At 56.9% G+C, this 47,759-nt stretch carries 45 protein-coding genes; 22 read left to right on the top strand and 23 right to left on the bottom strand.

The features are described 5' to 3' along the window. The first annotated feature begins 300 nt into the window (after positions 1-300). Positions 301-774: a GFA family protein gene (locus DU506_RS14155; RefSeq protein WP_114487552.1), complete on the top strand. Its 474-nt coding sequence runs from the start codon at positions 301-303 to the stop codon at positions 772-774. Positions 775-799: 25 nt separating this feature from the next. Here DU506_RS14155 and pepQ read toward each other — a convergent pair whose 3' ends face one another. The 7 genes from pepQ to DU506_RS14120 all read right to left on the bottom strand — a co-directional run bounded on the left by pepQ (position 800) and on the right by DU506_RS14120 (position 8,908). Then, positions 800-2,122, bottom strand: a complete 1,323-nt coding sequence (gene pepQ, locus DU506_RS14150; protein WP_114487551.1) for a Xaa-Pro dipeptidase — start codon at positions 2,120-2,122, stop codon at positions 800-802. Positions 2,123-2,135: 13 nt separating this feature from the next. Then, positions 2,136-3,056: a LysR family transcriptional regulator gene (locus DU506_RS14145; protein ID WP_114487550.1), complete on the bottom strand. Its 921-nt coding sequence runs from the start codon at positions 3,054-3,056 to the stop codon at positions 2,136-2,138. A 38-nt stretch (positions 3,057-3,094) separates the two neighbouring features. Continuing rightward, entirely contained in the window at positions 3,095-4,162 is a 1,068-nt protein-coding gene (locus tag DU506_RS14140; RefSeq protein ID WP_114487557.1) for an ABC transporter ATP-binding protein, read from the bottom strand. An 11-nt stretch (positions 4,163-4,173) separates the two neighbouring features. Further along, positions 4,174-5,193, bottom strand: coding sequence for an ABC transporter ATP-binding protein (locus DU506_RS14135; RefSeq protein WP_114487549.1), 1,020 nt, complete (start codon positions 5,191-5,193; stop codon positions 4,174-4,176). 8 nt (positions 5,194-5,201) lie between these two features. Further along, on the bottom strand, positions 5,202-6,173 hold the full coding sequence (locus DU506_RS14130; RefSeq protein ID WP_114487548.1) for an ABC transporter permease: 972 nt from the start codon (positions 6,171-6,173) through the stop codon (positions 5,202-5,204). Then, positions 6,170-7,219, bottom strand: coding sequence for an ABC transporter permease (locus DU506_RS14125; protein WP_114487547.1), 1,050 nt, complete (start codon positions 7,217-7,219; stop codon positions 6,170-6,172). The genes DU506_RS14130 and DU506_RS14125 overlap by 4 nt, the downstream gene beginning before the upstream one ends. Before the next feature lie 120 nt (positions 7,220-7,339). Continuing rightward, positions 7,340-8,908 carry an ABC transporter substrate-binding protein gene (locus tag DU506_RS14120; protein ID WP_114487556.1) on the bottom strand — a complete coding sequence of 523 codons (1,569 nt, stop codon included), beginning with the start codon at positions 8,906-8,908 and terminating at the stop codon, positions 7,340-7,342. A gap of 329 nt (positions 8,909-9,237) precedes the next feature. On the opposite strand from DU506_RS14120, the gene DU506_RS14115 reads away from it, so the two are divergent. From DU506_RS14115 to DU506_RS14105, 3 genes are all read left to right on the top strand, one after another. Then, on the top strand, positions 9,238-10,809 hold the full coding sequence (locus DU506_RS14115) for a Re/Si-specific NAD(P)(+) transhydrogenase subunit alpha (protein ID WP_114487546.1): 1,572 nt from the start codon (positions 9,238-9,240) through the stop codon (positions 10,807-10,809). 15 nt (positions 10,810-10,824) lie between these two features. After that, complete coding sequence (locus DU506_RS14110; RefSeq protein ID WP_114487545.1) at positions 10,825-12,270, top strand: NAD(P)(+) transhydrogenase (Re/Si-specific) subunit beta; 1,446 nt, start codon at positions 10,825-10,827, stop codon at positions 12,268-12,270. A gap of 128 nt (positions 12,271-12,398) precedes the next feature. Continuing rightward, positions 12,399-12,836, top strand: coding sequence for a VOC family protein (locus DU506_RS14105; RefSeq protein WP_114487544.1), 438 nt, complete (start codon positions 12,399-12,401; stop codon positions 12,834-12,836). A gap of 80 nt (positions 12,837-12,916) precedes the next feature. Here DU506_RS14105 and DU506_RS14100 read toward each other — a convergent pair whose 3' ends face one another. The 9 genes from DU506_RS14100 to DU506_RS14060 all read right to left on the bottom strand — a co-directional run bounded on the left by DU506_RS14100 (position 12,917) and on the right by DU506_RS14060 (position 19,608). Further along, positions 12,917-14,083, bottom strand: coding sequence for a glutathionylspermidine synthase family protein (locus DU506_RS14100; RefSeq protein ID WP_114487543.1), 1,167 nt, complete (start codon positions 14,081-14,083; stop codon positions 12,917-12,919). A 78-nt stretch (positions 14,084-14,161) separates the two neighbouring features. Then, positions 14,162-14,785 (bottom strand): DUF1190 domain-containing protein, encoded by a 624-nt coding sequence (locus tag DU506_RS14095; RefSeq protein ID WP_114487542.1) that lies wholly within the window; start codon positions 14,783-14,785, stop codon positions 14,162-14,164. A gap of 11 nt (positions 14,786-14,796) precedes the next feature. Further along, the gene (locus DU506_RS14090) at positions 14,797-15,210 is read right to left on the bottom strand and encodes a DUF350 domain-containing protein (RefSeq protein WP_114487555.1); all 414 of its coding nucleotides are present in this window, start codon (positions 15,208-15,210) and stop codon (positions 14,797-14,799) included. Positions 15,211-15,307: 97 nt separating this feature from the next. After that, entirely contained in the window at positions 15,308-16,027 is a 720-nt protein-coding gene (locus tag DU506_RS14085) for a DUF2491 family protein (RefSeq protein WP_114487541.1), read from the bottom strand. Continuing rightward, complete coding sequence (locus tag DU506_RS14080) at positions 16,027-17,097, bottom strand: ion channel (RefSeq protein WP_114487540.1); 1,071 nt, start codon at positions 17,095-17,097, stop codon at positions 16,027-16,029. Before DU506_RS14080 ends, DU506_RS14085 begins: the two co-directional genes overlap by 1 nt. Before the next feature lie 65 nt (positions 17,098-17,162). After that, positions 17,163-17,864, bottom strand: a complete 702-nt coding sequence (locus DU506_RS14075) for a PspA/IM30 family protein (protein ID WP_114487539.1) — start codon at positions 17,862-17,864, stop codon at positions 17,163-17,165. Between the two features lie 61 nt (positions 17,865-17,925). Next, positions 17,926-18,378: a DUF2170 family protein gene (locus DU506_RS14070; RefSeq protein WP_114487538.1), complete on the bottom strand. Its 453-nt coding sequence runs from the start codon at positions 18,376-18,378 to the stop codon at positions 17,926-17,928. Between the two features lie 94 nt (positions 18,379-18,472). Then, entirely contained in the window at positions 18,473-19,129 is a 657-nt protein-coding gene (trhA, locus tag DU506_RS14065) for a PAQR family membrane homeostasis protein TrhA (protein WP_114487554.1), read from the bottom strand. A gap of 83 nt (positions 19,130-19,212) precedes the next feature. Continuing rightward, on the bottom strand, positions 19,213-19,608 hold the full coding sequence (locus DU506_RS14060; RefSeq protein ID WP_114487537.1) for a glutaredoxin family protein: 396 nt from the start codon (positions 19,606-19,608) through the stop codon (positions 19,213-19,215). 155 nt (positions 19,609-19,763) lie between these two features. Here DU506_RS14060 and mpl point away from each other — a divergent pair, with 155 nt between their 5' ends. The 3 genes from mpl to DU506_RS14045 are packed head-to-tail and all read left to right on the top strand — an operon-like array spanning position 19,764 to position 22,466. After that, the gene (gene mpl, locus DU506_RS14055; protein WP_114487536.1) at positions 19,764-21,158 is read left to right on the top strand and encodes a UDP-N-acetylmuramate:L-alanyl-gamma-D-glutamyl-meso-diaminopimelate ligase; all 1,395 of its coding nucleotides are present in this window, start codon (positions 19,764-19,766) and stop codon (positions 21,156-21,158) included. After that, positions 21,148-21,846, top strand: coding sequence for a flavin prenyltransferase UbiX (locus DU506_RS14050; RefSeq protein ID WP_114487535.1), 699 nt, complete (start codon positions 21,148-21,150; stop codon positions 21,844-21,846). Before mpl ends, DU506_RS14050 begins: the two co-directional genes overlap by 11 nt. Continuing rightward, positions 21,843-22,466, top strand: coding sequence for a LysE family translocator (locus DU506_RS14045; RefSeq protein ID WP_181870773.1), 624 nt, complete (start codon positions 21,843-21,845; stop codon positions 22,464-22,466). The genes DU506_RS14050 and DU506_RS14045 overlap by 4 nt, the downstream gene beginning before the upstream one ends. 4 nt (positions 22,467-22,470) lie before the next feature. On the opposite strand, the gene DU506_RS14040 is transcribed toward DU506_RS14045, so the two are convergent. From DU506_RS14040 to DU506_RS14030, 3 genes are read right to left on the bottom strand one after another with little or no spacing between them, the layout of a single operon-like run. Further along, on the bottom strand, positions 22,471-23,868 hold the full coding sequence (locus DU506_RS14040; RefSeq protein WP_114487533.1) for a bifunctional DedA family/phosphatase PAP2 family protein: 1,398 nt from the start codon (positions 23,866-23,868) through the stop codon (positions 22,471-22,473). A 53-nt stretch (positions 23,869-23,921) separates the two neighbouring features. Next, the gene (locus DU506_RS14035; protein WP_114487532.1) at positions 23,922-24,857 is read right to left on the bottom strand and encodes a diguanylate cyclase domain-containing protein; all 936 of its coding nucleotides are present in this window, start codon (positions 24,855-24,857) and stop codon (positions 23,922-23,924) included. After that, positions 24,854-25,723 (bottom strand): hypothetical protein, encoded by an 870-nt coding sequence (locus DU506_RS14030; RefSeq protein WP_114487531.1) that lies wholly within the window; start codon positions 25,721-25,723, stop codon positions 24,854-24,856. Before DU506_RS14030 ends, DU506_RS14035 begins: the two co-directional genes overlap by 4 nt. Before the next feature lie 207 nt (positions 25,724-25,930). On the opposite strand from DU506_RS14030, the gene DU506_RS14025 reads away from it, so the two are divergent. From DU506_RS14025 to lipB, 11 genes are all read left to right on the top strand, one after another. Further along, positions 25,931-27,238, top strand: a complete 1,308-nt coding sequence (locus DU506_RS14025; RefSeq protein ID WP_114487530.1) for a glutamate-5-semialdehyde dehydrogenase — start codon at positions 25,931-25,933, stop codon at positions 27,236-27,238. Between the two features lie 12 nt (positions 27,239-27,250). Continuing rightward, positions 27,251-27,916, top strand: a complete 666-nt coding sequence (gene nadD / locus DU506_RS14020) for a nicotinate-nucleotide adenylyltransferase (protein WP_114487529.1) — start codon at positions 27,251-27,253, stop codon at positions 27,914-27,916. Between the two features lie 111 nt (positions 27,917-28,027). Further along, on the top strand, positions 28,028-28,393 hold the full coding sequence (gene rsfS, locus DU506_RS14015) for a ribosome silencing factor (RefSeq protein ID WP_114487528.1): 366 nt from the start codon (positions 28,028-28,030) through the stop codon (positions 28,391-28,393). Continuing rightward, complete coding sequence (gene rlmH / locus DU506_RS14010) at positions 28,393-28,860, top strand: 23S rRNA (pseudouridine(1915)-N(3))-methyltransferase RlmH (protein ID WP_114487527.1); 468 nt, start codon at positions 28,393-28,395, stop codon at positions 28,858-28,860. The genes rsfS and rlmH overlap by 1 nt, the downstream gene beginning before the upstream one ends. A gap of 50 nt (positions 28,861-28,910) precedes the next feature. Continuing rightward, positions 28,911-30,797, top strand: a complete 1,887-nt coding sequence (gene mrdA, locus DU506_RS14005) for a penicillin-binding protein 2 (protein ID WP_114487526.1) — start codon at positions 28,911-28,913, stop codon at positions 30,795-30,797. Next, positions 30,798-31,958, top strand: coding sequence for a rod shape-determining protein RodA (gene rodA / locus DU506_RS14000; protein ID WP_114487525.1), 1,161 nt, complete (start codon positions 30,798-30,800; stop codon positions 31,956-31,958). Positions 31,959-32,004: 46 nt separating this feature from the next. After that, positions 32,005-33,063 carry a lytic murein transglycosylase B gene (gene mltB / locus DU506_RS13995; protein WP_415843595.1) on the top strand — a complete coding sequence of 353 codons (1,059 nt, stop codon included), beginning with the start codon at positions 32,005-32,007 and terminating at the stop codon, positions 33,061-33,063. Continuing rightward, positions 33,060-34,079, top strand: coding sequence for a septal ring lytic transglycosylase RlpA family protein (locus DU506_RS13990; protein ID WP_114487524.1), 1,020 nt, complete (start codon positions 33,060-33,062; stop codon positions 34,077-34,079). The genes mltB and DU506_RS13990 overlap by 4 nt, the downstream gene beginning before the upstream one ends. Positions 34,080-34,180: 101 nt before the next feature. Next, on the top strand, positions 34,181-35,380 hold the full coding sequence (locus tag DU506_RS13985) for a D-alanyl-D-alanine carboxypeptidase family protein (RefSeq protein ID WP_114487523.1): 1,200 nt from the start codon (positions 34,181-34,183) through the stop codon (positions 35,378-35,380). Positions 35,381-35,451: 71 nt separating this feature from the next. Beyond that, on the top strand, positions 35,452-35,760 hold the full coding sequence (locus DU506_RS13980) for an HP0495 family protein (protein ID WP_114487522.1): 309 nt from the start codon (positions 35,452-35,454) through the stop codon (positions 35,758-35,760). Then, positions 35,760-36,437 (top strand): lipoyl(octanoyl) transferase LipB, encoded by a 678-nt coding sequence (gene lipB / locus DU506_RS13975; RefSeq protein ID WP_114487521.1) that lies wholly within the window; start codon positions 35,760-35,762, stop codon positions 36,435-36,437. The genes DU506_RS13980 and lipB overlap by 1 nt, the downstream gene beginning before the upstream one ends. 43 nt (positions 36,438-36,480) lie before the next feature. On the opposite strand, the gene lipA is transcribed toward lipB, so the two are convergent. Both lipA and DU506_RS13965 read right to left on the bottom strand, forming a co-directional pair. Next, positions 36,481-37,548 carry a lipoyl synthase gene (gene lipA / locus DU506_RS13970; RefSeq protein WP_114487520.1) on the bottom strand — a complete coding sequence of 356 codons (1,068 nt, stop codon included), beginning with the start codon at positions 37,546-37,548 and terminating at the stop codon, positions 36,481-36,483. Between the two features lie 196 nt (positions 37,549-37,744). Next, positions 37,745-38,731 carry a LysR substrate-binding domain-containing protein gene (locus DU506_RS13965; RefSeq protein WP_114487519.1) on the bottom strand — a complete coding sequence of 329 codons (987 nt, stop codon included), beginning with the start codon at positions 38,729-38,731 and terminating at the stop codon, positions 37,745-37,747. A 313-nt stretch (positions 38,732-39,044) separates the two neighbouring features. Between DU506_RS13965 and DU506_RS13960 the strand changes: the two genes are divergently transcribed. From DU506_RS13960 to DU506_RS13950, 3 genes are all read left to right on the top strand, one after another. Continuing rightward, on the top strand, positions 39,045-41,567 hold the full coding sequence (locus DU506_RS13960; protein WP_114487518.1) for a DUF3141 domain-containing protein: 2,523 nt from the start codon (positions 39,045-39,047) through the stop codon (positions 41,565-41,567). Between the two features lie 227 nt (positions 41,568-41,794). Then, the gene (gene topA, locus DU506_RS13955) at positions 41,795-44,422 is read left to right on the top strand and encodes a type I DNA topoisomerase (protein WP_114487517.1); all 2,628 of its coding nucleotides are present in this window, start codon (positions 41,795-41,797) and stop codon (positions 44,420-44,422) included. Further along, the gene (locus DU506_RS13950; protein WP_181870772.1) at positions 44,419-44,880 is read left to right on the top strand and encodes a DUF6586 family protein; all 462 of its coding nucleotides are present in this window, start codon (positions 44,419-44,421) and stop codon (positions 44,878-44,880) included. Before topA ends, DU506_RS13950 begins: the two co-directional genes overlap by 4 nt. Positions 44,881-44,955: 75 nt before the next feature. Here DU506_RS13950 and tnpA (DU506_RS13945) read toward each other — a convergent pair whose 3' ends face one another. Continuing rightward, positions 44,956-45,414: an IS200/IS605 family transposase gene (gene tnpA, locus DU506_RS13945; protein ID WP_114487515.1), complete on the bottom strand. Its 459-nt coding sequence runs from the start codon at positions 45,412-45,414 to the stop codon at positions 44,956-44,958. A 20-nt stretch (positions 45,415-45,434) separates the two neighbouring features. Between tnpA (DU506_RS13945) and DU506_RS13940 the strand changes: the two genes are divergently transcribed. Beyond that, a complete protein-coding gene (locus DU506_RS13940) occupies positions 45,435-46,997 on the top strand; it encodes an RNA-guided endonuclease InsQ/TnpB family protein (protein ID WP_114487514.1) in 1,563 nt (520 codons plus the stop codon). 123 nt (positions 46,998-47,120) lie between these two features. Here the strand turns inward: DU506_RS13940 and tnpA (DU506_RS13935) are convergent, their stop codons facing one another. After that, the gene (tnpA, locus tag DU506_RS13935) at positions 47,121-47,537 is read right to left on the bottom strand and encodes an IS200/IS605 family transposase (protein ID WP_114487513.1); all 417 of its coding nucleotides are present in this window, start codon (positions 47,535-47,537) and stop codon (positions 47,121-47,123) included. Positions 47,538-47,759 lie beyond the last annotated feature (222 nt).

Genomic DNA, 47,759 nt, shown 5'->3' with positions numbered 1-47,759 from the left:
AGGGCGTTGTGGACACGCCCATGTCAATTACGCACATTGATCACCGATTGACATTAGAAGCTCGCCAACGAGCGAGTGAAACCACGTCTAACGGCGCAGCCGCTTAGGCGTGGTAGTTCATTGTGTGGAAAAAGAGGATGTGGATTCAAACGCCATGGGTCGTGCCTCGGCTTGTCATCAAAAGGGAGTCGAGAACCAAACAAGTAGGTAAGGGAGCGGGCGGGGACAAATGCTGCTTTGCGCAATATCGGCTATGGTTCAGGGAGGTTTTCAGACACAAGCTGACGCAAGGGAGGTCATATGTTGCTTGAAGGTTCCTGTCACTGTGGTTCCGTGCATTTTAGCCTGGAGTCACCGCATCCGTACCCTTATCAGCGCTGCTATTGCTCGATTTGCCGCAAGACCGCTGGAGGCGGTGGCTATGCCATCAACCTGAGTGGCCGTGCCGAGACGCTCGACGTGCAAGGTGGCGAGCATAAGCGCGTCTACCATGCACTGATCGAAGGGGAGCCGAGCATCGGGGAGCGCCACTTCTGTGGTAATTGCGCCAGTGCCATCTGGGTTTACGACCCGCGTTGGCCGGAGCTGATCCATCCTTTCGCCTCGGCGATCGATAGCGACCTGCCAATTCCTCCAGAGCGGGTTCATCTTCTATTGAACAGCAAGGCCAACTGGGTCGAGGTCGATGCCCGGGACAACGACCAATGTTTCGATGCCGCTCCCGAGGAAAGCATCGCTGAGTGGCACGAGCGCAGAGGCCTGGTTAAAGCCTGAGCGCTTGGCACAAGGGTGCTTGAGGTCATGGGACGGTGAGGTTATCGAACCCGGCGTCGGTCACGGTAATGTTGTCTTCGATACGTATACCGCCGCAGGGAGTCAGAGTGTCCACCCGCTGCCAGTCGATCATCTTGCCCGCTTCAGCGGAGCGCAGCGGTTCGAGCAACATGGGGATGAAGTACAGCCCCGGCTCGATGGTGACTACCATGCCAGGCGTCAATTCGCGGGTCAGACGCAAGGCGGGGTGAGCTGCAGGCGGCGGGTTCGGCGTGCCGTCCGGATGGCGCAGCCCGGCAACGTCATGCACTTGAAGTCCCAGAGAGTGACCCAGGCCATGGGGGCAAAAGGCGCGTGTAATGCCGTGGGTCACGGCGTCTTCTGCCGAACAATGGATAAGCCCTTGGCTTTGCAGTACTTCGCCCAAGCCACGATGCATCTGTCGATGCAGATCCACGAAGTTGACGCCCGGCCGAACACTTTCGATCAATTGGGTTTGCAGCCGTTGCATGGCATCGATCAGCTTCCCGAAGGCGGCCGGGGCATCCGGCCCCGCCTGGGTGCGAGTGATATCGGCGCAATAACCGCGATAACGGTACCCGGCATCCACGAGCAGGCTGTGGCGCTTGGACGGGGCGTTCAGGTCGTAACGCTGATAATGCAGCACCCCGGCGTGATGATTGGTGCCGATGATGTTCTGGTAGGGCACCGCGGACTCGCGCTGGCGGCTGGCGCCCAGGTAAGCCAGCTGAATGTCGAGCTCGCCGGCGCCTTGTGAAAAGGCCTCGCGGGCTGCCTGGTGCCCGGCCAGCGCCATACGGTTTGCTGAACGCAAGCAGCTGATTTCATATGCGCTTTTATGCATGCGTAGCTCGTCCAGCGCCTTCAGCAAAGCGTCCGGATTGGGCTTTATGTCGGGCTTGGCATCGGGCGCCTGTGCCAGAGCAGCCGCATCGCCCAGCATCGCCATACGCCCGCCCGGCAAGGTCGGAAGCAAAGGCTCTGGGCTCAGGGTCACGTCAAAGGCGGCGACCCAGGGCTCGTCGGGAAGGGAGGTGGGCAAATGCCAGAAATCGGCTGGCGCATGCAGGTAAAGCTGAGGATTGCGCCCAGGTTGAATCAAAAGCCAGCTGTGCTGTATATCGGCCATCGGCATCCAGTGCATGAAGTGGCCGAAGGTTTGAAAGGCAGGGAATTGATCGTCTGCATAATGTGCAGTGGCGTGGCCACTGTAGAGCAGGACGGCGTCGAAACCGTACGTTTCCAGCAAGGTGGCGTAACGGCGTTGCAAATGGGCCAAATGCTCGCCCTGTTGGGCATGCAGTGTTTCGAGTGCTGTTTCAAACATAACAATAATCCGTTCAAGGGCATGGAATCGGGAGACTGGGCACGGTGGCCCAGAAGGCATCCAGCCCGGCATGATGTTGATTTTGATGACGATAAAGGCGCAATTCCATGGGGACGTCCCAGCGTGGATCGCCTGCGCGTACCAGTTGGCCGCTTTCCAGTTCCGCCTTGATCGTGCGTTCGGGGAGCCAGCTCATGCCGTAACCGAGCAGTACCAGTTCCTTGATGCTGGCGGCATAGGAATTTTCGCTCTGAACTGTCAGGTGAGCTGCCTGAGCCAGGCGCGATAAATGGGCCTTGACCGCCGAACCGAGCAAGCTACGTTTGGGATAGGTAAGCCAGGCGATGGGTTGGCTGCGGCTACCGGGGAGCATCGCGCTGGGCTTGCCTTGAGCATCCGGCGTGGTGACTGCAATCATGCGTTCATGGCCGATCACCCGATAATTGCAGGCACTGGTATCCAGGTCCAGTTCGCAACGCTCCCTTGGCCAGTAGCACAGAGCCAGATCACATTCACCGCGTCCCAGTGCCTGAAAGTACTCGCTGGCGGTCCAGCCGGTGGCACGCAGGTAGGGCTGTATGCGTGACGGCTGGTCAATCACGCAAAGCCACTGGGGCAAAAAGTGCGCCAAGACGCTTTGGGGTGCGGCGAGCATGATACGGCGTTGCTGCCCGGCACTGATCTCCCTTACCCGGTCACGTGTCAGACGAACACGCTCGGTGACCTCTTCACTCAGCGCCAGAAATTCCTTACCTGCAGGGGTGAGCGACAGCGGCAACGTCTGGCGGTTGATCAGGGTGGCGCCCATTTCCTCTTCGAGTAGCTTGATCCGACGCGAAAAGGTGGGTTGGGTGACGTTCTGCTCATCCGCCGCCCGCGAAAAATGCCGTGTTCTGGCCAGGGCGATGAAATCTTCCAGCCAGCGAATTTCCATGAATTACCCCGCTGAGCCTGCAGACGATATGCCTAGCTTCATAAACGATCTTCCTCCACTGCATGGCAGGCGACCCGGGTGCCATCCAACTGAGTGACCAGCGTGGGGGTTTCCTGGCGGCAACGCGCATTGGCATACGGACAACGCCCATGGAACACGCAGCCGCTGGGCAGGTTGACCGGCGTGGGTACTTCGCCTTTCAGACGAATATGTTGGGGACGGTCATCCTCCAGGCGCGGAATCGCCGATAGCAGGGCCTGGGTGTAAGGGTGACGCGGCTTGTTGAACAGGGTGGCGGTGGTGGCGATTTCACACACCGTGCCCAGGTACATGACTGCCACGCGAGTACCGAAGTGTTCCACCACGGCTAAGTCATGGGTAATAAACAGATAGGTCAGGTTGCGGTCGCGTTGGGCGTCCATCAACAGGTTTAACACCTGGGCTTGAATGGACACATCCAATGCCGAAATGGGCTCGTCGGCCACGATGAATTCGGGGTCGACAGCCAGCGCCCGGGCAATGGCGATACGTTGACGCTGGCCGCCGGAAAATTCGTGACCGAAGCGCTTGCCCCAGTCCGGGTCGATGCCCACCGAACTCATCACCTCCTGGACTTTTTCCTGCACTTTCAGACGATTCCAGTCCGGGTGGTGCAGGCGAAGCGGCTCTTCCAGGGTTTGCTGGATGGTCATGCGCGGATTGAGCGATGCATAGGGGTTCTGGAAAATCATCTGCATGCGCTTGCGAAACGGCAATAATTCACGCGAACTGAGATTGTCGATACGCTGGCCGGCGTAACTGATTTCGCCTTCCGTGGGGGTCAACAACCCCATGACGGTACGTGCCACGGTGGATTTGCCGCAGCCGGACTCGCCGACCACGCATAGCGCTTCACCGCGCTTGATATCCAGGTTGACGCCATTGATGGCATGCACGTATTCGCGGTGCCGGACCAACTTGCCACCCTTGAAACGCAGCTGTTCGAGAAAGTCACCGGACAACGAAAAACGTTTTTTCAGATTGCGTATCTGGAGTAGAGAATCGGCGCTTTCCTCATTCTGGGTAGGTGTTTCAGCGCTCTCCAGGTTAGCGCCTTTCAGGTTCATGGCAGTCGCGGTCATGATATTTCCTCCAGCTTCAGACGGCGATCTTCCTGCATTTCCGCCACCATATGGCAGGCGACGCGGCAATTACCCGAATCAACGAATTCAGGCACCTTCTGGACACAGGCCGGGCGCGGTTCACCGTTGGCTTTATTGATGAAATCGCAGCGCGGGTGAAAGGCGCAACCATCGGGCAGGTTGGATAACGACGGCATGCTGCCGCGAATCTGGTTGAGCCGTTCCCCGGGCGTCGCCATTTGCGGCAAGGCGTTGATCAACCCTTGGGTGTAAGGATGCTGCGGGTCGTTGATGATCTCGCGGGTCGGTCCCTGCTCGATGACCCGGCCGGCATACATGACCAGCATGCGTTGGGTAACCTGGCTGACCACCCCCAGGTCATGGGTGATAAGGATCAGGCCGACGTTGTGCTGCTCGCATAGCTCCAGCAGCAACGCCATGATTTCCGCCTGGATGGTGACATCCAGCGCCGTGGTCGGCTCATCGGCAATGATGATGTCCGGGTCGAGCAACAGCGCAATGGCAATGATGATGCGTTGGCGCATGCCGCCCGAAAGCTCATGTGGATACTGATCCAGGCGGGTTTCCGGCGATGGAATCTGGACCTGTTGCAGCTTGTCCAGCGCAATGGCGCGGGCCTGTTTCGAGGAAATCCGCCGGTGGGCCTTGAGACACTCGACCATCTGCTCGCCGATCGAGAGCACCGGGTTCAGGGTCATCATCGGGTCCTGGAAAATCATCGAGATCCGGTTGCCGCGTACTTTGCGCAAGGCGCGCTCGGACATCGAATTCAGTTCGAGGCCGTCGAAGGTGATACTCCCGCCGGCAATAAACCCCGGTTTGCCGATCAAGTTCAACAGGGAAAAGGCGGCCACGGATTTTCCTGCGCCGGATTCACCGACGATGCCGAGGCGTTCGCCACGCTCCAGGGTGAAACTGACGTCGCGTAAAGCGCGTACTTCGCCTTGGCGTAAACCAAAGCGTACGTCCAGATTGGTTACTTCCAGCAATGCCATGGTGCACCTCAGCCTTTGTAGAGTCGTGGGTTCATGACGTCGCGCAGCCAGTCACCCAGAAGGTTGATGGACAGCACCAGTATCACCAGTACCGCACCGGGAATCAGGGTGATCCACCAGGAGCCTGACTGGATATAGTCGAACCCGGATTTGATCAGTGAACCCAGCGAAGGATGCGTCTCCGGCATGCCCAGCCCCAAAAACGACAGCGCCGCTTCCGAAATGATGGCGTTGGCGATCTGTACCGTGGAAATCACGAAAATCGGCGACAGGGTGTTGGGTAGCACATGGCGGAACATGATGCGTTTACTGCGCAGGCCCATGACCCTGGCGGCATCCACGTATTCCTTGTTTTTTTCCGCCAGCACCGAGGCCCTGACGGTTCTTGCATACTGCGGCCATTCCGCCAGGCCGATGATCAGGATCAGCATGATGACCGCATATTCACTGTAAAAGGCGCCTCCCATGGTCGCCTTGACCACGGCGCCCACCACGATGGCGACCATCAGGGTGGAGAATGACAGCTGGATATCCGCCAGGCGCATCAGCAGGGCATCCACGCGGCCACCTAAGTAGCCTGCCATCAGGCCGAAAGTAACGCCTAGCAGTGCTTGCAGGATCACGGCGCCAAAGCCGATCAAAAGCGATACCCGAGTGCCATATAAAATGATCGACAACAGGTCACGCCCTTGGGCGTCGGTACCTAGAATAAAGCGTTCGTCGGCACCGTCGATCCAGAAGGGCGGTAACTCTGACGCCATGATGTCGATCTGGCGCAAGTCATAAGGGTCGGTGGGTGCCAGCAACGGCGAGGCGAATGCCACGATGACCAGGCCGATGAAAATAGCCAGGCATAACTGCGCGGTATGGTCGCGTTTGAAGCTGTACCACAGGTAGGAGTCGCGTAGGCGCTCCCAGCGGCTGGGGATGCGCGGTCGGGTCGTTTGAGAACTACTCTGAGTAACGGTCGGTATCGTCATGCGGGTTTACCGGTGAGTTTGACGGTGGGGTTCACCAGGCCATAGACCAGGTCGACGATGGTGTTGGTCACCACGAAAATTACCCCGACGATCATCAGATAACTGACGATCAAGGGAATATCCGCGTGATTGATGGCATCCAGGAACATCAGGCCCATGCCCGGCCACTGGAAGACGGTTTCGGTGAGTATGGTATAGGCCACCATGGTGCCTATCTGTACGCCGCCGACGGTAATCACCGGCAGCATGGTGTTTTTCAGCGCATGGACGAAATACACCCGACGCATCGAGATACCTTTGGCGCGGGCATACTTGACGTAGTCGGACTGCATGACCTCCATCATTTCCGCCCGAATCAGGCGAATGAAGAGTGGCAGCATGATCGACGCCAGGGCGATGGAGGGCAGTACCAGATGTTGCAGGCCGTTCCAGGTCGCAAGGTTAGTGTCCCAATGGCCGAATACATGCACCAGGTCATAGCCACGCCCGAACGAAGGCATGTTGCCTTCGGTTGAAAAGAAGCCGTTGAGCCAGCTGCCCCAGCCGGTCGACTCGGGAAACAGCGTCACCGTCACGCCGATGGAAAATATCTGGATCAGGATGATCGCCGTCAGAAACACCGGTATCGAAATACCTACAATCGATGCCCCCATGAAAAAGCGCGACAGGATGGCTCGCGGCTTGATGGCGCTGTATACCCCGATGGGCACCGAAAACAGCACGATGATCAAGGTGGAAGCGAAGACCAGCTCCAGGGTGGCCGGCAGGTGCCGTCCAATGACTTCCAGAGCGGGCTCACGATAGAAATAGGAGGTGCCGAAGTCACCCTGTACCGCGTTGAGCGCAAAACGAGCGTACTGCACCAGAAAAGGATCATTGAGGCCGAGGCGCTCACGCAGGGCTTCGCGTTCACTTTCGGGGACCGATTGCCCCACCATCTGCTGGACGGGATCACCCAGGTTGTCCTGGATGGCGAAGGCAAGCACGCTGATGATAAACATCACCAGTATCGCGTGCATCAGCCGCTTGATCAAAAACGCAATCATGGCTCGCGCCACCTATATGAAGGAGTAAAACAGGGGGATAAGTTTTGCCACGGCATAAGGCCACGCCCTTCGGAAATGGCCGAAGGGCGAAGCATCCATGCGTTCTAGTAAAACTTGCGATTATTCGCTGATGACGAGATCACCCAGGTAGGGGAAATCGATAGCGTTGACGACGGGCTCGATATCCACGTCTTCGCGTGCAGCGTAAGCCAGGTTCTGCCAGTGCAGGGGAATGTAACCGGCATCTTCATAGAGCATGGCTTCCGCTTCACGCAGCATTGCGTTGCGCTTTTCCAGATCGGTTTCGCTATCGGCCGCGGTCACCAAGGCGTCAATTTCTTCGTTGCAATAGCTACCGTAGTTGTACTGCCCGGCCCCGGTTTGTTCATCGATACAGAAGGTCAGGTACTGGAAGAAGTTGGCGCTGTCTTCGGTATCCGCGTGCCAACCGATCATTGCCGCGTCGGACTGGCGAGTGTCGTATTCCGGCCAGTACTGGGCCAGTGGCATGGTGCGCAGGTTCACGTCAATATTGATGCGCGCCAGCATGTTAGACACAGCCTGGGCAATCTGGGCGTCGTTCACGTAACGGTTGTTGGGAGCGATCATGTCGATGGTGAAACCATCTGCATAACCGGCTTCGGCCATCAGTTCCTGGGCACGTTCGACGTCATAGCGCGGTGTCAGGTCGGGGTTGTGGCCGGAGTAGCCTTCCGGTGAGAACTGCGCTGCCGGTGTGGCAAAGCCGCGCATCAAGCGGTCGGCGATGCCTTCCTGATTGATGGCGTAGGCGACGGCCTGGCGTACTCTTGGGTCCTGGAAGGCTTCAACGCGCTCTTCGTTGAGTTGGAAGCCGATGATACGGGTGCCATTGATCTCGACCAGATTGACATCGTCGGCCTCACGGACACGCTCCAGGTCGTTGGGTGGCACGGCATCAATGAAATCCACACCACCGGAAAGCAGCGCCGCGACACGCGAGGCGTTTTCGGCAATTGGTGTCAGCACGATGCGGTCGACGTTGCCTGTATCGGTATCCCAGTAGTCATCGAAGCGTTCGAAATCCACGCGCACGCCTTGGCGTCGTTCGGTGACGATGAACGGGCCGGTGCCGGAGACATGACGCGAGGCATAGGAATTGCCCGCCTTGACGATCTCGGACTTGTCATCGCCATCGTCGGTTTCGCCAGTATAAAAGGCGCGATCCATGGGGAAGATGTAAGTGGCCAGGTTGAGCAGCAACGGGTAGGGCTCGCTGGTCTTGATCTCGATGGTGTGGTCGTCAATCGCTTCGGCACTTTCCACCGGCTCGAAAATGGCACGGTAGTCGGGGCTTTCTTTCAAGCGCTCGATGGTCCAGACCACGTCTTCGGCGGTGAGGGGGTTGCCGGAATGGAAGGTGACGCCTTCACGCAAGCTCATGCGCATGGTGGTTTCGTCGACCTGTTCCCATTCAGTGGCCAGGCGCGGCTCGAACTCGAAATTCTTGGTCCAGCGCACCAGAGGATCAAAAGAAAGATGGGAGAAACGCAGCATGCCACCGGAAAGCTGTTCGTGGATATCGAGGGTTTCCGGGTCGGCTGCGTAGCCGACACGCAGGGTTTCCGCGCTGGCAGCCATGGGCAGCAAGGCAGTGCCTGCAAGGGTGGCACCAATGACAGAAGCCAGCATTGTCTTTTTGAAGGAAATCGTTCTTCTGAAGGGCATAGGAGTTCCCATACTATTTAATTATTTTGAAAAACCCGCCAACATATCGCTCGAGATATAGGGCACATATCGAGCGGCGAGTGGACATGGTCGACCCGCAGGCCATAGGCTAACCATAAAGAGACCCTATCGCTTGAGGCAATCGAAATTGTGAGTGGCGTCATTCGTCCACTGAATAGAGAGAGTTGCGGAGAGAGTGACGTTACCGTTGGCTAATCAAAAAAACAGTGGCTCTTCATGCCGTTAACGCTATGTTAGGAATCCGGGCACAACATAAGTAGCCAAAATATTAACAATTCGGGAGGTTTACTGTGAAGATTGGAGCACCCAGGGAAACGGCCAAGGGCGAAGCGCGTGTCGCTTTGACGCCCGAGAGCGCCGTACACATACAAAAATTGGGCCACGAATGCCTGGTGGAAAGCGGGGCCGGTGCGGCGGCGGGTTTTTCCGACGAAGCCTATAAAGAGGCCGGTGTTACCGTCATCGATAGCGCCGAAAAATTGTGGGCCGATGCCGAGATCGTCATCAAGGTACGCGAGCCTTCCCAGGTGGAGGTCGGTTACCTGCGTGAAGGTCAAACACTGATTGCCTTTTTCTGGCCAGCGCAGAATGAGTCATTACTGGAAGAGTGCCGGGCCAAAGGAGCCACCGTGGTCGCCATGGACATGGTGCCGCGTATCTCCCGCGCGCAGAAGATGGATGCGCTGTCCTCGATGGCCAATATCGCCGGTTATCGCGCGGTGATCGAAGCAGGCAACAACTTCGGGCGTTTTTTCACCGGTCAGGTCACGGCGGCGGGCAAGGTGCCTCCAGCCAAGGTGTTGATCATCGGTGCCGGTGTGGCGGGGCTCTCGGCTATCGGCACCGCGACCAGCCTGGGCGCCATGGTGCGTGCCTTCGATGTGCGGCCTGAAGTGGCCGAACAGATCGAATCCATGGGCGCCGAGTTCCTGTTTCTGGATTTCGACGAGAACCAGGATGGTGCCGGCAGCGGTGGCTATGCCGCGCCCTCCAGCCCTGAATTTCGCGAGAAACAGCTGGAATGTTTTCGCGAGCAGGCGCCCCAAGTCGATATCGTCATTACCACGGCGCTGATTCCGGGTAGGCCCGCGCCCAAGTTGTGGCTCGAGGACATGGTCAAGGCCATGAAGCCCGGCTCGGTGATTGTCGACTTGGCGGCCGAAAAGGGCGGCAACTGCGATTTGACCAAACCCGACGAGAAAGTGGTCAGCGACAACGGCGTGACCATTGTCGGCTACACTGATTTTCCCTCGCGGATGGCGACTCAGTCATCGCTGCTATATTCCACCAATATTCGCCACATGTTGACCGACCTCACCCCGAAGAAAGATGGTGAAGTCGTGCATGACATGGAAGATGACGTGATTCGTGGCGCCACGGTCACTCATCAGGGTGAGATCACCTTTCCGCCTCCGCCGCCCAAGGTAAAGGCGATTGCCGCTGCCAAGCCCAAGGAGAAGGTCAAGGAGCCCACGCCGGAAGAAAAGAAAGTCGCCGAACTTGCGGCGATCCGGACTCAGACCAAGCGTCAGGTGACATTGCTGGGGGTGGGCGGGTTACTCATGCTGGTGTTGGGGCAAATCGCACCGGCATCGTTCATGCAGCATCTGATCGTTTTCGTGCTGGCCTGTTTCGTAGGTTATCAGGTGATCTGGAACGTCAGCCATGCGCTACATACCCCGCTGATGGCGGTGACCAATGCCATTTCCGGGATCATCATTCTGGGGGCCGTCTTGCAGATAGGCTCGGGTAACTGGGTGGTGGTCATACTTGCGGCGATTTCCGTGCTGATCGCTACCATCAATATCGTGGGTGGCTTCCTGGTGACACGCCGGATGCTGGCCATGTTCCAAAAATCATAAACGCGGGGATACGACATGTTAGGTCAAGGTTTCGTTTCTGCCGCGGCAATTGCGGCAAGTATACTTTTCATCCTTTCCTTGGGTGGGTTGAGTAATCAGGAAAAGGCCAAGCGAGCGGTGTGGTATGGCATCGTGGGCATGGCCATTGCGGTGCTGTTCACTGCATTTGGTCCCGGAATCGGTAGCTACTGGATCATGATCCCGATGGTTCTTATCGGGTCAGTAATCGGTTGGAATATCGCCAAGCGCGTCGCGATGACCGAAATGCCGCAACTGGTCGCAGCACTGCACAGTTTCGTGGGTCTGGCGGCGGTGTTCGTGGCCTGGAGCGCGGATCTGGAGCGTACCCGGGTCGCCTCGGCACTGCTTTTAGGCGAGGCCACGGATAGATTTTCGGCCTTTGCCGCCCTGCTGGTCACCAAGACCCCCGCCGAGTTGACGTTTCTTCAAGTCGAAATCGTGTTTGCCATCTTCATCGGCGCAGTAACCTTCACCGGCTCGGTGATTGCTTACGGCAAGCTGGCAGGCAAGGTCGATGGTAAATCCCGTCAGTTGCCCGGCGGGCACATGCTCAATGCCGCAGCGGCGGTATTGTCTCTGGTCATGGCTATCGCCTATCTCAACGGCGCGGGCTTCTGGTCATTGCTGGTGCTGGCGGCATTGGCTTTCTTCATCGGTTATCACTTGATCATGGGGATCGGTGGGGCGGATATGCCGGTGGTAGTTTCGATGCTCAACAGCTATTCCGGCTGGGCGGCGGCGGCCATCGGGTTCACGCTTTCCAATGACCTCTTGATCGTTACCGGTGCCTTGGTGGGGTCTTCCGGTGCGATTCTTTCCTACATCATGTGCAAGGCAATGAATCGCAACTTTGTCAGCGTCATCCTGGGCGGCTTTGGCGGCGGCGCCAAGGGCGAGTCCGCCGAGATCGAAGGCGAGCAGGTGGCCATTGATGCCGGTGGTGTGGCGGCGGCGCTCAACGATGCCGAGAGTGTGATCATCGTGCCAGGTTACGGCATGGCAGTTGCCCAGGCGCAGAATTCGGTCAGGGAACTGACACGCAAGCTGCGCGATGCGGGCAAGAATGTACGCTTTGCGATTCATCCCGTGGCGGGCCGCTTGCCGGGGCACATGAATGTGCTGTTGGCCGAGGCTAGGGTGCCTTACGACATCGTGATGGAAATGGATGAGATCAATGATGACTTTCCGAATACGGACGTGGTTATCGTGATCGGCTCCAACGATATCGTGAACCCGGCGGCACAGGAGGACCCCAACAGCCCCATCGCCGGTATGCCGGTATTGGAAGTATGGAATGCCAAGCAGGTGTTCGTTTCCAAGCGTGGGCAGGGTACTGGCTACTCGGGTATCGAGAATCCGCTATTCTTCAAGGAGAATACGCGCATGTTCTACGGCGATGCCAAGAGCAGTATCGATTCCCTGGTGCCGTTGATCGACTGAAACGCCTGGCTTGAGCATTAAGCTGTTGGTAATAAGCTGTTGGATAAGCGCCCGGGTCGTCGAAATCGGCCCGGGTTTTCCGGTTCAACATAGCACTGGCAAAGAATTGTCACTGGCAAGGAGTAACCATGAACCTGTCTGATCCTTTTCACCTCGCGGTACAAGTGCGCGATATCGATGAAGCTCGTCAATTCTACGGGGATTTTCTGGGTTGCCCGGAAGGTCGCTCATCGGAAAGCTGGGTGGACTTCAATCTTTACGGCCATCAGTTCGTCTGTCATTTGAATCCCGCGCTCAAGGACAACCCCGTCGCCAGCCACAAGAACCCGGTCGATGGTCACGGCGTGCCGGTACCGCATTTCGGCGTGGTGCTGGATATGGCGTCCTGGGAGGCATTGGCCAAGAAGCTGCGTGAACACGGCGTCTCCTTCGAGATCGAGCCCTATATACGCTTCAAGGGTGAAGCCGGTGAACAGGCTACCATGTTCTTCTACGACCCTTCGGGTAACGCCCTGGAATTCAAGGCCTTCAAGAATCGTGACGAACAGCTGTTCAAGAAGAACTGAGCCAGCCTTCGAAGCCTTAAGGAAAAGAGCGGTTAATCGCCAAGAGGCGCCTCGCTATTTCCTTTGCAGTCGATATTCCTTTACACAATGGCATGGGGAATAAAGCAGGAGGTGTCCTTGGTGATCTTGCCGCTATCTTCACGGATGCCCATGCCGCAGGCACGATCGCCGACCACCCAGCTGCCGATCAGCGCATGCTGATCGCCGAATTTGGGCATGGGCTGATACGCCTGACGAATATAGGGGCTATCGGTGTAAGGCCCGTCGACAAACTCGCGTTCACCGGTATCGGTGACCAGTTCGATATTGCTCCCCTCACGCGAGAAAAACGGCTTGCGCACCCAACCGGGGGGCAGCGGCTGGCTTGGGTCGTCGTCGAAGAAGGCGGGCAAGAGGTTGGGGTGGCCTTCGTTATACTTCCACAATAACGGCAGAATGCCTTTATTGGACAGAATCGCCTTCCAGGGTGGCTCGAACCAGTGGGTTTGCATGGCGGGCAGCTGTTCGCCAAAAGTGTCATGGGCCATTTCTTCCCAAGGGTAAAGCTTGAAGATGGCGCGAATCGGGTTGTCGTCGAGATCGACGAAATGCGTCATGCCCGGCTTCAGGCCAATATCCTGCATGAACACGAAAGGCGCCTTGAGGCCGGCCTGAACCGCGATATCCTGCAGGTAATGCACGGTGGCCCGCTCTTCCACGTTATCTTTCACGCAGGAGAAATGCAGCGTTGCGTCTTCGAGCCGCTGCCCCAGATGAGCCATGACGTTGAGCAGGCGTTCCTGGATGGAGTTGTACTGGTCGGCCTGGCGCGGAATAAGCCCTTGTTGAATGGCCTGTTCCAGCCACACCCACTGAAAAAAACCCGCTTCGTAGATGGAAGTGGGGGTGTCGTAGTTCAGTTCGAGAAGTTTCGCCGGTCCGTTACCGTCGTAGGCGAAATCCATGCGCCCATAGAGGTGAGGCTGCCCCTCCGTCCATGAGCGGCGAATGGTTTCCCACATGAATTCGGGTAACGCCAGGCGTCGCATCAGTTCATCGGAGTGACAGACGCGTTCGACCATGGCCATGCAGAGTTCGTGCAAGGCTTCCGTCGGGGCTTCAATGTCATTTTCGACCTGAGCCAAGGTGAATTGGTAATACGCCGCTTCTTTCCAGTAAGGTGCGCCTTCGATGGTGTGGAAATGAAAGCCCAATTCTTTGGCCAAACCTTTCCAGTTGCGGCGTTCGGCGATATCGATTTTCAGCATGGCGTTCCCAGGGTGCAACAACCGGTGAGTCACAAGACAAGAATGAGGCGCCAACCGGAACGGCTGGCGCTTGAAACCTCAAGAACCCCAGCCGCCTCGGGCTGACGAACTGGAGCCGAAACCGCTGCGCTGGGTGGCTCGGGTGCTTGCCGTCTGGCGCACAGCGGTACGGGTGGCTTCATTGCGCTGCGCTACCCGCTGCGAGGTATTTCTCGTGGCGGCATTCCAGTCGCCCTGGTTCTGGCGGTTGCGGTAAACCGGTTCCTGGTAGACTCGCTCGATGCTACGCCCACGGTTAGTGTTCGACATCATGTTGCCGACCATGTAGCCCATCATCGCGGGCATGAACCAGCTACCGCCACTGCTTCCAGTAGCAGCCTGCGCTTGCTCTTCGGTCGGCGCCGTACAGGCGCCTTCGCCATGCTCGGCTTCACAGGCTTCCAGCGAATCAAAGCGTGGCACTGCCTCAAGCGATGCTTCATAAGCGGCTTCACAAGCATTGCGGGTATAGACGTTGGCGGCAACGCATTCTTCTACGCTCTGGAACGCCTTGGGCTCGTCGAAGCGAACGTCGGTAATCTGTTCTTCCGGCTCAGGGCTACAGGCCGTTAAACCGAAGGCGCCCACTCCCATCAGAGCGAGTGATAAGCGAGCGCTGCGCTTGCGGCGTGGCAAGCTTGGTGTTTGATCTTGGGTCGACATGTCCTCTCTCCTTACCACGTCATTGAAGCGGCGTTGAGCAAGCCAACCGAAATGGATACCGTTGCTACCAGAATGCCGTAGGCGTGGTGACCCTCGGTGATATGCTGCGACAGGCTTTCTCCCTGCTTGCGTAAAAACAGCTTGAAGCCGAAGAACGTCGCCAACTGCACGAAAAAGGCGATAATGCCCCACAGCAGAAAATCAATGAAACTGACGGAATTGGCCATGGCGCTGTACAGCGGGATAGTGAAACCCAGGATAGAGCCACCGTAAGCCGCCGCCGCCGCCGCATTGCCCTGGCGAATCAATGTCCATTCGTGATGCGGCGTGATAAGGCTGTAGCAAAACATGAACGCGGCCAGTAGTATGATGGCGCCGAACAAATAGGCGAAGAAAAACGGCAAGCCTTGTAGATAATGTACGATGTTGTCCATGCAGTGGGTCCTTTTGCGATGTTTTAAAAATATGTTCTAAAAAGCATGTTCTGAAAATGATGTTGTAAAGATGAGGCCGTCGACGTTACTAGAGGGCGTCGATATCCACCGAAGCGACATCCACGCCCAGGTTGTAAACCACCATGAAGCTTCCCTGGCCGTCATCCTCGGCACTGATCAGTAGGTATTCCATACGTTCGGAAGCCTGGATGTTGCGTTCGTAGAGCATGGCATGATGGCGTACCTGCCTGGGCACGAGGCTTTCCAGTGTCGTCACGCTTTCCTCGAAGACCACCGGCGCCGACCAGAGGCTGTCGGGGGCACCCCAAACGCGGTTGAATTCACAGCTACGTTCCGCGGGCGGCGCGGCGGTGAGGGTGACGCAATTGGCGCCCAATGTATCGGCTTTTTTCTCGACCCCGTTGATCAAGGTATCGAACTCACTATCGGAGACATGCGCCACCCGGTAGAAATCGAAGAGCTTGTATTCGATGACATGCCCGTGTTCGATATTGGCTTGCAGCCAGGTATCGTTGTCCAGATAAAAGCGAACCAGGTGCGAACCTTGCCCCAGGTCGACATGCCCTACGGCAGCGATATGGTGGTAGCTGTCATCGTCCCAGGCAAAGAGGGCATCCTCGTGGGCACGCAAGCCGATCAGCTGTATCTTGACCCGACCATCCAGGCGCAAGCCTTCGACCGTTTCCAGAGAAACCATCGGCGGCAGTCCCGTGGCGGGTATGGCTGAGTTGTCGGCTCTGGTGTCCTGTTGCGTTGAACGAAGCAGTGCTTTGAGCGTCTTGAACATTACGCAGCTCCTGCTGTGGCATGGTTGAGCAATGTGAGAATATCTTTTTCGGACAGGCGCTTATCTCCCATGTAGTAAAGGGTGTCGCCTGGGGCGAGCACATGTTCGAACGGCGGGTTGAGCAGTTGGGTGTCTTGCGTTCCCGATCGACATGCGCCCAATAAGGTGATGTTGTACTGAGCTTTTGCCACGTTCATGAGGTCGCCGTAGTGTACGGCTGGCGTTGCTTGGGGGAGGCGGGTCTGATACTGGGTGGCTCCATGGTTGATGGCCAGCAACTCGTTGACGACGCGACTGATGCCTGCATCGGTCGCCGAGCGCACCAGCATTTCGATGGAAAGTCCTTCGGTACATTCGATACCCGGCAGGGTGCGGCGTAACATGTTGGCCGTGGCGTGGTTGTCGCAATGAGCCACGACATGGCAATCCGGGCGCTTCTGGTCATAGACCGAGAGAGCGATGGTGGCCACGCGTTCGTCGGCATCGTCATAGATGATGATGCGACTGGCCCCCTTGACGCCCGCACGTGCCAGTAACTCCGGGCTGGAAAAGCTATCGCCTTTAACAAACTTGACGGTGCCGGGCATGGGATTGTCGATATCCTTGACCACACACAGAACGATGTCGTCCGGCAGGTTGCGGTCCTCCAGAAGGATATTGATAATCTTTTTCGTCGGCTCGCCGTGCCAGCCGATGATCAGCGTATGGCCGGAAAGGTCCTGGTGGTTGGCTTTCCCCTGCATGATATGTCTCCAAGCTTCGCTGACGTTTGCCGTGGCCTTGCCGATAAAAGCGGCAAAGAGCATGATCCCGCCGGGGATGAGCCACAGCGCAGCGATCCATTGGCCAGCGCCGGTGATGGGGCTGAAATCGCCGTAGCCCACCGTTGTGGTCGTGGTTATGTAGAAGTAGACCCACAAGCCGAGGCTCTGGGCAATCGGCTCGCTTGCCAGCGCCATCATGGCCCAGGACAAGCTGGCATGGCCAAGCACGACAATCAGCAGAAACGTCCAGCTGACGTTGATGGTGGATGCCTGCAGCGCTTTCATCAGGCGCAAGAAAATCGGCACGGCCCTTCCTTTTCGCAACATTACTCAAGACCTGCCCGAAAGGGCAGGTCTGTCATGGGTGAGGCTTATTCGGGGGCCGAGTCCTTGTTGCTTTTCGCTTTCAGGCGCGCCAGTACATCATCGGCCTTTCGATTGGTGGCCCCGATGCCGGCATCTTTCAGGCGTGCTTCGAGAGAGCTTCCACTTTCTTCGGCGGCCATTTGATCGGCGGCTTTCATCTGGGCGGAGTCGAGCTGCTGACGTTCCTTGATGCGGTCGAGCGATTCCATGGCGCTGTGCATCGCACTGTTCTGGCCGGAGTGGCGAGCGGCAACTGCGGACTGGGCTTTCTGCGCCGATTCGGTGGCTTTCACCACGCTGACCTGCTGCTTGAACTGGCGCAACTGATTTTCGGTGCCGCGAATGGCCCCGCGCAGGCTTTCAATACTGGCGTCGTATTCAGTCACGATGGCACGTTCCGCGTCCAGATCATCCTGCAATGCCACGATACGGTTGGCGACTTCCACAGCCAGTTCTTCCTCGCCTTTATCCAGGGCGGCTGCGGCACTTTGCTCCAGTTGGGATATCTTGCTTTCAAGAGTACTCGCCTTGTTGGCATTGAGCTGTCGTTGCCCCATCAGGCGCGTCAATTCGGTCTTGGATTTGCCCAACTGGGCTTCTGAATCGCGAATTTCCTGATCGAGAATGCGCAATGCCTGTGAATCGACCACGGCTTGGCCGGTTTCGGTCGCTTTGCCGCGAAAGGCCGTCAGTAACTTGTTCAACATGTTGATTCCTCATTTTAACCGTTAGATAACTGGATAATTATTTCAGTGACGACGCCTGGTCTCAGGAAAAATGCTCCTGGATAAGCCCTGCCACTTCCATCGCCGCCCCGGCCGTGGCGTGAAGTTCGGCACAGAGGGATTCAAGCTTGGAGTCACCGAACAGCTGGCCATAAGCGACGTAATAAGCGTGGCCGCCAATATCGGTGATGCCGATGGAGGCGAGCGGCAGGATCAATCCTTGGCGTAACAGAATTTCGTTGAGAGTCGCTTGTTCCTTGATGCTGGTCATAGGGGCGATCGGTGTCATCGCTACCCATTCATTTTCGCTACGCGAAAGGGTAATGGTGAGATTGCCATAGTCACTGAGTTCCCAGATCACGGTATTGTTATCCGCGTCCAGGGTGACGTCGCCTTCCGGCCAGGCCAACTCCGGGAGAACGGAAGAGCTCTTATCGTTGACAATATCGAAAAGGGCTTTTGCATCAAGCGGGGTGGGGCTGTTGTTCACGTCCATCTATGTCTCCATGGGGCCGGTGGTGTCGGTCGTATTGCCATATCTTGTCTGTACTAAAGGCGCTCAGGGTCGGTGGCCAATGAAAAAGCGTGTTTTATATTGCATACCACAAAATAGCGAAGTAATGGCACAGAGTGCCCAGCATCACGAAAAGATGCCACACAAAATGCCCGTAGCGCAGCCGGGCGTCCATGGCGAAGAAGACCACGCCTAAGGTATAGGAGAGACCGCCTGCGACGAGCCAGGAAAGCCCCGAGGGCGACATACTCTCCACCAAGGGTCCAAGCGCCACGACGATCAGCCATCCCATCGCCAGATAGAGGCCCGTGGAAACCACGGGGTGAGAGCCCCTGCCGAAGGCTTTTTGCAATACGCCGAGAAGAGCAAGCATCCAGACAGCTCCCAGTAGCCACCAGCCCCAGGTACCTTGCAGGACCCCGAGCGTAAAAGGTGTATAGGTGCCGGCAATCAGCAGGTAGATGGCGGAGTGCTCGATGACTCGAAACACTCGCTTTGATTGTCCCTGGGGCAGCGCATGGTAGAGGGTGGAGGACAGGTAGAGAATTATCATGCTGGTGGCGAAAACGTAGGTGCCAATGACGAAACCGATGTCTTCATGAAGCCCTGCCTGTTTCACGAGAAAGGGCGTTCCCACCACAGCGGCAACCAAGCCTAGACCATGACTGATACTGTTGGCGATTTCTTCACCCAATGACTGATTACGTCTGGGTGCAGGTAGCCATTCCCTCATCGAGCCCTCCGGCATCAGCGTCATTCGTCGCTGGCTAGCTTCTTCTTGCTTTCTTTCTTTCTCTCAAAGCGTGGGGTTGATCATCAAGCCGGCTTACCGAAACGCTTGTGTAGCCAGGCATTGATATCGTCGGATTCATACAGCCATTGATCCTGTCCATCAGTATGGCTGATTTTCAGGCAGGGTACTTTTACCCTGCCTCCGCCTTCCTGCAGCGCCTTCTTGTGCTCAGGGTCGAGTTGGGCGTCGCGTAATTCGATATCAAGCCCCAGGCGCGCTATTTCCTTGCGTACTTTAATGCAGAATGGGCAGGTGCGAAATTGATAGAGTGCAAGATTTTTACATTCGGCGTCGACCTTGGCCTGCTCTTCTTCGCTACGCTCGACGGCTTGCGGAGTGGAAAGCTTTTCCGCGATCAGCATGACCGGTGCTAGCACCAGGCGTAGGCCGCGAAAGAAGTAACGAATCACGATTCTCATGAAGCCATCCTTAATAATTATGTAAAAACAGTGGAATAAAGCGTGGACGCATCCTGCAACAACTGGCTGCTATTGTCACTGCCATGGATGAGCAAAACCGCTTGTCATGCTAGGCTGCCAAACTGTTTTTGACTGTTGTCAGGGGTTTGACCTTCATGCATCTTCATATCATCGGGATTTGCGGCACCTTCATGGGTAGCCTGGCATTACTGGCACGCGAGCTTGGCCTGGAGGTCAGTGGCTCCGACGCCAACGTCTACCCGCCCATGAGTACGCAATTGGCTGAGGCGGGTATCGTTCTGCATGAGGGATACCGGGCGGAAAATCTTGTGCCTGTGCCGGATCAAGTCGTGGTGGGTAACGCTCTTTCCAGGGGAAATCCCGAAGTGGAAGCACTTTTGAACAGCGGCCTTGCATATAGTTCCGGGCCGCAGTGGTTGGCGGAAAAAGTGCTGCCGGGACGCAAGGTAATCGCTCTGGCGGGTACCCACGGCAAGACCACCACGGCCAGCTTGCTTGCCTGGTTGCTGGAGTCGGCAGGGCTTAATCCCGGCTTTCTGATTGGTGGAGTGCCGCGCAACTTCGGGGTTTCCGCGCGGTTGGGAGCAGCCGACGGACCTTTTGTAGTGGAAGCCGATGAGTATGACACGGCATTTTTCGACAAGCGTTCCAAGTTCGTGCATTACCGACCCACCATCGCGGTACTCAATAACCTGGAGTTCGATCATGCCGACATCTTCGAGGATTTGGCGGCAATCGAACGGCAGTTTCATCATTTGGTGCGCACGGTTCCAAGCAACGGAAAGTTGCTGGTAGCCGATGAGCAGCCGGCACTGGAGCGGGTGCTGGCTCAAGGAGCCTGGACCCCAGTCGAGCGTTTCGGTACCCAGCCGCAAAGCCCTTGGCGATTGGCACTGGAACGTGACGATGCCAGCCGTTTTCAGGTAATTCATGAAAATGCCCAGGGTGGCGAGGATGCCGTGGTGGACTGGTCATTGACCGGCGAGCACAACGCACGCAATGCCTTGGCGGCATTGGCGGCGGCGCATGCCTGCGGCGTGGATCTGGCTCGTGGCTGTGCGGCACTTTCACGTTTTGAAACACCGCGGCGGCGCCAGGAAGTACGCGGTGAAGTCAACGGAATTCAGGTGATCGACGACTTCGCGCATCATCCCACCGCGATAGCCGCCACCTTGCAGGGACTGCGCGCGGCAACACCGAAAGGGCGGCTGCTGGCGGTCATCGAACCACGCTCCAACACGATGCGTCTGGGCGCGCTGCGTGACCGTCTGAGTGGCAGCGTGGCGCTTGCCGACCAAGTGTTCTGGTATCAGCCACCGGGGCTCGACTGGTCGTTGGCGGATGTCATTGCCCAACAGACTCAGGCGGCGGCATTGCATGATCAAATCAGTGAACTGGTAGCCGCAGTGACGGCGGCTGCCAAGCCGTTGGATCGTATCGTGGTGATGTCCAACGGGGCTTTCGGGGGCGTCCATGAATTATTGCTGCAGGCACTGAGGACTCGTTATAAGGACACGCATGGCCATTGATTCTGTTTCAATTTCCGGCTCCAGCCCCAGCGCTGTAGCTACTGCTGGCGTAAGTGCTGGCTTTCGCTCGCCGATCACGGTCGCCTTGACCGGTGCCTCCGGCGCCCAGTACGGCCTGCGGTTGATCGATGTGCTGGTGGCGTCCGGCCATGAAGTCTGGGTGATGATCTCCAAGGCTGCGCACATGGTGATTGCCACCGAGATGGAGATATCGCTGCCTGCACAGCCCGAGCGACTGGCCCAAGCACTCTGTGAGCGCAGTGGCGCCGCTGCAGGACAGATTCGTTGTTTCGGTCGGGAGGACTGGATGTCGCCGGTGGCTTCGGGGTCGGGTGCTTCTTCAGCCATGGTGGTATGCCCTTGCTCGACGGGCACGCTTTCCGCGGTGGCCTGCGGTGCGAGCAATAACCTGATCGAACGTGCCGCCGATGTGGCGATCAAGGAGCGTCGTCAGCTGATCATGGTGCCACGAGAGACACCATTTTCGGCGATTCATCTGGAGCACATGCTGACCTTGAGCCGCTTGGGCGTGGTGATTTTGCCTGCAGCACCCGGTTTCTATCATCGTCCTCAAGGCGTGGATGACCTGATCGATTTTATCGTCGCGAGAATCCTCAACCAGTTAGGCATTCAGCATGCCCTGATGCCGCGTTGGGGCGAAACGCCGGGTTCGGTTCCGGGCTCATGATGTCCTGGGCGATGGTGACTGTGTTCGTGCCGACCTTCCTGTTGGTGTCGCTGACCCCAGGCATGTGCATGACCCTGGCGATGGTGCTTGGCATGACGCAAGGGGTCAAACGGACCTTATGGATGATGATCGGTGAGCTGGCCGGGGTAGGCTTGGTAGCCACGGCGGCGGGTGCCGGTGTGGCGGCATTGATGTTGCGCCAGCCGGAACTGTTTGCCTTGTTCAAGTGGGTAGGCGGGGCTTATCTGGGTTATCTCGGCGTAATGATGTGGCGCTCGCGCGGGCGCATGGCGATTCCGCTGGAGTTAGAGGTTGCCGCTCCCGCCGGGCGCGTTCAACTTGCCTTGCAAGGCTTTCTTACCGCCGTGGCCAACCCCAAGGGGTGGGCATTCTTCATGGTATTGCTGCCGCCTTTTCTCGATGCTTCACGGCCGCTGGCCAAGCAATTGGTGGTGTTGATCAGCGTGATTCTCACCATCGAATTTTTCAGTATGCTGGTATACGCGACGGGTGGCAGTACCTTGCGCAAGCTATTGGGGGAAAGCAGTAATGTCCGCCTGCTCAACCGTATCGCCGGGGGCTTGATGGTAGGGGTCGGTTTATGGCTGGCGCTGGGCTAGGGCGCTAAACCGGCGACAACAACACCACCCGGGCGCTTACCAATACCAGGGACGCCACCGTCAATGCCTGCCAGGGGCAGGGGCTAAGCGATCGGCGGGGGCGGCTTTGCCAGTTGAGCTGCACCAGGGCGCAGACCACTAACCCCAGCAGGGCGCCACCCACTAGATCGCTGAACCAGTGCACGCCCAGCACCAGACGGGAAAGTGCCATGGGCAAGGCCAATGCCATTGCCACCCAATATATCCAGAAGCGCTTATGGTGAGGTAGTTCCGCGGCGACGAAGGCCGCCGCCAGGCCGAATAGAACCACGGCGGTGGAGCTATGAGCACTGGGGTAGGCTAGCGAGCCAGTCAAGTAATCGGGGGTTTCGGGGCGCGGTCTTGCAAAGAAATTCTTGCCCCAGATGTTCAATAGGGCAATGCCGCCCAGTGCGGCCAACCAGTGCAACAGGGCGGCGATGTGGCGTTTGGCCAATAGCCATAGTCCCCAAGGGAGAAAGAGCGCCAGGACACCGTATTTGTCACCGATGCTCGCCATGATTTGGCTTAGCTGGTTCAGAAAGGGTGTCTGCAGTGCCATCACCAGCTGTTGCAGCTGGGTATCCATGGGCATGGGGCCATGGTGTGAAAGCACCATCAATGTCCAGCCCGAGAGGGCGCCCAGAGAAATCACCAGCAGTAGTGTAGAAGCCAAGGGCACTTCGCCGCTTTGGCTCATGGCGAGCCAGGGGCGCCGCAGCAACGGTACCCGACGCGCAACGCCCGCCGTCAAGCGATACAGGCGCCCCTCCCGCGCCAACTGCGCACGGCCCCAGGAAAATACCACAGCCAGCCCCACCACGATCAGGGCGAACGTGATCAACCAGGTTTCAAATCCTGGAGGGAAGTCCAGTAACTGTTCCCAGGTACGCCCGAGCAGATAGCCTGGCAAGATGTAAGCCGGCGCCCAAAGCGCGGCCGAGGCCAGATTGGCCCAGATAAAAGTGAGAGGCCGCATGTGCAGCATGCCGGCAATCAAGGGGATTACCGGGCGCACTGGCCCTATGAAACGACCGAAAAACACTGAAAAGGGGCCGTAACGTCGAAAGAAACGTGCCCCCCGCGCCAACCATTCCGGATGTCGCGAAAGTGGCCATAATCGAGTGACGCGTTCACGCTGAAGGTACCCCAGGCCGAAGCTTACGCCATCACCGATCACCGCCCCAATGAATGCCACGCCGATCACCCAGACCAAGGCCAATTCCTGATGGCCCGCCAGTGACGCGGCAGCGGTTATCAGCAACACTCCGGGGACCAGCAACCCCACCAACGCCAGCGATTCCACCAGCGCAATCAATAGCAGCAACAGTAGCAATGCCGCAGGGGATGGGGTGAGTTGGTACAGCGTATCGGCAAGCGACACAGGCGGCTTCCTTGAATAAGTGAGTCAAGAAATAGAAAGAGGATTGTGAAGTGTCAGATGAGCTCAGTAAGAGCGTCGGCACGCGCTTGCAGGCGTTTCAAGTAGCGTGCAAACAGTTCCTGTCGAGAAGGCAGACAGGCAGCGATGCGCACCTCGAGCTGCCCGGTTTCCACTAGAACACGCTGGGAAAGCGAGCGTTGCAGGCGTTCACGCACCAACAGGGCGCCGCTTTCGCTGGTGTCCGGGAGCACCAGCCAGAAGGTGGTGGGACCGGCTCGGCCGAGAATATCATGTTCACGACAACCGCCGTAGACATCCGTGCATAACGCCTCGAGCAAGGCTAGGCGAGCGCGATTGCCGAATTGCTCACCCGCCATGTCCAGTTGCGGCAGATGAATGACCAGGACGGCAAGTTGCTGGTTCAGCATGGCGGCACGCTGGTATTCGCTGCGCAAGCGTTCATTGAGAGTGTCTATATGATACGCATCACATTCACTGTCGTTGGGGTCGGTGGCACGAAGTAGCGCTCGGCGACGTACGTGCTCGCCACGAGGCAAGGCCAGCAGTAGAACCAGCGTCAGATAACCCCAAGCGGTATCCCAGCCTAGCTGTGAACCCAGCGGTAACCAGTACCAGACCGGGATCATGCCCAAACTGATGATGAAGGCCGCCCATAACGGTAGCAGCAGGAAAGTGGCGGTGATGGGCAAGCCTACCCAGAGAATGGAGGTCTCGGGGCGTTGATGCAAAGCGAAGATCACCAGTAGAAAGGTGCAGCCAAGTGCCAGCACTCGGGGCGAATACGCCTGTAGCCCCTGGCCTAGATGCAGCAGAAGAGTGGCCAGCATGATCAGCATCACGAAGGCGGTTAGCAATAACTGCTGGTATTCTCCCATGGCGTAAAGCCAGAGCGTATAAACGGCTATCAAGAGTAAGCTAAGGCAATAGGCCAGGGTCATCAGACGCCCGGAAAAACGGTGTTGGGTCATGAGATATCCTCCGCCGAAGGTGCTGGCGAGAGGAGAAGAGACGCTTGGCGTAATGATGCCAGGTTCAAAGATTGCGACTCTACCTCCATCAAGGGATAGCGTTGACTTACGATCGTGTCAGGCAGGGCTGTAAGCAAAAGGATGCGTCGTGTTGCAGCTTCCTGTGGTGAAGGTGCCAACAATAAGGTAGCGAGCGTGGTGCCATCCAGGCGATAGACATTTTCGAAATCATAAGTCAGCTCGCTTAGCTTGCGTGCAATGGACCAGAGTTGATGACGTTTGACCTGCAGCACCAGCAACTCACCATGCACGCTTTCCCGCTCACAGCGAATCTGTTCACGAGGCAGGTCGCGCAGTAGCTGTTCGCCGGGCCAGAGATTATAGCCTGGAATCAGGCGCAAGCGTTGACGAATGGCGCCGTTCATATCCGTCATCTGGCGAGCTCGAGAGAGCGCCAGTAGCGTCAATACACCCAACGTTGCGATCAGTAGCATCCAGGTGGGAGTGCCGAGAATGGATGTGACGACCATCAGGCTGATGGCGGCGGCGCCGAGATTGAAAGCTAATGCCCAGATAGGCTGGGGTAGCATCAACAGAGCCACCCAGGCCCATACCAGTAATGCATGTCGCTCCGGTGCGACGCTGATCAACGCCATCAACAGCAGACCGGGCAAGAGCTGCCAAGGTAACCCTCGAGAGCGGCGATGACTGAATTCAAGCAGTAATGCCATCACCAGCAACCAGCCCACGCTCAGCCATAATAAAGCTGCCGCCTGAGGCAGCGCGGTCTGGGTCCAGAAAGCCATGGTCGCTGCGGCGGCAAGCAGATTGCCGCGCAGCAGGCTGATTTTGTACTTGCTCTGCATGGTGCCTTACTATTCGTTGAGATAATTGTTAGCACTGACGTATTTGCGATGATGAGCGAAACACTGAGGTAACGCTCTATGGCGTCGCCGGTCAGCTGCGCCCTGTCGGCATTGTGAAAGTATCCTGATGACGCAGCGAGCCTAAGGATACCGTATGCTGATGTTTATCACTTTACTTGTTTAGGCGTAACCACGCACGGAGAGGGCATGAGCGTTTCAATATCGTCGAAAAAGCATGGAGCCGGTGAAGCCGCACCGGTGGAAGTGACTGCGTATATGCACTCACTCGGTCAGGCGGCCCGCAAGGCGGCATCCGCACTGCGCCGGTGTGATACCGGCACCAAGAATGCCGCCTTGCTGGCGATGGCCGAGCAACTCGACCAAACACGCCAGACGGTGCTGGCCGCGAATGCGCGTGATATGCAGCGTGGCCGAGAGAGCGGCCTGGACGCCGCCTTGCTTGACCGCTTGGCGCTTGATGACAGCCGTATCGATGCCATGCTGGAAGGGCTGCGCCAAGTGGCAGCCTTGCCCGACCCGGTGGGTGAAATCGATGGTTTGCAATCGCGACCCAGCGGTATTCAAGTCGGCAAGATGCGGGTCCCCTTGGGGGTTATCGGCATCATCTACGAGTCTCGGCCGAACGTGACCATGGAAGCGGCCAGCCTGTGCCTGAAATCGGGAAATGCCTGCATTCTGCGCGGTGGCTCGGAAGCCTTCGATTCCAATGCAGCGATTGGTGCCTGCATTCAGGCCGGGCTTGTCAACGCCGGTCTGGCGGAAAGCTCCGTTCAGGTGGTGGCGACCACCGATCGTGCCGCGGTGGGCGAATTGATCAGCATGCCGGAATTCGTCGATGTGATTATCCCGCGTGGTGGCAAGTCATTGATCGAACGTGTTTCGCGTGATGCCCGGGTGCCGGTGATTAAGCACCTTGACGGTGTTTGTCATGTTTACATCGATGCCACGGCGGACAAGGCCAAAGCCTTGGCAATTGCGGTGAATGCCAAGACCCATCGTTACGGTACCTGCAACACCATGGAAACGCTGTTGCTGGATGCCTCGATTGCTGCTGAGATGCTGCCGGTTCTGGCGGCGGCCTATGCCGACCATCAGGTGGAGCTGCGCGGCTGCGAGCGTACCCGAGCCATCTTGCCTGATGTAGGCGTGGCCACGGAAGACGACTGGCATGCCGAATACCTGGCGCCGGTGCTGGCGGTCAAAGTGGTCGATGGTATCGATGCGGCGATGGCGCATATCGAGCGTTATGGTTCCCACCATACTGATGCCATCGTCACCGACCATTACGGGCTTGCCCGGCGCTTCATGGCGGAAGTGGATTCCAGCTCGGTGATCGTCAACGCTTCGACTCGTTTTGCCGATGGCTTCGAATACGGCCTGGGCGCGGAAATCGGTATTTCCACCGATAAACTGCATGCCCGCGGGCCGGTAGGCCTGCAAGGCCTGACCACGCAGAAATACGTAGTGTTCGGCGATGGCCAGGTACGTCAATAGTCCGGGATGCCCATGAGTAACTGTCAGCCGACCTTTCAGCGTATCGGCATGCTGGGGGGGACATTCGACCCGGTGCATCTGGGCCACTTACGTAGCGCCGTAGAACTTCACGAAGCGCTGGGGCTTAAGCGGTTGCACATGATACCCGCCCCGCAGCCTCCCTTGCGCGGCGAGCCTCGGGTTGCCCCGGAAACCCGTCTGGCCCTGCTGCAGGCGGGCATCGGGGATACGCCGGGGCTGGTCGCGGATGATCGCGAACTGCACCGCGCCGGACCTTCTTACAGTGCCGATACATTGGCTGAGTTGCGTGAACAGTACGGCGACCAGGCAAGATTGATGATGGTAGTCGGCCATGATGCGTTTCTCAAACTGGCTCAATGGCATGCACCGCGCCGTTTGTTCGAGCTGGCACATGTCGTGGTAATCGATCGCCCTGGCTACAACGACCCTCTTCCTGGGGAGTTGAGGGAACTGCTGGGCGAAAGGGAAGTCGATAGCGTGTCGGAACTGATGAGGCATGCGAAAGGAGGCCTGTTACGTTTGAGCTTACCCTCGCGCATGGCGATTTCGGCAACCGGCATTCGGCATCGACTGGCAGCAGGCCAAAGTGTCCGTTACCTGGTGCCGGAAGCCGTCGAACGACTGATTATCCAGAAAGCGCTGTATCGGAATGAATAAATTGTCGATCGGAACGGCTAAACCGTCGATAGCGCTGGCAGCCACGCCATAAGCCGTTACAATGGCCGGCTCGATTCTGTCAGTTATTTCAGGGGTTGTAATTCAGGAGTTATGCACATCGAAACACTCAAGTTATTAGCGATTGATGCGCTGGAAGAACTCAAGGCGCGAGATGTCTCGCAGCTGGATGTTTCCAGCCTTACCGATGTTACCGATTTAATGGTGATCGCCAGCGGTACGTCCACTCGTCATGTCGCAGCACTGGCTGAAAACGTGGTGGAAAAGGCCAAGGCGCAAGGGCTGCGGCCCAAGGGCGTGGAAGGCGGGCCCAATGCAGACTGGGTGCTGGTCGACTTGGGGGACATCGTGGTCCACGTCATGCTTCCCGAAGCGCGCCAGCTGTATGATCTGGAACGGTTATGGGCGGATCTGCCCGCGGATAGCTCACTAGCTACGCTGGAGCAGACGCTGAGCTAATGAAGATTCGCTTGTTGGCGGTGGGTACTCGCATGCCCGCTTGGGTAGACGAGGGCGTCGAGACTTACCGCAAACGTTTGCCACGGGATTTTAGCCTGGAAATTGAAGAAATCGCGCTGGGGCAGCGGGGCAAGAATGCCGACATTCCCCGAGCGATCAATCAAGAAGCCGGGCGCATCCGTGACAAACTACGCGGTAATGAGCACTGCGTGGCGTTGGAAGTAAAAGGGAAGCCCTGGAGCACCGAGCAGTTGGCTCGAGAAGCGGACGAGTGGCGGATGCAAGGGCGTGACGTTGTATTGCTGGTGGGAGGGCCGGATGGTCTAGCGCCCGAACTTTCCGCTCAAGCGGATCAGCATTGGTCGTTGTCGCCGTTGACGCTACCCCACCCGCTGGTCAGGATCATGTTGGCCGAACAACTTTATCGTGCCTGGACATTGCTGGTCGGTCATCCCTACCACCGTTAAATTACCAGTTTGCCTATATTTGACTATCTCATCGAGGTTGGCTTTCCGTCATGCGTGAGCGTCGTGACACGCTGAAAAATCCAGAGCAGGAGCAACGCATCTTTCGGATGCGTTCATTACTGGCAGTGCTGGTGGTGACGGTGTTGACCGGTCTGTTGACGGCTCGCCTGGCCTATCTGCAGGTTGTGCAACACGATATGTACAGCACGCGTTCGGAAAGCAATCGCGTACGTATCGAGCCGCTGCCTCCTACCCGTGGATTGATATACGACCGTAACGGCGTCTTGTTGGCGGAAAATCGTCCTACCTATAATTTGATGCTGGTACGCGAGCGAGTGGAGGATCTGGACGCCACTCTTGAACTATTGGTTGAGTTGCTGGAGCTTTCCGAGGAAGAAGTCGCAGCGTTTCATGTCCGTTCACGTCAGCGCCAACGACCGTTTCAACCGGCGCTGTTGACCAGTGATCTGAACGAAGATCAGATTGCCCGTCTAGCGGTCAATCGCCATCGCTTGCCTGGGGTGGAAGTGGAGGCCCAGTTACTGCGTTACTATCCGGATGCCGAGATCATGGCCCATGCCTTGGGTTATGTGGGGCGAATCAATACCGACGAGCTCAAAGTGCTGGACCCGGGGCGTTATGCAGGGACCCATTTCATCGGTAAAACCGGTATCGAGCGTTTCTACGAAGATGCGTTGCATGGTGAGGCGGGGCTGCGCAAGGTGGAAGCCAATGCACGAGGCCGTGTGTTGCGTGAGTTGGGCCGAACGGCCCCGGTGCCGGGAAAAAACCTGACATTAACCCTGGATAAATCGCTTCAGAAACTGGCTTATGAGCTGCTTGATGGCCGGCGTGGCTCGATCGTTGCTTTGGTTCCGCAGAGTGGCGAAATATTGGCGCTGGCGTCGGCACCCGGCTTTGACAGCAACCAGTTCGTTACCGGGATAGACGTTGCCTCCTATCGTGCGTTGCAACAAAACCTCGATCTGCCGTTATTCAATCGTGCCATTCGTGGACACTACCCGCCGGGCTCCACGATCAAGCCATTTCTGGCAATGGCCGGGCTGGCGGAAGGCGTCATTACGCCGGACAGTCCTATCTACGACCCCGGCTACTACCAGTTGCCCAATGACTCACGGCGTTACCGAAATTGGCTGCGCTGGGGGCATGGCCGGGTGGATATGGAACGCTCGATAGCAGTCTCCAACAATACCTACTATTACACCTTGGCTCATGATCTGGGTATCGATCGCTTGAACGAGAACATGCGTGCTTTCGGGTTCGGTCGACAGGTTGCACATGATGTGCAGGGTGAAAGTGCCGCCCTGATGCCTTCCCGTGAGTGGAAGCGAGCACGTTTCAATCAGCCATGGTATCCCGGAGAAACATTGTCGGTAGGTATCGGCCAAGGCTACTGGCAAGTCACCCCGCTGCAATTGGCCAGCGCCACCGCGACACTTGCCAATCGTGGCCAGTGGGTCAAACCGCGTCTGGCTCGTCGTATCGACGATACCCCGCTGCCGCTTGAATTACCGCATACGTTAGCTGATATCGAGCTTAGCAATACCGATTGGTGGGATCGTATCTTCAAAGGCATGGAAAAAGTCATTAGCGGTAATGAAGGGACTGCGCGCCGTATGGGGGTAGGACTTGAATACCGCATGGGAGGCAAGTCCGGTACCGCCCAGGTATTCTCGCTGGGTCAGGATCAACGCTACGATGCCGACGAGCTTGAGGAGCGCTTGCGCGACCATGCCTTGTTCATGGCGTTTGCGCCTCTGGACGACCCTCAGATTGCCGTCGCGGTGATTGTCGAGAATGCGGGAGGGGGAAGTACTCACGCCGCTCATCTGGCACGTGCCATGACTGACGCCTGGCTGCTTGAGCCGGAAGACTCTCAGCTCAACCTCGATGCCTTGCTCGAGGGAGAATTGTAAATGGGGATTATGCATTTGACGCGACGCTGGCGCGGTTACCCTGTGCGTCCACCGGACAGCGGCATTGCCCGGCGCAAGAGTCTCTGGGAGCGGATTCATATAGACCCTTGGTTGCTGGGAATGTTGCTGTTGCTGATGGGCGCCGGGTTGCTGGTACTTTACAGTGCCTCGGGTCAGCATATCGACGTGGTGATTGCCCAAGGCACCCGCTTTGGCGTTGCCTTGGTGGGGATGGCGATTTTGGCTCAGTTCTCCGTGGTGACCTTTTTACGTTGGGCACCGCTTGCCTATGGCGTCGGGTTGGCCATGCTGGTTGCCGTCGAATTGTTCGGTGATGTGGGAATGGGTGCCAAACGCTGGCTTGTGATTCCCGGCGTGATGCGCTTTCAGCCCTCGGAAATGATGAAACTGGCAGTGCCTCTGATGGTCGCGGCGTACTTGAGCCGCCGCCAACTGCCGCCCCGCCTGCGTGATCTGGCTGTATGCGCGGTACTGATTGCCCTGCCGGTAGTATTGATTGCCACTCAGCCCGACTTGGGTACTTCGTTGCTGGTCACCAGTGCCGCTGTGATCGTGATAGTGCTGGCCGGGCTTTCCTGGAAACTGATTCTATTCGCCATGGCAATGGCAGGGGCCGCCTTGCCGGTGTTGTGGATGAACATGCATAACTACCAGCGCCAGCGGGTATTGACGTTTCTCAATCCGGAAAGTGATCCTCTAGGTTCCGGTTGGAATATCATGCAATCGACCACGGCGATCGGCAGCGGTGGTGTATGGGGCAAAGGCTGGCTGGACGGTACGCAATCGCAGCTGGAATTCCTGCCCGAGCGTCATACCGATTTCATCATCGCGGTGCTTGGTGAAGAATTCGGCCTGGTGGGAATGCTGTTGCTACTCGCGCTTTACGTGATGATCGTCAGCCGAGGATTATGGCTGGCAAACTATGCTCAGGATACATTCGGGCGTCTTTTGGCGGGCAGTATCATCTTGACGTTTTTTATCTATGTATTCGTCAACATAGGAATGGTCAGCGGCATATTGCCAGTGGTGGGTGTGCCGTTACCTCTAGTGAGTTACGGTGGCACCTCAAGCGTGACCTTGATGGCCGGTTTCGGTATCCTCATGTCGATCCAAGCCCATCGCCGGTTACTACCGCGTTAACGGCCACTAACCCCATGTATCAGTGAATTCCAGGAGTGGTGAGGACATGACTATGGCCGTACATAAGGCGACCGCCGGCTTGACTTCGGTAGTGCTGGGGTGGCTTCTGCTTAACTCCGCCAGTGCAGCAAATCCGACTCCGGACCAGCGACACTTTCATCCTGAGGTCCACTCACAGGCCGCCGAGTTGGTCGAGGAGTTATCAGAACGCGGTCTTTCGCGAGAATGGCTGACCGCCACTCTGAACAAGGCCGAATTTACTCAGGGGGTCCTGGATGCCATGGCGGGGGCCGCGGAGAGGCGGCTGGGCTGGCATGAATATCGCGCTATTTTTCTGACGCCTGAGCGCGTTGATGCCGGCGTGGCTTTCATCGATAGCCATAGCGATGCAATGGATCGGGCGCAAACCGACTATGGTGTGCCGACGGAAATCATTGCCGCGATTATCGGTGTGGAAACCTATTATGGCCGCCACACTGGGCGTCACCGAGTGTTGGATTCGCTGGCGACGCTAGCGTTTCATCACCCTGTGCGCGGTGGTTTCTTTCGCGGTGAGCTCAGTGCCTTTCTGGAACTCACTCATGAGCAGGGCGTGGCGCCGGAAACCTTGAAAGGCTCCTATGCCGGGGCCATGGGCTACCCGCAGTTTATTCCTACCAGTTATCAGGCGTACGCGGTAGATTTTGACGACGATGGCTTGCGCGATCTGTGGCGTAATCCGGTGGACGCGATCGGTAGTGTCGCTAACTATTTCAGCGAACATGACTGGCAGCCGGGCGCACCTGTCTATCATGAGGCTAATGGCCCCGAAACCCTGGTTGAGGGCATCGAATTCAATCAGACGTCACGGCCGTATGTCATGCTTGAAGCGTTGCGTGCCGAGGGTATCGAGCCCGCCGCTGCACAAGGGGATGCACCCAGGATCATGAAAGCCGATCAGAAGGTCATTCCGCTGGCATTGGAGATGGCGGATGGGCGTTATCGCTATCGGCTCGCGCATGACAATTTTTATGTCATCACGCGCTACAATCACAGCCACCTTTATGCGATGGCGGTGACCGAATTGGCCGAAGCGATTGCTGAACAACGTGGGGAAACGCCATGATCGAGCAGCGTATTCATGAATGGCGCCCCGTGGTGCTGGTAGTTGTGTTGGGGCTGGGGTTGTTGAGCGGCTGTGCTAGCCAAGATGTTCAGCAGCCGGAGCGTCAAGCATCCGATACCTTGCGCCAAACTGGCTCTGGCGCGAGCGCGTCTTCCTCAGAGCGTTACGCCATGAGTGGGGACGCCTACCCGATGGCGCCACCGGATGTTTCGCAAGTGCCGGATGCTGAGCCGCGTATCGAAGCGCCTTCTCGGGCAGGTAATCGTTCAAGCTATGAAGTGTGGGGCAAGACCTACCAGGTATTACCTGATGCTCGCGACTATCAGCGGCGTGGAAACGCCTCCTGGTACGGCGAAAAATTTCATGGTTATGCTACCTCCAATGGTGAAATCTATGACATGTACAAGATGTCGGCAGCCCATCGCTCCTTGCCCTTGCCTACCTTCGTTCGGGTCACTAGTCTGGACAACGGCCGCTCGGTGATAGTGCGTGTCAATGATCGAGGGCCGTTCCACAGTGATCGAGAAATCGATTTATCCTATGCGGCGGCGGCACGCCTGGGCTTTCTGGATGCCGGTACTGGTGCCGTGGAAGTGGAAGCCATCGACCCTGAACGTTGGCTGGCCGAACGGGGGCGTACCGCCAATGATTTCTCGGCGTCTCAGTCTGACTCAGTGGCTAGGGCACCGGTAAATCCTCAACCTAGCACCGTGTCGCAAGTTGCAGGAAAAGGTGCTGAAAACGGCATTGAAAAGAGCCTTGGAAAAGGCACTGAAAAAAGTACTGTAGAAAGCACCGATAAAATGTATCTGCAAATTGCAGCGTTGGAATCCTCGGATAGCGCGCGTGAGCTTCGAGATCGCCTGGAAAGTGAGCTTTCGCATCCTGTCCGGGTCAAGAGTGATGCCGACATGCATCGCGTACAGGTGGGGCCGGTCGATAATGAAAATAGTATGGTGCCGTTACGTGAAGCACTGCGCCAAGCCGGTTTTCCGCAAGTTTTTGTAGTGCAATAATAATCGGAATACATCCCTTAAGAAGCGATGAAGCCTCATCGCCGACTCTTTACCAGTCTTTCTGAATCAATTTTGCTGTAAATGCCAATGAGACCCTGTCGATGAATGCCTTGAAGTCTATGCTCCGTTTGCGCTTGCTACCCTGCTTAATGTGTCTGGTATTGGTTACCTCGCATGCAGTGGCCCAGGTCATCCCTCAGCCCCAGACCATGATCCCTGCGGCACCTCAGCTTGCAGCAAGCTCGTGGATTCTGATGGATGCCAACAGTGGGCGAATTCTGGCACAGCACAATCCGGATGAACGCCTGCCTCCCGCCAGTCTCACCAAACTGATGACCGCCTACCTTGTGGAACACGAACTGGATCGTGGCACTATCAAGCTGGATGACATGGTCAATATCAGTGAGCGCGCCTGGCGCACCGGTGGTTCGAAGATGTTTATCGAAGTCGGTAATCAGGTCGCTATCCGCGATCTGTTGAATGGTATTGTCATCGTCTCGGGGAACGACGCCAGTGTGGCCATGGCCGAACACCTGGCCGGCGGTGAAGTGCCTTTTTCCGACTTGATGAACCAGCATGCCACTCGTTTGGACATGCATAACACCAATTTCGTCAATGCCACCGGTCTTCCGGGAGAAAATCATTACTCCACGGCACGTGATATGGCGCTTCTGTCCCAGCACATCATCAATGACTACCCTGAACACTACGCCATGTATTCCGAGCGTAACTACACTTATGGCGATATCAGTCAGCCTAACCGTAACCGGCTGTTGTGGCGTGACCCCAGTGTAGACGGCTTGAAAACCGGTTGGACCAGCGAGGCAGGTTACTGTCTGGTGGCTTCGGCCGAGCGCGAAGACATGCGCTTGATTTCCGTGGTGATGGGGACTAACTCCGACGAGGCGCGTGCCCAGGAAACCCAGAAGCTCTTGAGTTACGGCTTTCGTTATTACGAAACGCTCAAGTTGTATGATCGCGGTGCTGTATTGACTACTCCCCGGATATGGGGTGGCAGTGTGAATGAATTGCGTGTGGGCGTGGATGACGATGTTCACATGACCTTGCCACGTAATCGCAATGCCGAGCTGACTGCTCGCTTGAATCTGGATTCAGAGCTGAGTGCTCCGGTTAGCTTGGGCGATACCGTCGGTACACTGGAGGTCCGTCTAGGTGATGAGATAATTGGCGAGCGGTCATTGGTGGCTCTTGAGGGTGTTGAAGAAGGCGGCTTGTTCAAACGACTGTTGGATCAAGTCAGGCGCTTCTTCAGTGGGCTGCTAGGCCGCTTCTTCGATTAAGGCCATGACCAGCCTGTAAGGTAATAGAGAACAGGCCCGTGATTATTTCTCTTCAAGGAGCGTCTTTTATCATGAAAAAAGGGCTGCGAGACCTGCGCCAGCCAGTCACGGTAGCACCGGCGGAAAAACCTGAGATCGTTTTTCCCTGTGATTATCCTATCAAGGTGGTGGGAAATGCTGCCGATGACTTTGCTGCAACGGTATGTCAGATAGTCATTCAACATGCGCCTGAATTCGATGCCACCGAAATGCAGGTGGTGGATAGTCGAAACGGGCGTTTTCAATCGATACGCATCACGATTCGAGCTACCGGAGAAAAGCAGCTGAAACAGCTGTTTGTGGATTTGAAGGCCACTGGCCGTGTGCATATGGTGTTGTGATGACTGAGGACCTTGGCTCGGCTCCCATCAATGTGTACGTTTTGGGACGTCAGCCTTATTTTCCGGTATGGCAGGCCATGCGTGAACTGACCGATACGCGTGATGCGGCTACGCCGGATCAGTTTTGGCTGGTTGAGCATGAACCGGTGTTCACGCAAGGCCAAGCAGGTAAGTCGGAGCATCTATTGATGCCGGGAGATATCCCCGTGGTGCAGACCGATCGGGGAGGCCAGGTGACTTACCATGGGCCGGGGCAAGTGGTGCTTTACCCGTTATTGGATGTGCGTCGGGCGCGTATCGGTGTGAGAGCGCTGGTGTCAGCTCTGGAGAATGCAGTGATTGCGGTATTGGCAGAATATGGCGTTGTTGCACGCGCCCGGCCCGATGCGCCGGGGGTATATGTCCCGGGCAAGCATGGAGAAGAAGCCAAGATCGCTTCGCTAGGGCTGCGCATTCGCCGAGGCGCCAGCTTTCATGGCGTGGCCCTTAACGTGGATGGAGACCTTGAGCCCTTCATGCGGATCAATCCGTGTGGTTACGCAGGAATGACCATGACTCGTTTGGCTGACATGACTGACGAGCCATTGGGTATCAATAGGGTAGGTGAGCAGCTTGCACAGTGCCTGGCTGATGAACTGGAGCGTGGCATTCAAATTGAAAGAACACGCCCCTTATAGTGCCGGCCGGTCTAGTGCTCTAGCCGCTGTCTTTAGGCAACGTCTAGCCCACACTCTTGGTAGGAATCCGGTTGGGATCGGTTGCTTGCCCGGGAACTTCAACTGCCGATGCTAACCCCAGATTGTTTTTCTCGAATACCCGGTCGGCACGGTAGCTGGAACGTACCAGGGGGCCGGAGGGTACTTCCATAAAGCCCTTCTCAAGTCCCAGCAGACGAAAGCGTTCAAACTCTTCGGGGGTGACCCAGCGTTCGACCGCCAAATGATTCTTGGTGGGACGCAGGTACTGGCCGAGAGTGACGATATCTACGCCAATGTCACGCAGGTCATCGAATGTCTGAAGAATTTCCTCTTCGGTTTCGCCCAAACCCAGCATCAGGCTGGTCTTGGTGACAACGTCGGGGCGATGCCGTTTGGCGTGGGCGAGAACGTCGAGTGTCTTGCGATAACCGGCGCGTGGGTCTCGCACGCGACGCGTCAAGCGCTCGACGGTTTCAACGTTCTGGGCAAAGACTTCCAAGCCTGAATCCACTACCTGCTCAATGGCGCTAGGCTCACCATCGAAATCAGGCGTCAGCGCTTCCACCACTACGTGAGGAGTGAGTTTCTTGATGGCACGAATACAGTTGGAATAATGAGTGGCGCCACCATCATCGAGGTCATCACGGTCGACCGAGGTCAACACGATATAACGCAGCCCCATCAGCTCTACTGACTTGGCGGTATTTTCCGGTTCTTCAAGGTCTAGCCAGCCTTTAGGATTTCCGGTATCCACGGCGCAAAAGCGACAGGCCCGGGTACATACCGAGCCCATCAGCATGATGGTGGCAGTGCCATTGCTCCAGCATTCGCCCATGTTGGGACAATGTGATTCCGCACAAACGGTACTCAGGCGATGAGTGGCGACATTTTTCTTGACTGCCTCGAAACGTTCCCCTCCAGGAATCTGCGCACGCAACCATTTGGGTTTGCGTTCAAGGGCCGCAGGCTCGGGTGTCTTTTCATGCTCAGCCGACTTGCGCTGTTTCATGCCGTCCTTGATCACTGTCATGCCGTGTTCGTTGTGGAATTTTTCGCCACTTGGCACGCGTTGCGAAGTGCTGTTGCTCATAAAAGGTGAGCCTCTCTACTTGGCGGCTGACAAGGTTCAGGGGGCGAAACCGCACTTGGACGTGTATTCGACAAGAGCGTTGCGCAACCTCGAAAGCCTGCAGATTGATACGTACGAATAGCCTTTAATGTACCATAATCGCTACTTAAGTGGACACAAGCCCGCAGTAAAGCCACGGGTTTTCGCTGACAGGGCTCTATGACGAAAGCATGGGCAGGCAGGCGACGCCATGGCTGGGAAGGGGGCTTGAGGGGGCGCGAAAATGCGCTTGATAATCGCTGAGGTGCTCACGGACGAAGCGTAGAAACACCTCAGTAACCGGGGTGGGAAAACGTTCGCGGGAATACACCATGCACCAGGAGCGGCGAATCGGGAAATCCGGCAAGATCAGTTCGTAAAGTAACCCCTGTTCCAGCTCAAGCTGTACCGCCAGACGTGGCAATACCGCTACCCCGAGGTGCGCCATGACCCCTTGTTTTATGGCCTCGTTGGTTCCCAGTTCGATGCAATGAGAAAGTGTGACGTTCTGTGCGGCGGCGATCTGTTCGAAGGCATTGCGTACCCCCGAGCCCGGTTCGCGCATGAGCACGTAATGCCGGGCGAAATCAATCAAGCGAGGAGCCGGAGCATATAAAAGTGGATGCTCGGGCCAGACGACGGCGATCAATTCATTGTCCAGAATCGGCATGACCACCAGTTGGTCGTCTTCCGGTACCATGGCCATGATCACCAGATCGTCATGTTGATCCGCCAGTCTCTCCAGCGCTTGGCTACGATTGCATACTTTCAAACGCAGTTTGACGTCCGGATAGTGGGCGCGAAAGCGCGCAAGCAGATAGGGCACCACATACTGTGCCGATGAGACGGCGGCTAGATTGAGCTCACCGGTGATCTTGCCGCTCATGTCGGAAAGATTCATCTGAAGGCGCGACAACTGACCGAAAATTTCACGGGTGGAGCCGGCTAGGGTGTCAGCGGCCGGGAGTACATGCAGCGTCTTTCCCGCGTACTTGAACAGTGGCTGGCCAAGCGCCTGTTCCAGCTGGCGAACCTGGGCGCTGACGGCCGGTTGGCTTAACCCGAGTTGCTCGGCCGCACGCGAGTAGGAACGTTGACGATGGACGGCCTGAAACACCTGAAGCTGACGAAACGTCAGGCGATTTAGCAACTTGGGTGATGACATGAACGTCCTCGACCAGCAAAGCAGTACATATGAAACAGTGCGGATAGGCCTATATTGATAGGGTTGGACCAATAGACCAATACGTTAAACATAAGCTAAATGTTAACACTGAATGTCCGCAACTGCGCGCTTCACCGATGCTATATGCTAGGAGTGGGTAGCGTATTAAACTGAAAAAAGCGAAGGGAAAGCGTGAAAAAAATAACAGGGAAGGTGCATCGACGTCCTGTCCGCAGTATCCTACGCTATATTGCGTTGCAGCATAGTGCGCTTCGGGTCAGTCACCCCTTGCAGTGACCCAACGGGAGAATTTATGAACTTTCTTGCCAACCCCATGCTTAGTTCCGGGTTGTTTGAACAGAAAAAGGTGTTCACACCCGGCGCCGAGCTGACTGCCCTGTTCGACCCGTTCGGCTTCGGCCGGGCCGCCTTCGATTACTGGCGCGATAGCGTCGAACGCAGTGTGTTGTACCTGGATGTCATGCGGGAGCGTGGCAACCAATATCTGGAACACATGGAGCAGACCAAGCCTAGCGTACTGGGTTTTGACACGGAAGTCGTGATGGATGGCCACGCATTGCCGGCCCCGGTCAATTACGAGTTGATGCGTGTTCTACCTCCCGAAGGGGTCGAAACCGACCTGCAGATGCGCCCCTTTGTAGTGGTCGACCCGCGTGCCGGGCACGGCCCGGGCATTGGTGGTTTCAAACCCGACAGCGAGCTGGGCGTTGCCTTGCGTGCCGGGCACCCCTGCTACTTCATCGGCTTCTTGCCATTTCCAGTGCCGGGCCAGACGGTGGAAGATGTGGTTGAAGCGGAAGTCGCTTTTTTGCGCCGCGTAATCGAGCTGCATCCGGAAACTGCCGAAAAGCCCATGGTGGTCGGCAACTGTCAGGCCGGTTGGCAAATCATGATGGCGGCGGCGCTGGAACCGAGTGTATTCGGCCCGATTCTGATTGCCGGTGCGCCGTTGTCGTATTGGGCAGGTGAGCGCGGCAAGGCACCGATGCGTTATACCGGCGGACTCACCGGGGGCAGTTGGATAACCGCCATGACCTCCGACCTGGGTAATGGCCAGTTCGATGGTGCCTGGCTGGTCAAGAATTTCGAAGGCCTCAATCCGGCAAATACACACTGGAAAAAGCAATACAACCTGTTTTCCAGTATTGACACCGAAGCCAAGCGCTATCTGGAATTCGAACGCTGGTGGGGTGGTCACGTACTGCTTGGCGGCGAGGAAATTCAGTACATCGTCGATAATCTTTTCATAGGCAACCGTCTCTCGACAGCGCAATTGGTGACGCGCGACGGGCGTCGTATCGACTTGCGCAACTTGCGTTCCCCGGTGGTGGTATTCTGCTCACGCGGTGATGACATCACCCCGCCGCCGCAGGCTCTTGGCTGGATTCGTGACCTTTATGAAGGCGAAGAAGACCTCATCGCCAACGAGCAAACCATCGTCTATTGCGTCCACGATACTACCGGTCATTTGGGTATCTTTGTGTCGGGCAGTGTCTCGCGCAAGGAGCACTCCGAATTCACCGCTAATATGGACTATATCGACGTCATGCCGCCGGGGCTTTATGAGACCACGATAAGTCATGCCTCCGAACGTGATGATGCAGAACTTATGGAGCGTGAATACCTACTCGAATTCACTCAGCGTAATTTCGATGAACTGGATCGTGAGGTCAAGCACATACCAGAGGATGAACGTCGCTTTGCCACGGTCGCGCGTGTTTCTGAAATTAACCTGGGCCTTTATCGCAAGTTTTTGCAGCCCATCGTGCAAGCCGTCACCACCCCCGAAACAGCGCGCTGGAACCGTCGCATGCACCCGGTTCGATTAGGCTACAAAATGCTTTCCGATCGAAACCCCATGGCGGTGCCGCTGCCGATAATGGCCGAGCGTATACGCGAAGACCGGCATCCGGTGGGTGAAGACAACCTATTCAAGGCCATGGAATCCATCGTTTCCGATCAGATTACCGGGTCGCTGAATGCCTTCCGCGATTTTCGTGACAGCAGCGTCGAGAAGATGTTCCTGGCTATCTACGGCCAGCCATTATTACAAACCTTGGTCGGCCTGCATGACGCTGAAGGGACTGGCTGTCGCCGTCCTGGAGCAGAGCCGGAGCACCTTCGTTTCATCGAGCAGCGCCGAGAAGAGTTGTGTGCCAAGATTGCCACCGGCGGTGCTCATGAAGCTGTGATGCGGTCCGTGATTTATGTGCTGGGCGGTGCCCCGGCTACCGATGAACGTAATTTCAAGCGTCTGCGTGCTTCTCATGTTGAACTTGAGCCGGACAGTGATTTGGCCTCGTTCAAAAAATTGGTGCGTGAGCAGTTCTTTATTCTCAAACTGGACCGCGAGCAGGCATTGGAAACCTTGCCAGCGCTGCTGGAAGGCCAAAGCAATCAACAGATCGATGCGCATATCAAGCATCTTGAGCATGTATTTGCAGCCAGCGGTGAACTCTCGGAGCAAGGTGCCAAGCGCTTTGAGCAAATAAAGGCGTTTTTCGATCAGGCGCGACCCGAGCCGGAGCCGGAAAAACCTGCCCCGACCCCGCAAGCCAAGCAGGAGCCGGCAGTTAAGCAGGAGCCGGCAGTTAAGCAGGAGCCGGCAGTTAAGCAGGAGCCGGCAGCCAAGCAGGAACCGGCAGCCAAGCAGGAACCAGCAACTAAGCAGGAACCAGCAGCTAAGCAGGAACCAGCTAAGTCTGCGGCTGAAGCGAAGTCAGAGACGACGTCTCAGTCGCAAAAATCCGACGCCGATAAGCCGGCAACGCCGCCGAATTCCCCGGCGCGCAAGCGGACACCTCGCAAGCGTTAAACCTTGTTCAAGTGGCAATCAACGCCCCCACCCTTGGTGGGGGCGTTTTTTTCATGGGGTTGTCGCTGGCGGTGTGGCGGGCTAGTGTCTAGGCGAGTCACGCCGATAGTGCGACTGGCGCTTAGCGGTGGCGTGGGTTAGGGTAGTCGCATTTTTCACCCGCGAGGTCTGCGGCACAGAATTCAAGGCGCGGACTTTTGGTTGGCGCATCAGGAAAGTGGAGCACTATGGGCAAGTCACTGGTCATCGTCGAGTCGCCGGCCAAGGCCAAGACGATCAATAAATATCTCGGCAACGATTTCATCGTGAAGTCGAGCGTAGGTCATATCCGTGATCTGCCGACCAGCGGCTCGGGCAAGGCTGCCTCCGACCCCAAGGAGCGCGCTCGTCAAGCCGCGTTGACTCGCAAGATGTCCGCGGAAGATAAAGCGGAATACAAGAAGCACAAGGCTCACGACCAACTGATCCGGCGGATGGGGATTGACCCGGATAATGGCTGGGAGGCGCATTACGAGATACTCCCCGGCAAGGAAAAAGTTGTCGCGGAACTTCAAAAACTCGCAGCCAAGGCCGATGCGGTCTATCTCGCAACCGACTTGGATCGCGAAGGGGAAGCCATTGCCTGGCACTTGCGCGAAACCATTGGCGGGGACGATGCGCGCTACAAGCGCGTTGTGTTCAACGAGATTACCAAGAACGCCATCCAGGAAGCTTTTGAAGCCCCCGGAAGCCTCAATATCCCAAGGGTTGAAGCTCAGCAAGCTCGACGGTTCCTGGACCGTGTGGTGGGCTTCATGCTCTCGCCGCTGCTGTGGGCCAAGATCGCTCGGGGCCTTTCCGCCGGACGGGTGCAATCGGTGGCGGTACGCTTGATTGTCGAACGGGAACGTGAAATCCGCGCCTTTATTCCCGAAGAGTTCTGGGATGTTCATACAGACCTGACCACAAGCGAAGGCGAAATCGTGCGTTTTGCGCTGGTGCGGCAAGACGGCAAACCGTTCCGCCCGACCTCGGAAACCGAAACGCTGGAGCGCATTGACAGGCTCAGGCAAGCGAGCCTTGCGATTACCGCGCGGGAGGATAAGCCGACTCGCTCGAAACCCAACGCCCCCTTTATTACCTCCACCCTGCAGCAGGCGGCGAGTGCCCGATTGGGTTTCTCGGTCAAGAAGACCATGACCATGGCCCAGCGCTTGTATGAGGCGGGTTTCATTACCTACATGCGTACCGACTCGACCAACCTGTCCAAGGATGCCGTGGAAAGTGCGCGTGACTATATCCATGCGCAGTATGGGGAGCGTTACCTGCCGGAATCGCCGAATCGCTATTCCAGCAAGGAAGGCGCACAGGAAGCCCACGAGGCGATTCGCCCTTCGGATGTGACGCACAAGGCGACTGATCTCAGCGGTATGGAGCGCGATGCCGAGCGTCTATATGAGTTGATCTGGCGACAGTTTGTCGCTTGTCAGATGACCCCTGCGGAATATCTCTCAAGTAACCTGACCGTGGAAGTGGATGGCTACGAGCTAAAAGCCAAGGGACGCGTACTCAAGTTTGATGGTTATACGCGAGTGATGAAGCCCGGCGGCAAGAACGAAGATCAAGCATTGCCGGATCTTGCCGTGGGCACGCCGATGCGCCTTGAAACGCTTGAGCCTCAACAGCATTTCACCAAGCCCTCACCGCGTTATACCGAAGCTAGCCTGGTCAAGGAACTTGAAAAGCAGGGCATTGGCAGACCTTCCACCTATGCTTCGATCATTTCCACGATTCAGGACCGCGGCTATGTCAAGCTGGAAAGCCGCCGCTTCTATGCCGAAAAACTGGGTGATATCGTCACCGAGCGATTGAAGGAATCGTTCCCGGATCTGATGGATTATTCTTTCACAGCACGTATGGAAGATGGGCTTGATGAAGTCGCTGAAGGGCAGCGTAACTGGCAGGCGTTGCTGAATGCCTTCTATGCCGAGTTCCGTGAAGAACTGGCACAGGCGCAAAGCGAAGATGGCATGCGCCCCAATCAGCCGGTACCCACCGATATTGATTGTCCCAGCTGTGGACGCAAGATGCAGATTCGTACCGCCTCCACCGGCGTGTTTCTGGGTTGTAGTGGTTATAACCTGCCGCCCAAGGAGCGCTGCAAGACCACCATCGATCTGATCCCGGGAGAAGAAGCGGTGGCAGCGGATGCCGGAGAAGAAGCCGAGGCCGAAGCTCTGCGGGCCAAATGGCGTTGTCCAAAATGCGGCACCGCAATGGACAATTACTTGATCGACGAAACGCGTAAGCTGCATATCTGCGGTAATAGCCCGGATTGTGATGGCCATGCGGTCGAAGAGGGCAAGTTCAAGATCAAGGGCTATGAAGGCCCGGTGATCGAATGCGACAAGTGCGGCAGCGAAATGCAGCTAAAATCGGGACGTTTCGGCAAGTATTTTGGGTGTACCAATCCTGAATGCAAGAACACGCGCAAGTTACTGAAAAGTGGTGAAGTCGCTCCGCCCAAAATGGATCCGATTCCCATGCCGGAATTGGCTTGCCGGAAAGTCGAGGATCATTATGTGCTGCGTGACGGTGCCAGCGGCTTATTTCTGGCGGCAAGCAAGTTTCCCAAGAATCGCGAGACACGCCCGCCGTTGGTCAAGGAACTCAAGGCCCATGCTGACGAGCTTCCCGAGAAATACCATTTCCTGCTCAAGGCACCCAGTGAAGATCCCGAGGGACGACCCGCGCAAATTCGCTTCTCACGCAAGACCAAGTCGCAATACGTAATGACCGAAGAAGAAGGTAAAGCCACAGGTTGGAAGGCCATCTTTGAAAATGGCAAATGGGAAGTGGAGGACAAGCGAAAGTGACACCGAGTGGACGCACTAATCAATTGCTGTATCAGGCTGAATTGTTGCTGGCGATGCCCTCAGGCGAAGACGATCAGGCGTCGGTGCGGCGCATGGCTTTGCAAGAGGGCGCTCTGGCCCTCTCGGAGTTATGTTTGGAATCGTTTTTACGTGAGATAACCGAACATGCTCGCTTGCCCACTCATGCGTGGCGTGAACTGCTGGCGCCTCATGGCCCGGCAGTCGCCGAGCTTGGCCGGTTACGGGATCTTCTGGCGCAGCCTGAAAGCTGGTTGGCATGGTTAACCCAACGGCTTGAACAGCTCCATGCAGAGGAGGGTGCCGCACGGCGCCCTACCCAGAATCCCGGCATGATAGCGGTGGGTGGCAGCCATGATCTGGGTGATGCCTTAAGCGACTGCCTGGCACAGGCCAAACGTGAAATAGCCGCCTTGCGAGAAACCAGTCAGGAGTGGTGATACTTTTTTGAACCAACCCCGCGCAATCTCGGTTGCTTTAGCTTCGAGTCAAGCCGGCTCGGCCAGGGAAGGCCGCTATCGGCGGCGTAGCCGCCGCGATTGTTGTTCACCTTTCTCGGAGGTGGGGCGTTGCTGGTCGGTGATGTACTGCGTCACGATATCCAGCGGTGCGCCCCCGCAACTGACGACGCAGTAGGACGGTGACCAGAGCTGGCTGCCCCAGAGTTTGTCGGCGATGTCTTCCGCAAACGCCTTGCGTATCACGTAAGTACTCTTGCCTTTGAGCTTGCCGATAAAGTGAGACAGGGCTTTCTGCGGCGGGCAGATGACCAGCAGGTGGCGATGGTCGGCCTCGCCGTTAAACTCGATCAATTCGCCCTGCATTTGCTCACAGGTTTCGCGCAACACCGCGTCCAAACGGACCAGCATCGACTCGGTGAAGACATCACGCCGATATTTCGGGACAAAGACAAGGTGGTAGTGAAGTCGGTAAACGCATGACCTGCCAGTTCTCCAGGGGTACTCGTCACTCATAGTCTTGACTCATTAGGGGTATGGCGCCAGCCTGGAATCATTGTCCTGTTTATGCAACTAGGTCCCTTATGGCACAGCGCGGTTTTTCATTAAGCATTTCGGATTGCCTGTCTTCACGACAGGCGACCGCCTTTGCTCAATGGATAGGTGGCGCGAATGTGCTGCGTAATTGTAAGGTGCGTGAGTATCGTGACTTGCTGGCGCAAGGCCGAGGAACCGAGATCAACCAGGCGTACGCCCCGATCAAGCAAGCCCCTGACGTTGCCTTCCTGAAAGACATCCCCGTTCAAATCCTGCGTAACGCCGCCAGCTCGGCCTATGCCGATGCGGAAGCCGCCCGAAAAGGGATTTCCAGGTTTCCCAAGGTCAAAGGCCGAAACAAGAAACGTAGCGGTATTATCACCAAGGAGTTGTTTGATCTTCAGCCTGTCGCAAACGACAAGACTCAGGTGACGATCTATGACTCGGCAACCAGGAAGCGCACAAAGCTGTTTTCTATCACCGTGCCTTATTCGTCCGCGTCACTGAGCAAGCAGTTCATCATCAGCCGCCAGGGACGCAGCTTCACGTTCTCCGGCTCACTGGATGATGGTCAGACCTACCCTGACAACGAGGCGCTACTCAACGACGTTGCGTACCTCGATGACGACAAGCTGCCGGGTTATATCACCGGCCTGGACGGCGGTGTTGCCCGCCCCCTGCAGGCCTGCAATGGCACGATCTTCGACTACACCCCGGAAGAAAAGCGCCAGCTTCGGCGGCATAACGACCGGATCAAGCGGCTCCAGGCAGCCCTCAGTGGCAAGAAACGTCGCAACGGCAATAAGTCCAGGCGCTGCGAGTCGAACAATCAGCGTCATCTCGCCAACCAGATCGCCACCCTGCATGGCAAGATGCGTCGACTGCGCCGGAATTTCGCGCATCGCGTGTCGCGGAACGTCGTGGAAACGTCAGGCGAGATCATCTGTGTGGAAGACCTCAAACTCAAGGCGATGACCAGGCGGGCGAAGAAGAAAACCCAAGGCCGCCAGACTCTTAAAAATGGGGCAAGGGCCAAGTCCGGGCTTAACCGCAGCCTGAACAATGTCGGCCTGGGGCAGATATACACACTGATCAAATACAAGGCCAATGCCCGAAACAAGGCGTTTCTCAAGATCAATCCGGCGTACACCTCGAAGGAGTGTCATGCCTGTGGCAGCCGCAACACCGAGCGGCCCACTCAAGCCGGGTTTCATTGCCTGGCATGCGGCCTCAAGGCCAATGCGGACGAGAATGCCGCCCGCAATATCGCCAAGCGAGGCGTCAGAGACATCAAGAGCGGAGCGTTTGCTGCTAAGGCAAAACCGCGCAAGACCATTGCAAGACGAGGTAAGAAGCACCTGGAGAGTGATCTTCCCCTGGTGGGTGAACGGCCATCAGGTAAAAAATCAGAACGCCGAGAGGACGGTCTGGCCAGTTTGGCAGCCTCCCACGTCTCGATGGTCGAGACGTCTGGAATAAGCCCCGAGACTTCGGGCAGTCTTCATTTGTCTCACACTGAGGCAGCGACGCTTTCTACAACAAAGGTCGACCCGTCAGGGTAGACTGGAAACCTCCTTGCTTTAGCTGGAGGTGGTTCATTGCTTTTTTTAAATACCCTTTAACATTTCGCGCGGAATTCCACGTCCAAGCCACGCATTGGGCGTGGAGGGATAGCGCGCCGTCCGTCAGGACGGCCTGGTCTGGTTCTGGATGTAGCGCTTGATGATCTCCGTGTTCGCACCATCGCCCACGCTGAGCATGCAGTACGACCTGGACCAGAAGCGCTCGCCCCAGAGCTGTGTCTTGAGGGTTTCCCAATGGTCTTTCCTGATCCGCCGGCTCGTCACGGTCTTGATGCTGTTGACCAGCTTGGCCGGCATGACGGAGGGGTGAAGTTCCAGCAGGATATGGACATGATCCGTTTCACCCGAAAATTCCAGCACACCCACGTCGGACATCTCGCAAACGCGGCGGATGTGTATTTCCAGGTCCTCCATGATCGCCGATGTAATCACCTCTCGCCGATAAGCGGTCACTAACACTAAATGGCACTTTAGATTAAAAACACAATGTGGGTGTGATCTTAACGTAGTCTTTGACATTGACACTAATCTCCTTTGCCACTAATGTTAGTTCAATCGTCACAGGGGAGCAACCCATGCCTGTCCGTCGCGTCGAACGCATCATGATCCGCCCTGGTCATGCCAACTACCTGGCCTGCCATCGGTATTGTTCGGCCGCGAGAAAAGTGGCTAACGCCACGCTCTATCACATGCGTCAGGCGCTGTTCGCCGAGGCACCGATCAGTGCCAGCCAGGCCGACA

The sequence above is a fragment of the Vreelandella rituensis genome (assembly GCF_003336665.1).
Taxonomy (GTDB): Bacteria; Pseudomonadota; Gammaproteobacteria; order Pseudomonadales; family Halomonadaceae; genus Vreelandella; species Vreelandella rituensis.
The sequence above is the reverse complement of the archived record's forward strand: the minus strand, read 5'-3'. Positions and strand labels throughout refer to the sequence as shown.

Bases quoted from the DNA above. Each gene is read 5' to 3' on its own strand.
- DU506_RS14155 (WP_114487552.1), top strand. From the start codon at position 301: ATGTTGCTTGAAGGTTCCTGTCACTGTGGTTCCGTGCATTTTAGCCTG.
- pepQ (WP_114487551.1), bottom strand. From the start codon at position 2,122: ATGTTTGAAACAGCACTCGAAACACTGCATGCCCAACAGGGCGAGCAT.
- DU506_RS14145 (WP_114487550.1), bottom strand. From the start codon at position 3,056: ATGGAAATTCGCTGGCTGGAAGATTTCATCGCCCTGGCCAGAACACGG.
- DU506_RS14140 (WP_114487557.1), bottom strand. From the start codon at position 4,162: ATGAACCTGAAAGGCGCTAACCTGGAGAGCGCTGAAACACCTACCCAG.
- DU506_RS14135 (WP_114487549.1), bottom strand. From the start codon at position 5,193: ATGGCATTGCTGGAAGTAACCAATCTGGACGTACGCTTTGGTTTACGC.
- DU506_RS14130 (WP_114487548.1), bottom strand. From the start codon at position 6,173: ATGACGATACCGACCGTTACTCAGAGTAGTTCTCAAACGACCCGACCG.
- DU506_RS14125 (WP_114487547.1), bottom strand. From the start codon at position 7,219: ATGATTGCGTTTTTGATCAAGCGGCTGATGCACGCGATACTGGTGATG.
- DU506_RS14110 (WP_114487545.1), top strand. From the start codon at position 10,825: ATGTTAGGTCAAGGTTTCGTTTCTGCCGCGGCAATTGCGGCAAGTATA.
- DU506_RS14105 (WP_114487544.1), top strand. From the start codon at position 12,399: ATGAACCTGTCTGATCCTTTTCACCTCGCGGTACAAGTGCGCGATATC.
- DU506_RS14100 (WP_114487543.1), bottom strand. From the start codon at position 14,083: ATGCTGAAAATCGATATCGCCGAACGCCGCAACTGGAAAGGTTTGGCC.
- DU506_RS14095 (WP_114487542.1), bottom strand. From the start codon at position 14,785: ATGTCGACCCAAGATCAAACACCAAGCTTGCCACGCCGCAAGCGCAGC.
- DU506_RS14085 (WP_114487541.1), bottom strand. From the start codon at position 16,027: ATGTTCAAGACGCTCAAAGCACTGCTTCGTTCAACGCAACAGGACACC.
- DU506_RS14075 (WP_114487539.1), bottom strand. From the start codon at position 17,864: ATGTTGAACAAGTTACTGACGGCCTTTCGCGGCAAAGCGACCGAAACC.
- DU506_RS14070 (WP_114487538.1), bottom strand. From the start codon at position 18,378: ATGGACGTGAACAACAGCCCCACCCCGCTTGATGCAAAAGCCCTTTTC.
- trhA (WP_114487554.1), bottom strand. From the start codon at position 19,129: ATGAGGGAATGGCTACCTGCACCCAGACGTAATCAGTCATTGGGTGAA.
- DU506_RS14060 (WP_114487537.1), bottom strand. From the start codon at position 19,608: ATGAGAATCGTGATTCGTTACTTCTTTCGCGGCCTACGCCTGGTGCTA.
- mpl (WP_114487536.1), top strand. From the start codon at position 19,764: ATGCATCTTCATATCATCGGGATTTGCGGCACCTTCATGGGTAGCCTG.
- DU506_RS14050 (WP_114487535.1), top strand. From the start codon at position 21,148: ATGGCCATTGATTCTGTTTCAATTTCCGGCTCCAGCCCCAGCGCTGTA.
- DU506_RS14045 (WP_181870773.1), top strand. From the start codon at position 21,843: ATGATGTCCTGGGCGATGGTGACTGTGTTCGTGCCGACCTTCCTGTTG.
- DU506_RS14035 (WP_114487532.1), bottom strand. From the start codon at position 24,857: ATGACCCAACACCGTTTTTCCGGGCGTCTGATGACCCTGGCCTATTGC.
- DU506_RS14030 (WP_114487531.1), bottom strand. From the start codon at position 25,723: ATGCAGAGCAAGTACAAAATCAGCCTGCTGCGCGGCAATCTGCTTGCC.
- DU506_RS14025 (WP_114487530.1), top strand. From the start codon at position 25,931: ATGAGCGTTTCAATATCGTCGAAAAAGCATGGAGCCGGTGAAGCCGCA.
- nadD (WP_114487529.1), top strand. From the start codon at position 27,251: ATGAGTAACTGTCAGCCGACCTTTCAGCGTATCGGCATGCTGGGGGGG.
- rsfS (WP_114487528.1), top strand. From the start codon at position 28,028: ATGCACATCGAAACACTCAAGTTATTAGCGATTGATGCGCTGGAAGAA.
- rlmH (WP_114487527.1), top strand. From the start codon at position 28,393: ATGAAGATTCGCTTGTTGGCGGTGGGTACTCGCATGCCCGCTTGGGTA.
- mrdA (WP_114487526.1), top strand. From the start codon at position 28,911: ATGCGTGAGCGTCGTGACACGCTGAAAAATCCAGAGCAGGAGCAACGC.
- rodA (WP_114487525.1), top strand. From the start codon at position 30,798: ATGGGGATTATGCATTTGACGCGACGCTGGCGCGGTTACCCTGTGCGT.
- mltB (WP_415843595.1), top strand. From the start codon at position 32,005: ATGACTATGGCCGTACATAAGGCGACCGCCGGCTTGACTTCGGTAGTG.
- DU506_RS13990 (WP_114487524.1), top strand. From the start codon at position 33,060: ATGATCGAGCAGCGTATTCATGAATGGCGCCCCGTGGTGCTGGTAGTT.
- DU506_RS13985 (WP_114487523.1), top strand. From the start codon at position 34,181: ATGAATGCCTTGAAGTCTATGCTCCGTTTGCGCTTGCTACCCTGCTTA.
- DU506_RS13980 (WP_114487522.1), top strand. From the start codon at position 35,452: ATGAAAAAAGGGCTGCGAGACCTGCGCCAGCCAGTCACGGTAGCACCG.
- lipB (WP_114487521.1), top strand. From the start codon at position 35,760: ATGACTGAGGACCTTGGCTCGGCTCCCATCAATGTGTACGTTTTGGGA.
- lipA (WP_114487520.1), bottom strand. From the start codon at position 37,548: ATGAGCAACAGCACTTCGCAACGCGTGCCAAGTGGCGAAAAATTCCAC.
- DU506_RS13965 (WP_114487519.1), bottom strand. From the start codon at position 38,731: ATGTCATCACCCAAGTTGCTAAATCGCCTGACGTTTCGTCAGCTTCAG.
- DU506_RS13960 (WP_114487518.1), top strand. From the start codon at position 39,045: ATGAACTTTCTTGCCAACCCCATGCTTAGTTCCGGGTTGTTTGAACAG.
- topA (WP_114487517.1), top strand. From the start codon at position 41,795: ATGGGCAAGTCACTGGTCATCGTCGAGTCGCCGGCCAAGGCCAAGACG.
- tnpA (WP_114487515.1), bottom strand. From the start codon at position 45,414: ATGAGTGACGAGTACCCCTGGAGAACTGGCAGGTCATGCGTTTACCGA.
- DU506_RS13940 (WP_114487514.1), top strand. From the start codon at position 45,435: ATGGCGCCAGCCTGGAATCATTGTCCTGTTTATGCAACTAGGTCCCTT.
- tnpA (WP_114487513.1), bottom strand. From the start codon at position 47,537: ATGTCAAAGACTACGTTAAGATCACACCCACATTGTGTTTTTAATCTA.